A 53,692-nucleotide genomic window follows, 5' to 3' on the forward strand; every position below is an offset into this window, starting at 1 on the left:
CGACATGCCCGTCGTACCAGAAAAGAGCAGGAAAAATTTCCTACTCCAATTTTCTACACTCGTTCTCCATCACTGTTTACTCTGTAGCCATCCACCGTCGTATTAACAGCTAGGGCACCTGAAGAGTAAGAATAATACCACTTACCAGAAACTTGATACCAGCCTGTTTTCATTGCCCCTGAACTATCCAGATAATACCACGAGCCATTTTCCTTTAACCATCCTGTCTGCATTTCACCAGATAATTTCAAATAATACCAGCTAGAACCGTCTTTCAGCCAGCCTGTTGATTTAGAACCATTTGATTTGAAATGATACCAACTACCATTTATTTTCTTCCAACCGACAGTTGGACTACTATTGGATCTATAGCTAGAGCTATTTCCTGATTGATTCTGATAATTTTGTGAAGAAGTCACTCCCTCTAGCTGTATATAGCGACGACTTCCGTTATAAGCCGTATAACTCAACCACTTGTAGCCATCTTTTTCGAGAATTTGATCATAATGAACCTTCTCCCCAGGATAATAGTAATCAATCACAGTTGCGCTAGCTAGAGGTTGATTTTTGATAGCTGACTTAGTCTTAAAATAATGTGTGCCCCCTGTTGAAGCTAAGGATTGACTAGTCCCAACACTGCCACCAGCCAAATCTTTAAAATGAATAAATCCTGTCATCGTATTTGCTTTTATACTTCGTTTATTATAGGCTTCTGTATAACCATAGTTATATTCCTCGATCTCAATCTGATCTCCCATTACATTTGACACCCAGGCAACATGCCCATAAGTTCCTGCAGTAGACCAAGCAATGGAGCCAATCGTCGGTGTATTATCTACACGATAGCCTTCACGACGAGCACGATGCCCCCATTCATTCGCATTTCCATAAGCCCTTGGAATCTCAAAACCATTGACATTACTCAAACGAAAGGCTGCGAAAGAAGTACACTGACGAGAATACATGCGCCACTGATCAATCTCCTGGCTCCCATTTTTATAATAAGCAGGATAATCATCTCCACGCGCAATCGATCCATTCCCTCCAGAGTAGGCATAGACACTATCACCCGCTGCTAGCATCAATCCTACTACTAAAAAAGAAACAAGCTTTTTAACTGACATCTTCAAGTAATAACTTGTCCCTCTTGCTATAAACGGTAAAATTTTCATTCTTCCTCCTTGAAAAATAATATAAATCGAAGATTGCCTTCACTTAAACTATTCGGAGAAAAAAGAAAAAGTGAGAAAATTTCTCACTTTAGTCCAGATAATGAATCAAATTCTTTTCTGTAAGGATATCTGAGTAGGTAAAGGATTCAACGTAAACATTAGCTTGTTTATCTCCTTCAACGTTCCCAAATTCCACAATAAATAGGGATGGATAAACTTCAATTAACTTACCCAATCTATTTTTTTGGCGCTTGCGCCCATTTTCCAAAGTCATTTCAATTACATGACCCTCATGCGCCTTGATTTCCTCTTTGATTTTTTTCATCTTGGCTACATCTGTAAATGCATCTGACATCTTATGCCTCCCTCTTTGAGATACTTGAAAATTTATTGTATTCTTTTTGGAAAATCAATTCCACAGTTCCACGAGCTCCACTACGGTTTTTCTCGATAATAACTTCCACCTTATTATTTGGTATGCCTTCCTCTTCTTCACCACCACGCTCATAGTAATCGTCGCGATAAAGAAAGGCTACGATATCAGCGTCCTGCTCGATAGACCCAGATTCACGAATATCAGACAAGACTGGTCTTTTATCCTGACGTTGTTCTACACCACGAGACAACTGACTCAGAGCGATTACTGGAACCTTCAGTTCCTTGGCTAGGATTTTCAACTGACGTGAAATTTCTGAAACTTCTTGTTGGCGGTTTTCTCGCCCAGTTCCCGTGATAAGCTGCAAGTAATCTATCAAAATCAAACCTAGATTGCCCGTTTCTTGAGCCAGTTTACGAGAACGAGAACGAATCTCTGTAATTCGAATCCCTGGCGTATCATCGATATAGATACTGGCGTTAGCTAAATTCCCTTGAGCAATGGTATATTTTTGCCACTCCTCATCGGTCAATTGACCTGTACGGATAGAATGCGACTCAACCAACCCTTCTGCCGCTAACATACGATCGACTAGACTTTCCGCACCCATTTCGAGCGAAAAGATAGCAACCGTTTTGTCCAACTTAGTTCCAATGTTCTGAGCGATATTCAAGGCAAAGGCTGTCTTACCAACCGCTGGACGGGCTGCTAGAATAATCAACTCCTCCTCGTGTAGACCAGTCGTCATATGATCCAAATCACGATAACCTGTCGCAATACCTGTAATATCGGTCGTTTGTTGCGAGCGAGCTTCCAGATTTCCAAAGTTGACATTCAACACATCTCGAATGTTCTTAAACCCGCTTCGATTAGCATTTTCACTGACATCAATCAGGCCTTTTTCTGCCTGAGCAATGATTTCATCAGCTGGTTGCGACGCTTCGTAAGCTTGGTTGACAGACTCTGTCAACTTAGCGATTAATCGCCGTAACATAGCCTTTTCTGCAACGATTTTAGCATAATACTCCGCATTAGCAGAAGTTGGCACAGAATTGACAATCTCAACTAGGTAAGACAGGCCACCAATATTCTGTAAATCCCCTTGATTATCAAGAATGGTGCGAACCGTTGTTGCATCTATGGCATCACCACGATCGGATAAATCGACCATGGCTTGGAAAATCAAACGATGGGCATACTTAAAAAAGTCCCGAGACTCAATGTATTCTCGCACAAAAACAAGTTTACTCTCATCAATAAAGATAGCCCCCAAAACAGATTGCTCAGCTAAGATATCTTGAGGTTGTACTCGTAACTCTTCTACTTCTGCCATCAGACTTCCCTTCCTTTTACAATCTTGTCAAGAAGGTGTAAACTTATCCTTCTTTCACACGAAGATTGATTACACTTGTGATATCTTGATAGATTTTCACTGGCACATCAATCAAACCAACCGCTCGAATCGGAGCTTGTACTTGAATATGACGTTTATCAATCTTAATTCCAAATTGCTTTTGCAATTCTTCTGCAATCTTCTTATTGGTAATAGAACCAAAGGTACGACCATCTGGACCAACTTTTTCAACAAATTCTACAACCGTTTCTTCTGCTTCAAGTTGGGCTTTAATTGCTTTTGCTTCTGCAATCATCTCAGCGTGAGCTTTCTCTTCAGATTTTTGTTTACCACGAAGTTCACCTATAGCTTGAGCAGTCGCTTCTTTTGCTAGGTTCTTTTTGATAAGAAAGTTTTGCGCATACCCTGTTGGTACTTCCTTAATTTCGCCTTTTTTACCTTTTCCTTTAACATCTGCTAAAAAAATTACTTTCATTCTTCTTTCTCCTTTTCCTTTATTTCATTTAATACAATTTCTGTCAGTTTTTCACCTGCTTCTGACAAGGTTAAATCTTTAATTTGAGCTGCTGCCAAATTAAAGTGACCTCCACCGCCTAACTCTTCCATAATCCGTTGCACATTCAGTTTACTACGACTCCGAGCTGAGATGGATATAAAGCCTTGTGTATTTTTCGCAAGAACAAAACTCGCTTCAATACCTGACATAGCTAACATGGCATCTGCTGCCTTACTAATAACAACTGTATCATAGCATTTCGTGTCCTTAGCCTCTGCTATTAGTACATCTGAACCTAATTTACGCCCCTGTAAAATCAGTTCATTGACCTCACGATATTCTTCAAAATCTGTCGCAGCGATTTCTTGGATAGCAATACTATCACTTCCGCGCGTTCTGAGATAGCTAGCAACATCAAATGTCCGACTAGTCACTCGTGAGGTGAAATTTTTAGTATCCAGCATCATACCAGCCATCAAGACACTTGCTTGCATACGACTCAAACGATTTTTCTTAGAATTTTGGAACTGAATCAACTCCGTTACCAACTCACTGGCACTGCTTGCACCACTTTCGATATAAGTGATAACTGCATTGTCTGGGAAATCCTGATCCCTTCTATGGTGGTCAATAACAATGGTTTGGGTAAATAAATCATAAAAATCTTTTGATAATGTTAAGGCTGTCTTTGAATGGTCTACAAGAATCAACAAAGAACGATTGGTCACCATCCCCATTGCATCCTTAACAGACAACAACTTCGTAACTCCTTCTTTTTCTAAGAATGAAACAGCTCGTTCAATATCTGGAGACATTTGTTCTTCGTCATAAAGAGCATAGCTATTTTCAATCACATTGCTGGCGAACAACTGCATACCTACAGCAGAGCCCAAAGCATCCATATCTAAATTTCTATGCCCAACTACAAACACTTGATCCACACTACGAATCTTATCAGATATGGCTGTCATCATTGATCGAGTACGGGTACGAGTGCGCTTGATGGACGCAGCCGACCCACCGCCAAAGTAGACTGGATTTTTCGTTTCATCATTCTCCTTGACAACCACCTGGTCGCCACCACGTACTTCAGCCAAGTTCAAGTTGAGCAAAGCAACTTTCCCTATTTCATCATGATTTCCATCGCCATAAGAAAATCCCATACTTAAGGTCAAGGGCAACTGCCTCTGTTTCGACTCTGCTCTGAAAGCATCAATAACAGAAAATTTATCATTCATCAAGCCCTCAAGCACCGTATAGTCAGTAAATAGATAAAATCGATCCATACTTACCCGACGAGAAAACATCATGTATTTTTCTGAAAACTCTGATATAAAATTAGCTACAAAACTATTGATTTGACTAATATCTGACTCAGAAGTTGCATCCTCCAAATCATCATAATTATCCACAGACACAACTCCAATCACTGGTCGACTCGTTACTAATTCATCTGTTATGGCTTGCTCCCTGGATACATCTACAAAATACAAAACACCGGAAGAAGAATCCATATGAACAGCATAACGCTTCTCACCCAGCTTAGCATAAGTAGACGGATTTCCTACTGAAGCCTTGATAATCGTTTGAACAGCTTCTAAATCAAAATCGCCATCTTCCTTGGTCAAAATCAATTCAGCATAGGGATTAAACCACTCAACCTCTCCAGAAGATAAATTCAATTTCATAACACCTACAGGCATCTGTTCCAATAGAGATGTCAAACTTTCTTCCGCTTGGTGGTTTACATACTGTATCTGTTCTACATCACTCCTTGTATAATGCACTCTCAGTTTCTTAAATAAAAAAACATAGCCTCCTACAAAAAGAAACAAAATGAAAACCGTCAACAGATTATTATTAACAAAAATAATGAAAGTGGATAAGACTCCAAACGCAATCAATCCTACTAGAATAGGAAAAATTGGACTTACATAAAATTTTTTCATTCAAAACCTCTTGGCACCCATTATACCATAATACCCCTCAAAAAGCGACTTTTTAAAAGTGTAATCAGTAATTCTATCAATTATAAGAAAAAGGTAGTTTACAATTCAGTAAACCTACCTTTACACATATTGAAATTAAGATTCTTTAACCTCTAACAAACCAATTTCGCCATCCTCACGACGATAAATCACATTGGTTGTCTGATCTTCAACATCCACATAGATAAAGAAATCATGCCCCAATAAATCCATTTGTAGAATTGCTTCTTCCAAATCCATTGGTTTTAAATCAATTTGTTTTGAACGAACAACTTTAGACTGGACAACATTTGAATCTTCCACCAAAGCATCTGTAAATAATTGACCAGTTGCTACCTTATTTTTATTTTTACGCTCGATTTTTGTTTTATTTTTACGAATCTGACGTTCAATTTTATCAGTTACAAGGTCAATTGAACCATACATATCTTGAGATACATCTTCTGCACGAAGAGTAATAGAGCCAAGCGGAATCGTTACTTCCACTTTAGCAGTTTTTTCACGATACACCTTCAAGTTAACTCGAGCATCCAACTCTTGTTCAGCTTGAAAATACTTTTCGATCTTTTCGAGTTTAGAAACTACATAATCACGAATTGCTTCTGTTACTTCTAGGTTTTCACCACGTATACTATATTTAATCATATGAGTACCTTCTTTCTAAACATTTTTGTTTTTATGATTTTATTATAACGCTTTCATTCTATTTTTGCAAATTTTTTCCTCATCTTACAAGGGAAAATGTTTTTACATCCTTAGCACCAGCTTCTTCCAACAGTTTCTTGACACGATTTATAGTTGCTCCTGTAGTATAGATATCATCTATAAGTAGGATTTTTTTAGGAATAGTGACTCCACTTTTTATAAAGAAAGGAAGTTCTGTCCCCAAGCGTTCTGAACGATTTTTAGAAGAACTGGCTCTCTCTTCTCTTTTCCCTAGTAAATCCAGATACGAAAAAACTGCTGCCTCTACCAAGCCCTCAACCTGATTAAATCCTCTGTTAACATATCTATCAGGACTTAGGGGAATGACTACAAATTGATACTCTTTGTACTTTTTTAACTCCTCACTTAAAACTGAAGCAAACACTTTTCTTAAAAGGAAGTCTCCATCAAACTTATACCGACTGAAAAAATCCTTCATAGCTTGATTGTAAGTAAAAATCGCTCTATGACTGACTTCAACTCCTTCTTTACACCAAAATTGACAACCTTGACACTTTGTTGACAATCCTATTTTCATACAGTTTGGACAGTGCTCTTCTCCAATCCTCTCAAAAGTAGAATCACAATCTAAACAAAGACAGGAGGCATCATTCTTCAGAAGTAAGAGACTACTAAAAGTTAAAACAGTCTTCATAGTCTGCTCACATAACAAGCACTTCATAGACCAGCCTCCTTATTCATCATCTGAATTTCCTTAATCGCCTTCTTAATTGAAGCATTTAACCCATCATGGAAGAAAAGCAAATCTCCTGTCGGTCTATCCATACTTCGTCCAACTCGTCCACCAATTTGAATCAAACTAGACTTGGTAAACAAACGATGATTGGCCTCTACTACGAAAACATCCACACAAGGGAATGTAACTCCACGCTCCAAGATTGTCGTACTGATAAGTATTGTCAGCTCCCCATCTCGAAAAGCTTGTACTTGCTCTAATCGATCCTCTGTTACAGAAGATACAAAGCCAATTTTCTCATTTGGAAATTGCTCCTGTAAGATTTCTTTTAACTGCTCCCCTTTCTTAATTTCTGAAGCAAAAATAAGTAACGGATAACCTGTCTTTCTCTGCTTATCAATATAGGACTTTAACTTTGGCGACAAACACTTCTTATCTAAGTAGCGATTAAAATCCGATAACCAAATTGGTTTTGGAATAATCAACGGATTTCCATGAAACCGTCTCGGTAAACTCAGTCTTTTTAGTTCTCCTAAACGGACCTTTTTATCTAACTCATTGGTCGAAGTCGCTGTTAAAAAGATTCTCAATCCATTCTCCTTTACACTATTCTTGACAGCGTGGTAAAGCGTGGGATTATCAACATAAGGAAAAGCATCTACTTCATCCACTATCAGCAAATCAAAAGCTTGATAAAACTTCAATAACTGATGGGTCGTCGCAACAACTAGTGGTGTTCGAAAATAAGGTTCCGATTCTCCATGTAGCAAAGCTATTCCGCAAGAAAAATCCTGTTGCAGGCGCTTATACAGCTCCAAACAAACATCTATGCGAGGACTAGCCAAACACACTGCACCACCTCCATTAATCACTTTAGCCACTACTTGATAAATCATTTCTGTCTTTCCAGCTCCTGTTACCGCATGAACTAAGGTTGGCTTTTGCTTGTCTACTGCTTGAAGTAGTCCCTCTGACACCTTCTCTTGAAAAGGAGTTAATTGGCCGCGCCATTTGAGAACATCTTGCTTCGGAAAATCCTCCTGCGGAAAATAGTATAAAGTTTGATCACTTCTGACTCGCTTCATCAGCAAGCACTCTCGACAATAGTAAGCACCGATGGGCAAATACCATTCTTCTAGAACAGTACTATTACAACGTTGACAGAAAAGTTTCCCCTTCTCCTTTCTCATTGCTGGAAGTTTCTCCGCCAACTGACGTTCTTCTTCTGTTAATTCATTCTCAGTAAATAAACGACCGAGATAATTTGGATTTACTTTCATACTTCTTTATTCGTAAAAACTAGCACTTTAGATGATTTTTTAGTACAATTAAATCATGGAATTTAGAACAATTAAAGAGGACGGTCAAGTCCAAGAAGAAATCAAAAAATCTCGCTTTATCTGCCATGCCAAGCGTGTTTATAGCGAAGAAGAGGCTCGTGACTTCATTACTGCCATCAAAAAAGAACACTACAAAGCGACACATAACTGCTCTGCCTTTATTATTGGAGAACGTAGTGAAATTAAACGTACAAGTGATGATGGTGAGCCTAGTGGTACTGCTGGTGTTCCCATGCTTGGGGTACTAGAAAATCACAATCTCACCAATGTCTGTGTGGTTGTGACACGCTACTTTGGTGGTATTAAACTAGGCGCTGGAGGACTAATTCGTGCTTACGCCGGCAGTGTCGCCTTAGCTGTCAAAGAAATTGGCATCATTGAAATAAAGGAACAGGCGGGCATTGCTATTCAAATGTCTTATGCTCAGTACCAAGAGTACAGTAACTTTCTTAAAGAACATAATCTCATGGAGCTGGATACAAACTTTACAGATCAAGTCGATACGATGATTTATGTTGATAAAGAAGAAAAAGAAACTATTAAAGATGCACTGGTAGAATTTTTTAATGGAAAAGTCACTTTAACTGATCAAGGTTTACGCGAAGTTGAGGTTCCTGTAAACCTAGTGTAAACAATAGATAATACAGTGTTTCACTGATATTTCCACCGCTACTTTAATTAGCAAAATAAAAAGATGCGTACCAAAATATACTAGAAAATGAAGCAATTCAAACGAAACCTGATATCGTTTTCCTTTACACCTATTTACTAGAATTAGCTGAACACAATCGCTTAAAAATTAATGGCTTAGACCTGTGATATAAAAAAATCCTATCACTTCGATAGGATTTCTATATTTTACAAATGGTATAGATAGCGTTATACTAGAAATATCTTATACAAAGAGGTATTCATATGTCTATTTATAACAACATTACTGAACTAGTCGGTCAAACACCGATTGTTAGACTCAACAACATTGTGCCAGAAGGTGCTGCAGATGTCTATGTAAAACTTGAAGCATTTAATCCTGGTTCATCTGTAAAAGACCGTATTGCCCTTAGCATGATTGAAAAAGCTGAACAAGATGGTATTCTGAAACCTGGTTCTACTATTGTTGAAGCAACAAGTGGAAACACTGGTATTGGACTTTCATGGGTAGGGGCTGCTAAAGGGTATAAAGTTGTCATCGTTATGCCTGAAACTATGAGTGTAGAACGCCGTAAGATTATCCAAGCCTATGGTGCTGAACTCGTCCTTACGCCTGGTAGCGAAGGAATGAAGGGTGCTATTGCTAAGGCTCAAGAAATCGCTGCTGAACGTGATGGCTTCCTTCCTCTTCAATTTGACAATCCAGCTAATCCAGAAGTACACGAAAGAACAACAGGAGCTGAAATACTAGCTGCTTTCGGTAAAGATGGACTAGATGCCTTTGTTGCTGGAGTGGGTACCGGTGGAACTATTTCTGGTGTTTCTCATGCACTCAAATCAGCAAATTCAAACATTCAAGTTTATGCAGTGGAAGCTGATGAATCTGCTATTCTATCTGGTGAAAAACCTGGTCCTCACAAAATTCAAGGTATCTCAGCTGGATTTATTCCTGATACACTTGATACTAAAGCCTATGATGGTATCGTTCGTGTAACATCAGATGATGCTCTTGCACTCGGACGTGAAATTGGTGGAAAAGAAGGCTTCCTTGTAGGGATTTCCTCAGCTGCAGCTATCTACGGAGCCATCGAGATTGCCAAAAAATTAGGTACAGGTAAAAAAGTCCTTGCTCTAGCACCAGATAACGGTGAACGTTATCTCTCTACAGCACTCTATGAATTTGAAGTTTAGTCTCCTAAATACAATTGGCCCTTATTATAGGGCTTTTTATTTTTACCTTGAAAATAGGAAGCTCTCCCTATAAGAATCGACTGCATAGAAAAAAGGAAGCAAATTTACTTCCTTTCTATAATTAGTTATTCAAGGCTGCTGCCATTGTAGCTGCAACTTCAGCTTCAAAGTCGTTTGCAGCTTTCTCAATACCTTCACCAACTTCAAAGCGAGCGAACTCAACTACTGAAGCGTTAACTGATTCAAGGTATGCTTCAACTGTCTTGCTGTCATCCATGATGTAAACTTGTGCAAGAAGTGTATAAGCTTGGTCAACTTTAGTGTTGTCAAGCATGAAGCGATCCATTTTACCTGGGATAATTTTGTCCCAGATTTTTTCTGGTTTGCCTTCTGCAGCCAACTCAGCTTTGATGTCAGCTTCAGCTTGAGCAATCACTTCATCAGTCAATTGTGCTTTTGATCCATACTTCAAGTGTGGAAGAGCTGGTTTGTTAACCATTGCACGACTTTCGTTATCTTGGTCGATAACGTGGTTCAATTGTGCCAACTCATCTTTAACAAATTGCTCATCCAATTCTTTGTATGAAAGAACTGTTGGTTTCATCGCTGCGATGTGCATTGAAATTTGTTTAGCAAGTGCTTCGTCTCCACCTTCGATTACAGAGATAACACCGATACGTCCACCGTTGTGTTGGTATGCTCCGAAGTGTTGTGCATCTGTTTTTTCAATCAAAGCAAAGCGACGGAATGAGATTTTTTCTCCGATAGTTGCTGTTGCAGATACGTATGCAGCTTCAAGAGTTTCACCTGAAGGCATTGTCAAAGCAAGAGCTTCTTCGTTGTTAGCTGGTTTTCCTTCAACGATTGCTTTAGCTGTTGCGTTTACCAACTCAACAAATTGAGCGTTTTTCGCAACGAAGTCAGTTTCAGCATTTACTTCAACAACTGCTGCAATGTTACCGTCAACATAAACACCAGTCAAACCTTCTGCAGCAACACGGTCAGCTTTCTTAGCTGCCTTAGCCATACCTTTTTCACGAAGCAATTCAATCGCTTTTTCGATGTCACCGTCTGTTTCTACAAGCGCTTTTTTAGCGTCCATAACACCGGCACCAGATTTTTCACGCAACTCTTTTACAAGTTTAGCTGTAATTTCTGCCATTTTGATTCTCCTATATTTTTTAAAAATAGGAGAGCCGGGCTAAGCCCCGCCCTCCTAGGTAATTACTATTTATATAAATTAAGCGTTGTCGCCTTCTACAACTTCAACGATTTCTTCAATTGAATCTGCTTGAGTTTCTGAAGCTGCAAATTCTGCTTCAACTGCTACTGCATCCTCACCTTGACGTCCTTCGATGATAGCGTCAGCCAATTTAGCTGTGATCAATTTAACAGCACGAATAGCGTCATCGTTAGCTGGGATGATTACATCAATATCATCTGGATCAGTATTTGTGTCAACCATCGCTACAACTGGGATTCCCAATTTTTTAGCTTCTTTAACAGCGATTTGCTCTTTATGTGGGTCAACTACGTACATCACATCTGGGATACGAGGCATATCTTCGATACCACCCAAGAATTTTTCAAGACGCGCACGTTGTTTGTTAAGAAGTGCAACTTCTTTCTTAGGAAGAACTTCGAAAGTTCCATCTTCTTCCATACGTTTGATTTCTTTCAAACGAGCGATACGTTTTTGGATTGTTCCCCAGTTTGTAAGAGTTCCACCCAACCAACGGTGGTTGATGAAGTATTGACCTGAACGTACTGCTTCTTCAGCAACTGCATCAGCTGCTTGTTTCTTAGTACCAACGAACAATACAACTGCATCGTTAGCTGCTGCATCACGCATGAAGTCGTATGCTTGGTCAGCATATTTTACAGTTTGTTGCAAGTCGATAACGTGGATTCCGTTACGTTCAGTAAAGATGTACTTAGCCATCTTAGGGTTCCAGCGACGAGTTTGGTGACCAAAGTGTACACCAGCCTCAAGAAGTTGTTTCATTGAAATTACTGCCATGAGTATTTCTCCTTTTTGTTTTTTTCCTCTTCTTGACTTCAACTCGCAAAACGACCCAAGGGCAACTGCTTCACAATTCATCAAGAATGAGTATTATCGTTCATACGACAATTTTTATTCTACCATACTTTTTCGATATTTTCAAGCTATTTTGATGGGATTTTTAATAGTTATTGTCTCTGGTAAAATCTGAAAAGAGGGCTCTATTCGAGTCCCTCTATAATTAGTCTGCATAAATATATGTTACAAAACCTTCAGAAGTCGTTGTTGGATTGAACCATCCACGGTGATTTCCAATTGTACGATTCCCAGCATAATTTGATTCTGATACTTGGATACGTGTTGTTGATTCAACAGCTGTAACAACCGCTACGTGACCATATCCACCATCGTTCCAACATGCAATTGCTCCAACTTGAGGTGTTGAACCTGTACGGAAACCTGCTGCTGCTGCACTTGTGGCCCACTGTGCTCCATTACCCCAATAGTCTCCAGCCCAAGGTGCTAATGTTTTAACTCCCCATGTACATTCACCAATTGGATAAGTTGAGGCATTTGTGTTATATGTTGGACGTACTTTAGCCTGAACAGGTGCTACTGCAGATTCAGATACTGCTTGTACCTGTGCTGTTAGGTTTGTATTACCTGAAGCAAGTACTGACTGTTGTTGGCTAGCTTGTTTTTCTTTATAAGCTGCTTCTGCTGCCGCAGCTGCACGAGCCTCTGCCTCAGCTGCTGCTTTTTGCTCTAATAGACTTGCTTTTTCCCCTTCAGCTGTCGCTTTCTCAGCAGCAAGACTCAATTCAGCAGCCTTTAGTTCTGCCTGTTTCGTAGTCAATGCTTGAGCATCATCAGCTAATTTTTGTTGATTAGCAATTACAGTATTGATAGCATCATTATTTGCTACTTGTTTTTCAGAAATAGCTTTTTTATCTGCCTTTTGTTGTTCTAACATTTTGTTGTTCGCAGATACGATTTCACTCATTGCAGTAACACGTGAAATAGCTTCTGTAATTGATTTTGAGTTTACAATGGTATTGATATAGCTAGTTGCAGCTCCATTTGTTTGAGCACTACGAGCTTGTTTTTCCAAAGATTGGTTACGAGAAACAATGTTTTTGGAAAGTTCTGTAATCTCACCCTCGAGTTTCTTAGATTCTGCTTGTAATCTATCATTTTCAGATTGCAAGTTAGATTGCTCTGCTTGAATCGCAGATACTTGCTCCTGAATTTGATCAACTTGTTTTTGTGCTTCTTCTTGTTGTGCTGTTAAATTACTAATTTTATTATCTTGAGCAGCAATTTTGTCATCAGTCGTTTCTGCATAGGTAGTCGTCAATACTGCTGCCTGGGAAACCATTACTGTACTTAATAAAAGCGAGGCTAAGATTTTTTTCTTCATGGCTAATAAATACTCCTTCTGTTTAAGACAATACTAGTATACCAAAAAAAATTCCAATAAACATTACGCCTTTGTTACATTTATATGTCGTTCTTATAGATAATATTTTTCAAAAATAAATTGAAAAACAGTAATCCATAAAAAATTTAAAATCATCGTCGGTACCAAGCTATAGACTATAAAAATCGACATGCTATCTACTGTCAACCCTACCATAAAAGCCAAAAGATAACTACCCATTTCAAACAGGAATGTCAGCACAATCATAGCTAGCATTCTTGTCCAACGATTCAACAAAATAACACTATTCAATTTATGAAGAAAGGCTCCCAATAAGATAAATAAGAGAGTTGCAATCCCTATTAGATGGAAAAAGTAAACATCATAAACCAAGCCTATAACAAAACAATAGACTAGATAGAGATACTCTGATACTTCTATCGTCCCAAATAAGAGAAATAGAAACAGAAAATGACTAGCCAAATGTACATGGGGGAAAAATGAGCCTAGAAGCTGGCTAATATGGGCGTCAATTAGAACAAAGAAAGGGAGCAATAAAAATACTCCAACCTGCTTCAACTGTCTCATTATGAATTCCCCACTAATTCTATCACATCCACATTATGAGTATCTGCACTCAATTTAACAGTTACTTCTCGTGTCAAATAGTCTGTACTATGCGTTGTGGCAACCACTTCACCAACAGGAATATCCGCAACATTAAAGTTTCCTAATCCACCCGTTGTCACCTTATCGCCTGAACTAATATCGCTATTACTATTTAATTGGCTAATTTTAAGAACTTCATTTTCCTTGTCGTAGCCAACAATAATGCCATAAATTGTGGTAGTGCCGTGTTGAATTTTAACAGAAATCTTATCAGCATTTTCCGTATTTGTCAGAAGGTTGACCATAGTGGAGTTGTCCTCCACTTTTGAAACACTCCCAATCAAGCCACCATTTGCAATAGCTAACATGTTCTCAGAAGCCCCTTTTGATCTACCTGCATCCAAGGTCAACTCCTGCTTCCAAGATACCGGAGAACGCATAATAACATCTGCTGCCAAAGTCTTTGTGGCTTGCAATTTAGACTTCATATCAAGCAATTGACGCAGTTGTTCATTTTCCGTCTTTAAACTTTCCGCCTCATTTGATTTGACTTCTAACTGGTAAAGCTGTTTCTTCAAACTTTCATTTTCATTATATGCTCGTGTCAAATGAGCCAAATCTGATTTGACAGAATCAAACCACCGAAAAGGTTTTTGCACAACCCTATCAACCAATGAGATTCCATCTCCTAATTTTGTCACAATTGTACTTGAATAAGTCGTCGCTAAGAGAGCTGAGACAAGCAGAACAGTGACAAAAACAATAATGACATATTTTGATTTTTTAAAACGGTTCATATCCCTACCTTTATATCAAAAACTGTTACAGTAACTTTTAATCAATTCTTTAAATGCTACTAAGATTTTAAGAAAAATAAGCAACAACCAAGTACGAGAATAACAAGAATAGTCAGCGTATCCTTTCGAGTCCATTCCAATTGTCGGTATTGACTTCTGCCTTTTCCACCCTGATAACCACGCGCTTCCATAGCGATAGCTAAAGAATCTGCACGTTTTAAACTTGTTGCAAAAAGAGGAATCAAAATGGGAATCATCGCCTTCACCTTTTGAACGATGCTTCCTTCTCCAAAATCAACTCCACGAGCTTTCTGTGCATTCATAATCCGCGTCGTATCATCCATCAAGGTTGGGACAAAACGTAGACTCATGGACAGCATCAATCCAATTTCATGAACTGGAACTTTCACACGCTTTAAAGGCGCTAACAAAGCTTCAACAGCTGATGCCAAACTTAAGGGCATGGTCGTTAAGGTTAACAAAGTTGAAAAGAAAATAATCAATACGAAGCGACAAAAAATAATCCCAGCTTGTTGCAAAGCATAATCCGTGATTCTCACAAACGAAAACTCAAATAAAACATTCCCATTAGAAATGAAAAATAGTTGAAAAATAGTTGTGAAGGCAATCAAGAAAAACATAGACTTCAAGCCCTGAATAAAAAATGAAAGAGATACTCCTGACAAGGCAATAAAGATCCCTGTCGCTATAAAAAGAATTAAATTTGTCAAGGGGTTATTAGCCCAAAAAACGATTAAAATCAGTAACATCATAGCAAGCAATTTGCTACGTGGATCCAATCGGTGAACAATCGAATCCCCTGGGATATAACGCCCCAAAATCATACTATCCATTTAGCGACTCCTTGAACTCCTCTATCTTAATCGGTAATCGTTTAAATGACACGCCTCTATCAGCCAATCGTTTACAAAAGGCCGTAATTTTAGGTACTCCCAACTGCACTTCTTCCATAAAGACAACATCTTGAAAGACATCACTTGGCTTACCACCCTTAACTAGACGTCCCTTTTCCATCACATAGACTTGATTCGCATGTTCAGCAACATCATCCATCAAATGTGTTACCAAGACGATGGTCATCCCTGACTGGTGGAGTTTTCTGAACAGGGTCATCAACTCTTTTCTCCCTAGAGGATCTAGACCAGCTGTTGGCTCATCTAAGACTAATATAGCTGGTTCCATGGCAAGTATGCCTGCAATGGCGACACGTCTCATTTGTCCACCAGACAACTCAAACGGACTACGATTAAAAAGTGATTCATCAATTCCAACCAAAGCCAGTTTCTCACGCGCAATCTGCTCCGCATCTTCCTCAGAAACTCCAAAATTTTGCGGTCCAAAAGCAACGTCTTTCAAAACCGTTTCTTCAAAAATCTGATTTTCAGCAAACTGAAATACCAAGCCAACCTGTTTTCTAATTTGACGAATATCTTTATTTTTAGAAGTCGAGGTGATTAAGGTATCAAAAACCCTCACACTCCCTTGACTTGGCACCAATAAACCATTTAAGAGTTGTAAAATAGTTGATTTACCACTACCTGTGTGCCCAATTAAAACCGTATAAGAACCATCTTCAATCGTCAAAGAAACATCCGACAAAGCTGTTGAAGCTAAGGGAGTCCCTTCTTGATATGTAAAACTCACATTTTCTAGAGCAATTCCCATAATTTATCCTCTAGCTCACTTTCTGTCAAATAATTTTCAGGTAAATCATAGCCATTCTGGCTCAAAGAATATTTTACTTGATTGGCAAAAGGATCGTCTAATCCAATTTGATCTAAATCATTTCGAGAGAAAAGTTCTCTTGGGCTACTAGTTGATTCAATTTCCCCTTTTTTCATGACCAATACGCGGTCACTCATGGCAACTTCTTCCAAATCATGGGTAATAGAAATGACCGTCATATCATAGTCTTTCCGAATTCCCTGTACTGTCTCAATCAGTTCTCTACGCCCCTCAGGGTCCAACATACTCGTTGCTTCATCTAAGATTAAAATAGCTGGTCTTAGGGCTACAACACCTGCAATGGCCACACGTTGTTTTTGGCCACCTGATAGACGCGCCGGCTCTCTCTTTTTAAAGTCCAACATGCCAACCAAATCTAGAGCTTCCTCCACTCTCTTTTTCATTTCTTGACGAGAAAGACCCTGATTTTCCAAACCAAAGGCTACATCATCTTCAACAGTCGCTCCAACAAATTGATTGTCTGGATTTTGAAAAACCATACCGATTTGACGACGTATTTTCCAAACATTTTCCTCAGTCAACCGTTGACCATCTATTACAATCTCTCCAGATTCTGCTTCCAGTAAGCCATCAATTAATCGAACCGTCGTTGATTTACCACTACCATTATGCCCTACAATCGAAAGCCATTCTCCACGTTTCACGTGAAACGTAATATCCTTCACATCATAGTATTCTTGACTTTCCTTATAACGAAAAGAAAGATTTTTTACATCAATTATTGATTTCATTTCGAACCAAATGTCCCTTTAAATACATAGGCACTACCCTTGAAATAATCATAGCCAGAGTAGATAGTGAAAAACAAGGCCACATAAAGTAGAACTTGACCAAGCAAAGTCCAATGTAATAGCAAGAAAATAATGGCAAACATCTGACTAAAAGTTTTAATTTTTCCAGGCATTGCTGCTGCTAAAACTGTTCCACCAGTTTCAACCAATAAAAGCCTTAAACCTGTCACAGCCAACTCACGACAGATGATCACTGCAACAATCCAAGCTGGAGCCATACCTAACTCAATCAGCATAATAAAAGCCGACATAACTAGTAACTTATCCGCCATAGGATCTGCAAATTTACCAAAATTACTGACCACATTCCATTTACGAGCTAAATATCCATCTAAATAATCTGTAATACTAGCAATAGCAAAGATAATAGCTGCCACTATATGACTCTCTATCGAATTTCCTATCGTTAAAATAAAGATAAAAATAGGTATAAAGAGAATTCGACCTATTGTTAAGAGATTGGGAATTTGTTCTTTTTTCATTCGTTTTTCCTTAATTTTTAGTAAAGGTTACAGTGATTTGTCCAGTCTGCGCTGTTAACTTCGATAAATCAACAGTCTGATTATCTACTGTCAAAGCAACACCTTTTACAACACCTAAGGTAATGGTTACAGGACTTTTAGTTGCAACTGTTGCTTCTGCACTTTTATTATCCGGTGATAAGGTTACACCGCCCTCAAGTTCGCTTTCTGAAACGCTGACCCAACTTGTAACATCTGAAACTGCCAATTGAAATTTAACTGTTTCCTTACTTGTCTTATAAGCGATTTCTACATGATTTCCTTCGCCTGATACACTTATAGCTGATTCTATACTAGAAGAACTGCTAGATGAACTACTACTTGATGAGTGAGGAACAGAGCTAGTTGAACTTATTGAACTTGTTGATTGAACCACACTGTAATTAGAAAGAGAAGGCCCCTCTGGTTGAGTTTGAATATAGTTCCAAACATAATAGGTCACAAAAATTAAAATCGATAAAGCAAAAAGGATAAAATAAAATAAAGGTAAAAAGGATGTTTTTTTCTTCTTTTTCTTACTTGAACGTCTACGACCTGTCAACTCATCTTCATCAACATCTACTTCCTCATAAGTAATCATACTCCCAGAATCATAAGCATCCAAAACAATTTGATCATCTAACTCAACAGCCCATGCATATTTTTTCAAGAAAGAACGCGTGTAAAAAGGACTTGGAAGTTGATCGAAATCGTCTGCTTCCATTGCTTCCAACATATCTAACTGGATTTCTGTTTTTTTCTGCAATTCATCTAAACTCAATCCCTGATTGATTCTAGCTAATCGTAAAACCTCACCAATTGTTTTTTTCCTCATACTTGTCATCCCTTCTTTCTAGTGTCTATTATGATAGGTTACTACGATGAGAATATTGTAAAATCAACTATGTCACCATCATCTATTAAATGATGTCCAGCATCAAGTACATCCTCTAAAGTAATTCCCTGTAAAATTTTCGGCAAATCAAAAATTGTCTCACCATGTTCAAAAGCATCATATTGCGTTGCAATAAATTCAAGAGAGTTCATGCTACTGAAAAATTCTCCAAACATCTCTCTTTTGATAATATCTAAATGATCCTCTGTAATATCTAAATCCTTTGTAAAATTACGAATGGCCTTCCTAAATTGATGAGATAAAGCAACTGGCTCTTTCGTATCCATTGTCAACATAACAAAATGAAAGCGACTTGTTACTTCAATTTCCAGAGATAGAGAAGTATCTATTTTACCTGATTCATATAACTTTTGAAAACGATCCGAAGTCCAACCAAACATCATTGCAAACAATAATTTTAATAAAATATGATGTCGATAGCAATCGGCCTCAGCAACTTCTCGCTTACCTCTAACTCCAATCGCTAGTTTGGGAGAAGATACTTCCATTCTCATACTGTCTGTTTGCTTTACAGCCTGTAAAACAAATTTTTCTCTTACTACTTCCTGAACATCTAAGTCTTTCAGTTCTTTTCTTTCAAAGTAACCCTGAACTAGCTCTACATCAAAATCACCAACTAAAAACAGAGACATGTTTACAGGTTTGTAAAATCTTGTAAAATTTTCTTGCAAATTAGTTAGATTGATTTGGGAAATGGACTCCTCACTTCCAACTATATCCGTTGCTAAAGGTGTACCAGGATACAAATTCGCTAAAGTTGAAAAGAATAAACACGAATCTGGATCATCTTGATACATTTCTCGTTCTTGCTGGATAATATCCTGCTCTCTCAAAATGGAAGCTTCAGTAAAGTGTGCTGATGTTACCAATTCATCAAGTAAATCTAAATTTTCTAAAAAATGATCCGTTGCTGAAAAAAGATAACTTGTTTTTGTAAAGCTTGTAAAGGCATTACTATCTGCACCTAGACTCGTAAAAGCAGACATCAAATCACTAGAATCTTCTCTCTCAAATAATTTATGTTCAAGAAAATGAGCAATTCCCGCAGGATATTCTTTTACATCTCCGTCAACTTCTGTGACAAGCGTATCTACCGAACCAAATTGTACAGTTACACTCCCGTAAACCTCTTTAAATTCCTTTTTAGGCAAAAGAGCAACTGTCAATCCGTTGGCCAAACGAGTTCGATAAACCATTTCTTTTACAGCTGGATAGTATTTTTCTTCAAAAGCAACCTTTGTCATTCTATTCCTTCCATAAAGTAAATCGCTTGTAGTTTCACATTATTAGCTGCTCTACAAATATCATCTTTATCAACTTGCTCGAGTTTTGTAATCCAACTTTTAAAGTCTGCTGAAGATTTTCCAAGTAAGGTATTTTGATAAGCACGTTCAATCAATGAACCTTGATTATCTTGAGAAAGTAACAAAGACCGACGAATCATTTCCTTGGTCTGCTCTAACTCAAGCTCTGTAAAATAACCTTTTTTTAAATCAAGCAGTTGATTATTCATCATTTTACGAGCCTGATTCCGATTTTCTCGATCAATACCAGCATACATCCTCAAAAATCCACTAAATAAATCAAGCTGACTTGAAATAGTATAAGCAAATCCAGCATTTTCACGGACATTTGTAAAGAGCTTAGAGTGAGCAAATCCACCAAGTAAACCATTCATTACAATCATGGGTAAATGTTGCTCATCACCATATTTAGAACGGTAATGATAACCTAATTCCAAAATAGATTGTCCCACATTTTTCCGAACCATACCTTCCTGAAGGATATTAGAATAAGGTTGACAATACTGAACCTTCACATCTCCTTTTCGACCTTTAAAGCCAAATGATTCTAATACATTTTGAATTTCAACCTCATTAAAATCACCTAGGAAAAAGAAATCTATTCGATCATTGGCTAAAAATTCTTGGAAACAAGAATAAGAACTTTGTGGAGTTTCAGCTAAAATACGATTTCGTAAATCACTATATTCCAATTGAAGACGTTCATCATGAAAAAACAATTTATCCAATTCTTTATGTGCAAAATAAAAAGAATCATCCATATCAGCTGCTAAACTTGCTAGCAATTGTTTTTTCTCAATTTCAAATAAGGCCGGATCAAACCCATTATCAACTACTACGGGTGAAAAAAGAGTTTCTTTTACAAGTTCCAAAATCTGAGAAGTTAGCACGTTTTTCCTACTTAAAAACTCATCACGAACATAGGTAAATGTCAATTCTATAATGTGGCTTTGCCCTCTTCTGAAACAATTGGTTGACATATCTGTACCGTATAGACTGGCCAAGTGTCTCCTCAAATCTTGAGAAGTGGGGTACATCTGATTAGCAGTCTCTAGTATACTTGCACTCAACATGTGACCTGCAATCGTATCAAGGGATAATGGAGCGGTAAAACGCACGGTAATTTTGTTTGTTTTAAACTTTTTTGATTGGATAAAATGTGTTGAAATTCCATGCACTAACTCCATGATTTACCTCCTTATATACAGACTTCTATTATATCACGAAAACCTGAAATTTTCTTGTTCCCTGTAACACTTTTGAAATAAAAATCGCTTACATTTCTCACTGTCTCTCTCACTATTTTTAGGAAAATATGGTATAATACCAAAGATTGAGGTGAATTATGGAATACAAATTATTTGAAGAATTTATTACCCTCCAAGCACTACTCAAAGAACTTGGAATTACACATAGCGGAGGAGCTATTAAATCATTTCTCTCTGAACATTCTGTTTACTTTAATAGGGAATTAGAGAGTCGTCGTGGAAAAAAACTTCGTATTGGCGATAAAGTTGACATCCCTGACATGAACATTGACATCTTGTTGACACAACCTACTTCTGAAGAACAAGATGAATACCAAGCTGATAAAGTTGAAAAAGAACGGATCGCTAAACTTGTCAAAAAGATGAATAAGGGAGTTAAAAAAGACAAATCGAAACCTGCTTCATCACCTAAAAGCCAACAAGCTCCACGATTCCCTGGTAGATAATCATGTGGCTACAACATCTATCTCTCAAGACTTTTCGTAATTACAAAGAAACGAAAATAGACTTTAATCCTAAATTGAATGTCTTTTTGGGACGTAATGCACAAGGAAAAACAAACATGTTAGAGGCTATCTATTTTTTAGCCTTAACGCGTAGTCATCGAACTCGAACAGATAAAAATCTCATTCATTTTGATGAGGAACAACTTCATCTTTCAGGTCTCGTTCAGAAAAAAACTGGATCCATTCCCCTAGAAATCGAACTAACACAAAAAGGCCGTGTAACAAAAGTTAATCACTTAAAACAGGCACGCCTTTCAGATTATGTAGGACACATGAATGTTGTCTTATTTGCTCCTGAAGATTTACAACTAATTAAAGGAGCACCTTCGATTCGACGAAAATTCATTGATATGGAACTTGGGCAAATTAAGCCAATCTACTTATCTGACTTAACCAATTATAACCACATCCTAAAGCAAAGAAACACTTACCTAAAATCAGCTCAAAAAATAGATGAAACATTCCTTTCTGTGTTAGATGATCAGCTAGTTGATTATGGATATCGTGTAATGAATCACCGCTTAGATTTCATAAAAAAACTAGAATCATTTGGGCGTAAGAAACATTTTGAACTCTCTAATCAGATCGAAGAGTTGTCAATATCCTATCAATCTTCTGTCAATATAACTGACAAACAAAACTTATCCGAATCTTTCAAAATTGCTTTAGAAAAAAGTAGATCCAGAGATTTATTTAAAAAGAATACTGGTGTCGGTCCTCATCGAGATGACATTTCTTTTTATATAAATGGGATGGATGCTAGTTTCGGAAGCCAAGGTCAACATCGTAGTCTCGTCCTCTCTATAAAATTAGCAGAAATCGAATTAATGGAAAGCATTACCACAGAATCTCCGATATTACTGCTTGACGATGTGATGAGTGAACTTGACAACACTAGACAGTTAAAATTATTAGAAACGATTTCTCAATCAATCCAAACCTTTATCACAACAACAAGCTTAGACCATCTTCAAAATCTGCCAGAAAATCTAAGTATCTTCACTATTCAGAATGGTAAAGCTGCTGTAAATGGAAATTGACAACATTGTAAAAGAACTCCTGTTTTCACTGGAGTTCTTTTCATTGTTTTTTACATAGAATAATTTGGTGCCTCATTAGTAATTTGCACATCATGAGGATGGCTTTCTTTCAAACCAGCACCAGACATTTCAATAAATTGAGCATTATCGTGTAGTTCTTTAAGGTTAGCTGCACCACAGTAACCCATACCAGAGCGAATACCACCAATCATTTGGAAAACAATATCAGCTGCAGCACCTTTATAAGCAACACGACCTTCAATTCCTTCTGGAACGAGCTTGTTTGCTTCATTGACAGAACCTTGGAAATAACGGTCGCTTGAACCTTTCTTCATAGCAGCAATTGATCCCATACCACGGTAAGTCTTAAACTTACGTCCTTGGAAGATTTCAGTTTCGCCTGGAGCTTCATCAGTTCCAGCAAACATTGATCCAAGCATAACTGCATTTCCACCTGCAGCAAGGGCTTTTACAATATCTCCAGAATACTTGATTCCACCGTCAGCAATAATCGTTTTTCCATATTCACGCGCAACAGCTGCAGCATCGTAGATAGCTGTTACTTGCGGAACACCAACACCAGCAATCACACGAGTAGTACAGATAGAACCTGGTCCAATCCCAACCTTGACAACATCTACACCTGCTTCGTAAAGGGCACGTGCACCTTCAGCAGTTGCAATATTTCCAGCAATCAAAGTACGATCTGGGAAGTGAGCACGAATCTCAGCAATTTTACGCAAGACACCTGCAGAATGACCATGTGCAGTATCAATAACAATCGCATCCGCTCCTGCTTCAAAAAGAGCCTCTGCACGTTCAAATGTATCTGAAGTAACACCTACTGCACCTGCAACTAGTAGACGACCAAACTCATCTTTAGCAGCATTTGGAAACTCAATAACTTTTTCAATATCTTTGATAGTAATCAAACCAGAAAGACGACCTTCTTCATCTACCAACGGAAGCTTTTCAATACGGTGTTCTTGAAGAATGCTCTCAGCTATTGCAAGATCTGTACCCACAGGAGCAGTCACAAGATTTTCACTAGTCATATGGTTTGAAATTGGTTGGTTATAATCTGAAATAAAACGAAGATCTCGGTTTGTCAAAATACCAACCAATTTACGATTTTCAAGTGTTTCAACAACTGGAACACCACTGATGCGGTAACGTCCCATAAGCTCATCTGCTTCAGCAATTGTATGTTCAGGCGTCAAGAAGAACGGATCAATAATAACTCCATTTTCAGAACGTTTTACCTTACGAACCTCGTCTGCTTGTTGAGCAATTGACATGTTTTTATGGATAACTCCGAGACCGCCTGCACGAGCAATAGCAATGGCCATTTGACTCTCTGTAACTGTGTCCATGGCAGCGGTAATAATTGGGATATTTAAAGTCAGATTATCTGCCAATTTAGTTGTTAAATCTGCATCGTTAGGCAACACATGACTTTCAGCTGGAATAAGCAATACATCATCAAAGGTAAAACCTTTTTTCAAAAATTTAGTGTCCCAATTAGACATTCGAAGTTTCCTCTTTTCTTTCTTTTTGAGCTTGACTCTTTTTATATTGTATCTATCATACCATTCTATAAAAATTTGTCAAATGTTACAGGGGTAAATAAAAAACTATCTTTTCTTTGAGATAGAAATGATAGTTTCTTGTAAAATAAACTTAGTTAAAGTAATGAAGTCCCATTGCTCCTTTAACCTCAGATAGGGTTTGACCTGCAACTTCACGCGCTCTTTCACTACCTTTTTGAAGCATATTATAAACTTCTCCCATATCCTTAGCAAATTCGATACGGCGCTCACGAATAGGACCCAGTTCACGTTCTAATATTTCAAGTAGATAACGCTTGGTCTTCACATCACCAAGACCACCTCGTTGATAATGTTCTTTCATGTCAGCAATTTCTTGAGCATCTTCTGGACGACCAAAAACATCTAGATAATGGAAAACCATATTTCCCTCAATCTTACCTGAATCTTCCACTCGAATATGATCTGGATCTGTATACATACTCATTACTTTTTTACGCAAAGTATCCGCATCATCAGCTAAATAAATACCATTATTAAGGGATTTAGACATTTTAGCATTTCCATCTAAACCAGGTAAACGACCCGCTCTCTCATTTTCTGGATAAATACCTTCCGGTTCTACCAAGACATCACAGTTATATGCATTGTTAAAAGAACGAACAATTTCACGAGTTTGCTCAATCATTGGTTTCTGATCTGTCCCAACAGGAACATAATTAGCCTTGAAAGCTGTGATATCAGCTGCTTGAGCGATTGGATAGACCAAGAATCCTGTCGGAATGCTTTCTCCAAATCCTTTCTGAGAAATCTCTGTCTTGACTGTTGGATTTCGCTCCAAACGTGCTAACGAAACTAGATTCATATAATACATAGACAACTCAGCCAACTCTGGAATCTGGCTTTGAATAAAAATAGTTGACTTATTTGGATTCAATCCAACTGCAAGATAATCCAAAGCCACATTTCCGATAGACTCTACAATGGTTTGAGGATCTTTGGCATGATCTGTCAAGGCTTGTTGGTCAGCCAAGAACACAAACATATCATACTTATCCTCTTCCTGTAATAATACTCGATTTTTGAGACTTCCAACATAATGTCCAATATGCAATTTTCCTGTTGGACGGTCTCCTGTTAAAATAATGGGTTTAGTCATTTTGTTCTCCTTCGATATAGTCCCTTCAATTATAGCATTTTTTTAATGAAATAACCGTAATTTATCAAAATAAATCAGCCTTGCTTTTCACAGATTTGTGTAAAGGATACTGTAAATATAATTTACACAAAATTGACAAATAAAAATTTGAATATTTCTGTATTTTCTAGTAGAATAAATATATTACACATATAGGAGAAAAATATTGCTTACAGTATCTGATGTTTCACTACGTTTTAGTGATCGCAAACTTTTTGATGATGTCAATATCAAATTTACAGAAGGAAATACTTACGGATTAATCGGTGCTAATGGTGCCGGAAAATCAACCTTTTTAAAAATTTTAGCTGGAGATATCGAACCTACTACTGGTCACATCTCTCTTGGTCCAGATGAACGTCTCTCTGTTCTTCGTCAAAATCACTTTGACTACGAAGATGAACGTGCCATTGATGTCGTTATCATGGGAAATGAAAAACTTTATAGCATCATGAAAGAGAAAGATGCTATCTACATGAAGGAAGATTTCTCAGACGAGGACGGGGTTCGTGCTGCCGAACTCGAAGGAGAGTTTGCCGAACTTGGAGGTTGGGAAGCAGAGAGTGAAGCCTCTCAACTCCTTCAAAACCTAAACATTCCAGAAGAATTACACTACCAAAACATGAGCGAATTGGCCAACGGTGAAAAAGTAAAGGTTCTCCTCGCCAAAGCACTTTTTGGTAAACCAGATGTTCTTCTCTTGGACGAGCCTACTAACGGTTTGGATATCCAATCGATTACTTGGTTAGAAGACTTCTTAATTGACTTTGATAACACAGTTATCGTAGTATCCCACGACCGTCACTTCTTAAACAAAGTTTGTACTCACATGGCCGACCTTGACTTTGGAAAAATCAAACTCTATGTCGGAAACTACGACTTCTGGAAGGAATCTTCTGAGCTTGCTGCTAAATTGCTAGCAGACCGTAATGCTAAAGCAGAAGAAAAAATTAAACAATTACAAGAATTTGTTGCTCGTTTCTCTGCCAATGCTTCTAAGTCAAGGCAGGCAACATCACGTAAGAAAATGCTTGATAAGATTGAGCTAGAAGAGATTGTGCCATCTAGTCGTAAATATCCATTTATCAACTTTAAAGCGGAACGTGAGATTGGTAATGATCTCTTGACAGTAGAAAATCTAACTGTAAAGATTGATGGTGAAACTATCTTGGATAATATTAGTTTCATCTTGCGTCCAGATGATAAGACAGCACTTATTGGACAAAATGATATTCAAACGACTGCATTAATTCGTGCAATCATGGGGGACATTGACTATGAAGGAACTGTCAAGTGGGGAGTAACTACTAGCCGTTCTTACTTGCCAAAAGATAACTCGGCAGATTTTGCAGGAGGAGAGTCAATCCTTGACTGGTTGCGTCAATTCGCAAGTAAAGAAGAAGATGACAATACTTTCCTACGTGGCTTCCTCGGCCGTATGCTCTTCTCTGGAGATGAAGTTAACAAACCTGTAAATGTCTTGTCAGGGGGAGAAAAAGTGCGTGTCATGCTTTCAAAACTCATGCTCTTGAAATCAAATGTCCTTGTACTTGATGATCCAACCAATCACTTGGACTTGGAATCTATCTCAAGCTTAAACGACGGATTGAAAAACTTTAAAGAATCAATCATCTTTGCCAGCCATGACCACGAGTTTATTCAAACTCTAGCTAACCATATCATTGTCTTGTCAAAAAATGGCGTCATCGATCGTATCGATGAAACTTATGATGAATTCCTAGAAAATGCAGAAGTACAAGCAAAAGTTAAAGAACTTTGGAAAGACTAAATAAAACTTCAAAACTCAGTTGGGTTAACCAGCTGGGTTTTCTAACATTTTATGAAGTAACATGAAATTATTTTTTAAAACATATTGGATCTATTTTGTTTCTTTCATCATTCCCGTAATCATTATGATAGGAGTATATCTATCTCAAGGTATCTACTGGAATAGCGATACATCTCCACTATTAGGAGATGGGTTTCATCAATACGTTATTTTTGATGTAGCTTTACGAAATATCCTACATGGAAATGATAGTCTGTTTTATACCTTTACAAGTGGCCTCGGATTAAATTTCTATGCCCTATCTAGTTATTACTTGGGAAGTTTCCTTTCACCTCTAGTTTACTTTTTTGATCTAACGAATATGCCAGATGCTGTCTATCTGACAACTCTCTTAAAATTTGGATTGATTGGACTGTCAACTTACTTTAGTTTAAATAAATTATTTCAATCGATTCCTAATCCTTTAAAACTAGCTTTATCTACTTCCTATGCTCTGATGAGCTTTACCGTTAGTCAGTTAGAGATAAAAACCTGGCTAGATGTTTTTATCTTGATTCCTTTAATTATAACTGGTTTACACCTACTTATAACTGAAAAGAAATCCTCATTATACTTTACAAGTCTGTCAATCTTATTTGTCCAAAACTATTATTTTGGCTATATGACAGCATTGTTTCTTATTTTCTGGTGTCTCTGTCAAATTTCTTGGGACTTTAAAACCCGCAAATCATCTGTTCTTGATTTTGTTGTCACCTCCTTTTTAGCTGGTATGGCTAGTTTAATTATGACTCTTCCCACTCTATTTGATTTACGGACACATGGGGAAAAATTGACTGAAGTTACAAAGTTTCAAACTGAAAGTAGCTGGTATCTTGATCTCTTTGCTAAGCAATTCATTGGTTCCTTTGACACAACAAAGTATGGAGCCATCCCAATGATTTTTGTTGGACTACTTCCCTTTATTTTAACTATTTTATTTTTTACCCTGAAATCTATTAAGTTTCACGTGAAACTTATCTATGCAATCTTCTTTGCATTTCTAATTGCAAGCTTTTATATTGAAGCTCTTGATTTATTTTGGCAAGGCATGCATACTCCAAACATGTTTTTACATCGCTATGCTTGGATTTTCTCTACCTTGTTAATTTACACAGCAGCGGAAGTCTTAAATCGTCTGAAAGAAATTAAAATCTGGAATTTTTTAGTTTCGCTTTTTCTTATAGTAACAGGATTTTTAGCTACCATCTATCTAAAATCACATTATTCTTTTTTAACAGATTTGAATATTCTGCTTACTCTTGAATTTTTGGTTGTCTATTCGCTTTTACTCCTTGCAGTTATCAAAAAGTTTATCTCTGTAAATCTATTTGCCATTCTAATCTCTTTATTTATAATGGTTGAAATGAGTTTAAATGCTTCATCTCAAATAGACGGAATTGCTAAAGAATGGGGTTTTGCTTCTCGAAGTTCATATAATCGAGATATCCCAGCTATGGAATCTTTCTCAACATATATTGGAAATCAATTTACTCGTAGTGAGAAACTAGAAACTCAAACAGGAAATGACAGTATGAAATTCAACTACAATGGAATCTCTCAATTTTCATCTGTTCGAAATCGTTCAGCAAGCTCTACTTTGGATAAACTGGGGTTTAAATCCTCTGGGACTAATCTCAATCTACGCTATGCAAATAATAGTATTTTGGCTGATAGTTTATTTGGCATCCAGTACAATATCTCAGAAAACCCTATTGATAAGTATGGTTTCCAAGATGTATATCAAAAAGATAATCTTACCCTATATGAAAATCAATACTCCCTTCCGATTGCATTTGCTAGTCAATCTGTTTACAATGATGTCAAGTTCAATGAACACACTTTGGATAATCAGGCCTCGTTTTTAAATCAACTTGCTAACGTCGATTTTGATTATTTTTCTCCAATCCCCTATGAAAAAACTGAAAATACTAATGATTTGACTAGTGTCACAAGTTCTTCAAATGAGGATGCAGCAATACAGTATCAAATTGAAGTGCCAGAAAACAGCCAAGTTTATCTTTCTTTCACAAACCTTCACTTTTCTAATGACAAACAAAAAAAGGTTGACATCCTTGTCAATGGAAAAAAGAAAACTTTTACAACTGATAATATCTTCTCCTTCTTTAATCTAGGCTATACAAAAGAGAAAAAAACTTTCAATATCAATGTTAGTTTCCCTGGAAATTCACAAGTATCATTTGAATCTCCTACCTTCTACCGTTTAGATACCAAAACATTCACCGAGGCAATTCAAAAAATTAAAGAACAACCTGTCACAGTATCAACTTCTAAAAACAAGGTCTTTGCTACATATGATGTTAAACAAGATACGTCCATTTTCTTCACCATTCCTTATGACAAAGGTTGGTCTGCCTACCAAGATGGTAAGAAAATAGAAATTAAACAAGCTCAAACTGGATTTATGAAAGTTGAGGTTCCCAAGGGGAAAGGAACTATTACACTCTCCTTCATTCCCAATGGTTTTATTACTGGAGCAATTTGTTCCTTTACTTCTCTCTTACTATTTGGAACCTATAATCACAGACGAAAGTCATCTAAGGCATAAAAAATCGACCAATTAATCGGTCGATTTTTTTAATCTTCTTCCATTTTCTTAGGTTGATAGGCTAGCATACCTAAACCAGTAAATAGAGATTGTTTGTCGTAATCCCGAAACTGAATAACTCATTGGTAACCAAGGACTAATAGTTCTAAAGAAATCATTTGTCAAGGCAAGTGGATAAGTACCGGCACTTGATGCTAACTGTAATAAAAGCAAAATAAGTGAGAAGAAAGCTCCTATACGGCTATTCCATGTTGTTAATGCGGTCACCATGGACATGAATACTAAACTTGTTAGGATAATGAGAATAAATGTTCTCATCTCATGATTAGCCGTTAGACCAATAAGATGAACTCCTCCATATACCAAAATTCCTGCCAAAACAGCTATAATACCATTTATTTCAGCCCGAGATTTCAGCCAAGCCCAACGACTCTCTGGATGACGTCCTGAAGGCAACTTCGCAAAGATCATATTCGTTGATATTGCTGCAACAAAGAGAGCAACTGATATCATATAAGGAGCCATTGCAATTCCATTTACAGGAACTTGGTCATTGTCAGTTTTGGATAGACTGAGAGGATTTGACAAAATCTCTGCATTTTTAGATTCTGTTGATGCTGACTTGAGTTGATCACTAGCATTACCTAATCCTTGTCCCAAAGAAGCAACTCCTATCTGTAAACCTTCCAATCCAGAAGTTAACTTTGTTCCACCTTCTGCTAGTTTCCCAGCTCCATCTGCCAATTTATTAGCTCCACTTTCTAATTGAAAAGCACCTGAAAGTAACTGACTGGATTTGTCAGCTAGTTGGCTAGAGCCTGACTGCAATTTATCAACTCCTGCTATCAATTCTTGACTCTTTTGATTCAATTGGTTAGAGCCAGTTGATAATTTTTCAATACCAGACACTAATTCTGGAGTTTTTTCAACTAATTGACCAACTCCTGCTGTCAATTTAGAAGATTTTTGTGTCAAAGTAGTTGAGCCTGAAACTAATTGGTCCAAACTACCTGTCAAAGAAGTAGAAGCAAGCGGTAATACTTGATTAGCTTAATTTTTTAATGTCGAAAGATTTGAAGATTGATTTTGTAAGTTTTCCAAACTTCCCTGTAAACCTTGTACTAAAGCTATTATTGACTGAGCCGATTGAATACTATCAGTCGAATTTTGAGATACAGAAGAACTTATCTCAGCTTGTTGCTCACTTGTCAATGATTGATAAGCTCCTGTCGATTGAATATTAGCTAATGTAGTCGCTTTATCAGACTGAGAACTTGCTAACATTTGATTAGAAAGAGATACTATACTTGATAAAACAGAATCTAATTGTTTTGTATCTCCAACATCAATATTTTGAATAGCTTGATTTAACTGATTCAGACCAGAGGATAATTGATTAATTTGATCTTTTTGCTCGGACGAAGCATCTAACTTGCTAGAAAGTTGTTGAATTCCTTCACTTAATTGCTCCACACCTATTCGAAGTGTAGCTGATTGATTGGATAACTGATTAGCACCTGTGGCAAGACTTCCCACTCCATTTGTATAGGCACTAACACCAGATGAGAATTGATTAAGACCAGTATTGAGCTGATAAACACCGCCAGTATAAGATTCTACACCAATATATAATTGATTAATTCCTCCTACTAATTCAGGACTTTTAGAAGATAATGGACCTAATCCGCTATCTAATTGACTCACTGCACCAGTATAGGTAACTAAACCACTATTAAAATTTCCTAAGCCAAGATGAAGTTGTTCAACACCAGAGACATAAGAGGATAATCCTTTAGTAAACTGCTCCGTTCCATTTGAAAATGTTAAACTTGAAGCTGCTAAAGAGTGTAGGTTAGTAGTTAATGTTTGACTTCCTGCCACTAACTGATTCGCTCCATCAGTTAATTTTTCACTACCAGAAGCTGCTTGACTCATCCCATCCTTTAAATCAATCATTTTGTTAAATAAGGCTTTAGTATAGGTCTCAGTTACATTTGTAGAAACATTCTGCTTCAATTGTGTCATCGCAGAATCGCTCATCTTGCTGGCAATAAAGCTATGACCACTTGAAGTCTGATAATCGATTTGCATTTGCTCTGGATGGTCCGTTAAAATAGAAGCTGCTTTTTCAGATAAATCACTTGGTAAAGTTACTACCATATAGTAATCGCCATTTTCTAAACACTTCTTACCTTCTTCTTCATCTACAAAATGAAAATCCAAGGTTTTATTTTCTTTTAAATTGGACACCATGTCTTTTCCTATTGCCATAGTATTACCATTATAGGAAGCCTCTTTATTATTATTGACAACTGCCACAGGTAAGTCAGACAATTGACCATATGGATTCCACATTGATGACAAAAATATGATATTGTACAGAGCTGGAATAAAAGAAATCCCGATCATGACAATAATAAAGGTTGGTTTTTTAAAAATTGCTTTCCATTCTTTAAACATATCTTCTCCTTTTTTAAACATATTGTCTAAAATTTTGATATAATAGATTATACATTAAAAAATCTAAATTACAAGATAAAAAATCCATTTTTAGACATATAGTCTAATTTGTTTACAAGGAGGAAATATGCAAGAAAGTAACAAACGCTTAAAAACAAAGCGAACTATTGAAAATGCTATGGTACAATTACTGATGGAACAACCATTTGATCAAATTTCTACTGTCAAGTTAGCAGAAAAAGCCGGAATTAGTCGTTCCAGCTTCTATACTCACTATAAGGATAAATATGATATGATTGAGCACTATCAAAGCAAGCTATTTCATACATTTGAATATATTTTTCAAAAACATGCTCATCACAAAAGAGACGCTATTTTAGAAGTATTTGAATATCTAGAGTCAGAACCGCTTCTGGCTGTCCTTCTTTCTGAAAACGGGACTAAAGAAATCCAAAATTTCTTACGAAATAAACTTCATATCATGCTCAGTACAGATTTACAAAAGCGATTTATGCAACTGAATCTTAATACCACTGAATTAGAATATAGTAGCATCTATCTAACTCACGCACTTTTTGGTGTCTGTCAAACTTGGATTGCACATGGAAAAAAAGAAAGTCCTCAAGAAATAACAGACTTCCTTATGAAGATGCTTGGTGATACAAATTGATACAAAAAGAGGAACACAGTTGTGTTCCCTTTTATCTATACTCCGCCAGTAGGACTCGAACCTACGACATCATGATTAACAGTCATGCGCTACTACCAACTGAGCTATGGCGGATAAAATAGTCCGTACGGGATTCGAACCCGTGTTACCGCCGTGAAAAGGCGGTGTCTTAACCCCTTGACCAACGGACCTTCTATCTGTAGCAGATATAACCATTATATCAATTTCTTGCTAATTGTCAATCACTTTTGAGATTTTTTCTCTAAAATATCTTTTAATTTTCTAATTTTTAATCTTGAAATAGGACAACGATGATCTTCATAGAAAACAATTTCTAGATTTTTTCGATCAATCTCTCTAATATTGCCTATATTTACCAAAAATGACTTATGAGGAGAATAAAATCGCTGAGTATGTTTGTCCTTTTCCTGAATATCTGTCATAGTACCGTAAAACTCTTTGGCAAAATTCTTACCAATAATACGTAATTTATGAGAGACTCCTGTCGTTTCAATATACAAAATATCATGGTAAGGGATTTTTAAATCATTTCCCTTGTAATTGTAGTCAAAATAATCCACCACATCTTCATTTTCAAGTAACATACTCTTCGTGTAAAAGATATTTTGCTCAATTCTCTTCTTAAACATCTCATCGTTGATATCCTTATCAACAAAATCTAGGGCTGATACCTGGTATTTATAGGTTAGAGTCGCAAACTCTGATCGACTGGTGATAAAGACGATAATAGCGTAAGGATTGTAATGACGAATGAGCTGAGCCACTTCAAATCCCTTTTTCTCAATTCCATGAATATCAATATCTAGGAAATAAAGCTGATTTACTTCATCGTTTTCAATGTATTCTTCAAATTCACGGACTTTTCCCGTTGTCTTGTATGATATTGGAATATTCGATTCTTTCGAAATTTCATCCAATATTCTCTCTAGTCTCACTTGATGTTCAATAACATCTTCTAAAATTAAAACTTTCATTCAAATTCCCTCTTACATCTAATGATTTGTCTAAATGTACTGCCTTCCATCTCTGTTTCTAAAATAATATTGTTGTACTTATCTAGTAGTTCCTTCACATTATTTAATCCGACTCCGCGATTTCTTCCCTTAGTGGAGAATCCTAAGGCAAATAGATTTCCTGAAGGAGTCATCGTCATTTTACATGAATTCTGAATCACAATCACTGTTTCAGTTTCCATCTTAATAACTGCTACTTCCATCTGCTTTTTATAACTATCAGCCGATCCTTCGACAGCATTGTTCAATAAAACACTCATAATACGAACCAAATCCAATAGTTCAATTGGGAGCTTGGTAATCGTATCTTTTACTTCCAGTGTAAACTCTACACCATTATTTCGAGCATAGACAATGGACTGAGCAACCAAACTTCGTAAAGCTGAATCTTCTATGTTGTTCAAATCAAAGTAAGTGTACTTATCTGAACGCAGTTTGTGATTAGCTTTGACCAAAACTTCATTGTAAACTCTGTCAATTTCTTGTAAATCACCACTGTCAATTGCCATCTGCATGCTGACAAGCATTCCAGCATAGTCATGTCGAAAACCACGGATTTCATTATACAGTCCGACAATTTCGTCTGTATAGTTTTGTAAATGTTTCTGTTCAAATTTCTTCTGCTTCAAAGCAATCTCTTTTTCCATTTGTTCTTTATGCGAATTCATTGCAAAGAAGGTCAAAAGTAACGAGATAAAAACAATAGATGACAAAATACTTCCAAAACTATTCAAATGTTTAACCGTACTTACCATATCTGAAACGAAAGATACAATATGGAGCAGTAGTAAGGCAAAAAATACTTTTTTCAAGAAAGGATAGAGGTAGTCTTTGTCAAAATAGGCTAGTTCCAAATGGAAATAATGAATGATTTTTAAGACAACAAAATAGGTCAACACCGTTACAACGAAAAAGAATGGGGCATGATATTGTGAAACAAAATTGTCTCCTGTTATAGAAGAGAAAGTTACGGACAGAAAGTTATGAGTGCTCTCATATAAAAGAGATAGTAGTAAACTTAGGAATAGTCCTCTATCCCTCTCATACTGTTTAATCCATCGAAAATAGGAATATAGGCCCAAAGGAAATAAAAATCTTTCAATCACTATTTCATCTAAATATAGAAGATAAAAGGAAAGTTCAAGTACTGCTTCTACTAGTAATGTATAGAGACCAAAAAAATATAGTTCCTTTGATTTTATTTGACCTTTACAAATTAAACGGTAACTGTGACTAATAATTAAAAAATGACCAATAACTGTCCCAAATCCAAATAAATTCATTACTCTTTCCCCTTATTTTATTACTTTTTTCTTGGGAAAATAAAATCACGGAGGATTTTTGGAAGTCTCATTTCCCCACCTTTAATCTTTTGCAAGTCTTTTTCCTTCAAGGCTACAAACTGTTCCAATTTAACTGTGTTTTTCATAATAAAATCTCCTAAAATGTTTTTTCTTGTAAGCTAACTTACAAAAACCATTATACAAAATGGAATTTCGTTTTAGATAAAATTCTCTCAACTGTCATTTTTTTCTCCCAAAGTGTACTTTTTTAAGAAAAAAGCCGGGAAAATTCCCAGCTTTGCTATTATATTGATCCCAGCAGGATTCGAACCTGCGACCGTTCGCTTAGAAGGCGAATGCTCTATCCAGCTGAGCTATGAGACCTAACACAATTATTCTACCAAAAATTCAATTAAAAGTCAATTTATTTATGATAGGGTGATCCCTGCTGAATCGTAAAAGCGCGATAGATTTGTTCAACAAGAACTAGTCTCATTAACTGATGGGGCAAGGTTAGGCGACCAAAACTGACAGAAAGATTGGCTCTATTTTTTACAGCTGATGACAATCCTAAACTTCCCCCAATAATAAAGGTAAGAGTAGAAAATCCTTTTATAGAAGCTTCTTCTAACTGCTTACTAAATTCTTCTGAAGAGAACATTTTCCCTTCAATAGCTAATGCAATAACAAAATCACGGTCAGCAACTTTTGATAAAATTCTCTGACCTTCTATTTCTAAAATCTTTTGATTTTCTGATTCACTGGCCTTATCTGGTGTTTTTTCATCTGATAACTCAATCATTTCAAACTTAGCAAATCTAGAAATTCGTTTTGAATACTCTGCGATACCATCTTTTAAATACTTTTCTTTCAGTTTCCCAACTGTTACAACTTTAATTTTCATGACTCTATTCTAACATATTCTCTATTTTTTCACATCTTATTCACAAAATAAAAAATAGATTTCAATTAAGAAAATCACAGCTTCAAAAGAGTTATCCACAGTTTGTGTAAAACTTTTGTGTTTAAGTTATAATTAAGCTAGTCAGTTTATACTTTCAGTAATTCAAACATATGGAGGCAAATATGAAACATCTAAAAACATTTTACAAAAAATGGTTTCAATTATTAGTCGTTATCGTCATTAGCTTTTTTAGTGGAGCCTTGGGTAGTTTTTCAATAACTCAACTAACTCAAAAAAGTAGTGTAAACAACTCTAACAACAATAGTACTATTACACAAACTGCCTATAAGAACGAAAATTCAACAACACAGGCTGTTAACAAAGTAAAAGATGCTGTTGTTTCTGTTATTACTTATTCGGCAAACAGACAAAATAGCGTATTTGGCAATGATGATACTGACACAGATTCTCAGCGAATCTCTAGTGAAGGATCTGGAGTTATTTATAAAAAGAATGATAAAGAAGCTTACATCGTCACCAACAATCACGTTATAAATGGCGCCAGCAAAGTAGATATTCGATTGTCAGATGGGACTAAAGTACCTGGAGAAATTGTCGGAGCTGACACTTTCTCTGATATTGCTGTCGTCAAAATCTCTTCAGAAAAAGTGACAACAGTAGCTGAGTTTGGTGATTCTAGTAAGTTAACTGTAGGAGAAACTGCTATTGCCATCGGTAGCCCGTTAGGTTCTGAATATGCAAATACTGTCACTCAAGGTATCGTATCTAGTCTTAATCGAAATGTATCTTTAAAATCTGAAGATGGACAAGCCATTTCTACAAAAGCCATCCAAACTGATACTGCTATTAATCCAGGTAACTCTGGTGGCCCACTGATCAATATCCAAGGACAGGTTATCGGAATTACCTCAAGTAAAATTGCCACAAATGGAGGAACATCTGTAGAAGGTCTTGGTTTTGCAATCCCTGCAAATGATGCTATCAATATTATTGAACAGTTAGAAAAAAACGGAAAAGTGACGCGTCCAGCTTTGGGAATCCAGATGGTTAATTTATCTAATGTGAGTACAAGCGACATCAGAAGACTCAATATTCCAAGTAATGTTACATCTGGTGTAGTTGTTCGTTCGATACAAAGTAATATGCCTGCCAATGGTCACCTTGAAAAATACGATGTAATTACAAAAGTAGATGACAAAGAGATTGCTTCATCAACAGACTTACAAAGTGCTCTTTACAATCATTCTATCGGAGACACCATTAAGATCACTTACTATCGCAACGGTAAAGAAGAAACTACATCTATTAAACTTGACAAGAGTTCAGGTGATTTAGAATCTTAATTGACATCTATGTAAAGAAAGCTTTACATAAGAGAAAAGATGTGTTAGTGTAGAATCATGGAAAAATTTGAAATGATTTCTATCACAGATATACAAAAAAATCCCTATCAACCCCGAAAAGAATTTGATAGAGAAAAACTAGATGAACTAGCACAGTCTATCAAAGAAAATGGGGTCATTCAACCGATTATTGTTCGTCAATCTCCTGTTATTGGTTATGAAATCCTTGCAGGAGAGAGACGCTATCGGGCTTCACTTTTAGCTGGTCTACGGTCTATCCCAGCTGTTGTTAAACAGATTTCAGACCAAGAGATGATGGTTCAGTCCATTATTGAAAATTTACAGAGAGAAAATTTAAACCCAATAGAAGAAGCACGCGCCTATGAATCTCTCGTAGAGAAAGGATTCACCCATGCTGAAATTGCAGATAAAATGGGCAAGTCTCGTCCATATATCAGCAACTCCATTCGTTTACTTTCCTTGCCAGAACAGATTCTCTCAGAAGTAGAAAATGGCAAACTATCACAAGCCCATGCGCGTTCCCTAGTTGGGTTAAATAAGGAACAACAAGACTATTTCTTTCAACGGATTATAGAAGAAGATATTTCTGTAAGGAAGTTAGAAGCTCTTCTGACAGAGAAAAAACAAAAGAAACAGCAAAAAACGAATCATTTCATACAAAATGAAGAAAAACAGTTAAGAAAACTACTCGGATTAGATGTAGAAATTAAACTATCTAAAAAAGACAGTGGAAAAATCATTATTTCTTTTTCAAATCAAGAAGAATATAGTAGAATTATCAACAGCCTGAAATAAGGCTGTTCTTTTATTTTTTTATCTCACAAGGTTATCCACTATGTTTTTCGATAAAAAGCTTAATAAATCAATAATTTTTTCTTTTATCCCCAACCTGTGGATAAAGTTTGGTAACATTGTGGATTATTTTTCACAGCTTGTGGAAAATTCTTGCTATCTATGGTAAAATATCTCTAGTATTAAACTTTTAAATAGTAAAGGAGGAGAAAGGATTGAAAGAAAAACAATTTTGGAATCGTATATTAGAATTTGCTCAAGAAAGACTGACTCGATCCATGTATGATTTCTATGCTATTCAAGCTGAACTCATCAAGGTAGAGGAAAATGTTGCCACTATATTTTTACCACGATCTGAAATGGAAATGGTCTGGGAAAAACAACTAAAAGATATTATTGTAGTTGCCGGATTTGAAATTTATGATGCTGAGATTACTCCTCACTATATTTTCACTAAACCTCAAGATACGGCTATCTCACAAGTTGAAGAAGCTACAAATTCAACTCTTTATGACTATAGTCCAAAGTTAGCATCTATTCCTTATTCGGATACGGGATTAAAAGAAAAGTATACCTTTGATAATTTTATCCAAGGGGATGGAAACGTTTGGGCTGTATCAGCTGCTTTGGCTGTCTCTGAAGATTTGGCTCTGACCTATAACCCTCTTTTTATCTATGGAGGACCTGGGCTTGGTAAGACTCACCTGTTAAACGCTATTGGAAATGAAATTCTAAAAAATATTCCGAATGCGCGTGTTAAATATATCCCTGCTGAAAGCTTTATTAATGACTTTCTGGATCACCTAAGACTTGGGGAAATGGAAAAGTTTAAAAAGACCTACCGCAGTCTTGATCTTTTGTTAATCGATGATATTCAGTCACTCAGCGGAAAAAAAGTTGCAACTCAGGAAGAATTTTTCAATACCTTTAACGCCCTTCATGACAAGCAAAAACAGATTGTCCTAACCAGTGATCGTAGTCCAAAACATTTAGAAGGGCTCGAGGAGAGGCTTGTCACGCGCTTTAGTTGGGGATTAACACAAACTATTACACCCCCTGACTTTGAAACACGTATTGCCATTTTACAAAGTAAAACGGAACATTTAGGCTACAATTTCCAAAGTGATACTCTAGAATACCTAGCTGGGCAATTTGATTCAAATGTTCGAGATCTTGAGGGAGCTATCAACGACATCACTTTAATTGCCCGAGTAAAAAACATCAAGGATATCACTATTGATATTGCTGCAGAAGCCATTAGAGCTCGCAAACAAGATGTTAGCCAAATGCTCGTTATCCCAATTGATAAAATCCAAAATGAAGTTGGTAACTTTTATGGTGTCAGCGTCAAAGAAATGAAGGGAAGTAGACGCCTTCAAAATATTGTGTTAGCCCGTCAAGTAGCCATGTATTTATCTAGAGAACTAACAGATAATAGTCTTCCAAAAATTGGTAAGGAATTTGGTGGTAAAGATCACACAACAGTTATTCATGCCCATGCTAAAATTAAATCTTTGATTGATGAAGACGATAATTTACGCTTAGAAATTGAATCAATCAAAAAGAAAATCAAATAACTTGTGGATAACTTTTACTTTATTATCTTTTTTATCCACATTTTTTAAACAAGCCCAAAAACTTGATATGACTTGTTTAAAGTCTGTTTTCCACAGATTTCACAGACTCTATTATTACTATTATCCTTCTAATACTAAAAATAAATAAAGGAGAATCCATGATTCATTTTTCAATTAATAAAAATTTATTTCTACAAGCATTAAATATTACTAAGAGAGCTATTAGTTCTAAAAATGCCATTCCTATTTTATCAACTGTCAAAATTGACGTGACAAACGAAGGGGTTACTTTAATTGGTTCAAATGGTCAGATTTCAATTGAAAATTTTATTTCTCAAAAAAATGAAGATGCTGGTTTGTTAATTACTTCTTTAGGTTCGATCCTTCTTGAAGCTTCTTTCTTTATCAATGTTGTATCTAGTCTACCTGATGTGACTCTTGATTTTAAAGAAATTGAACAAAATCAAATTGTTTTAACCAGTGGAAAATCAGAAATTACCCTAAAAGGAAAAGATAGCGAACAATATCCACGAATCCAAGAAATTTCAGCAAGCACTCCTTTGGTTCTTGAAACAAAATTACTCAAGAAAATTATCAATGAAACAGCTTTTGCTGCAAGTACCCAAGAGAGTCGTCCAATTTTAACAGGTGTTCATTTTGTATTGAGTCAACACAAGGAGCTAAAAACAGTTGCAACAGACTCTCATCGTTTAAGCCAGAAAAAATTAACGCTTGAGAAAAATAGTGATGATTTTGATGTCGTGATTCCTAGCCGTTCTCTACGCGAATTTTCAGTGGTATTTACAGATGATATCGAAACTGTAGAGATTTTCTTTGCCAATAACCAAATCCTCTTTAGAAGCGAAAATATTAGCTTCTATACTCGTCTCCTAGAAGGAAACTATCCTGATACAGATCGCTTGATTCCAACAGACTTTAACACTACTATTACTTTTGATGTGGTAAACTTACGCCAGTCAATGGAACGTGCTCGTCTTTTATCAAGTGCGACTCAAAATGGTACTGTGAAACTTGAAATTAAAGATGGGGTTGTTAGTGCCCATGTTCACTCTCCAGAAGTTGGTAAAGTAAACGAAGAAATCGATACTGACCAGGTTACTGGGGATGATTTGACCATTAGTTTCAACCCAACTTACTTGATTGATTCTCTTAAAGCTTTAAATAGCGAAAAGGTGACCATTAGCTTTATCTCAGCTGTTCGTCCATTTACTCTTGTGCCAGCAGATACTGACGAAGACTTCATGCAGCTCATTACACCAGTTCGTACTAATTAAGTGAAAGAGGTTGAGCTTAGCTCGCCTCTTTTATGATATAATCGAAAAAGAAAAGGAGAGTAGTATGTATCAAGTTGGAAATTTTGTTGAGATGAAAAAACCACATGCTTGCACCATCAAGTCAACAGGCAAAAAAGCTAATCGTTGGGAAATTACACGTGTAGGAGCAGATATCAAAATAAAATGCAGTAATTGTGACCATGTTGTCATGATGGGACGCTATGATTTTGATCGAAAAATGAATAAAATTATTGACTGAGAACCCTTAGTTAGAGGGTTAGCACTTTATCCCTTTTTGTGTTATAATATTAGGGATTGAAATGAAAACGGAGAATGAGAAATATGGCTTTGACAGCAGGTATCGTTGGTTTGCCAAACGTTGGTAAATCAACACTATTTAATGCAATTACAAAAGCAGGAGCAGAGGCAGCAAACTACCCATTTGCGACGATTGATCCAAACGTTGGAATGGTTGAAGTTCCAGATGAACGCCTACAAAAACTAACTGAAATGATTACTCCTAAAAAGACAGTGCCAACAACATTTGAATTTACAGATATTGCAGGGATTGTAAAAGGAGCTTCAAAAGGAGAAGGGCTAGGGAATAAATTCTTGGCCAATATTCGTGAAGTAGATGCGATTGTTCACGTAGTTCGTGCTTTTGATGATGAAAATGTGATGCGCGAGCAAGGACGTGAAGACGCCTTTGTAGATCCACTTGCCGATATTGACACCATTAACCTAGAATTGATTCTTGCTGACTTAGAATCGGTGAACAAACGATATGCGCGTGTAGAAAAGATGGCACGTACGCAAAAAGATAAAGAATCAGTAGCTGAGTTTAATGTTCTTCAAAAGATTAAACCAGTCCTTGAAGATGGGAAATCAGCTCGAACTATTGAATTTACAGATGAGGAACAAAAGGTTGTAAAAGGTCTTTTCCTTTTGACGACTAAACCAGTGCTCTATGTTGCTAATGTGGACGAGGATGTGGTTTCAGAACCTGACTCTATCGACTATGTTAAACAAATTCGTGAATTTGCAGCGACAGAAAATGCTGAAGTAGTCGTTATTTCTGCGCGTGCTGAGGAAGAAATTTCTGAATTGGATGATGAAGATAAAAAAGAGTTTCTTGAAGCCATTGGTTTGACAGAATCAGGTGTAGATAAGTTGACGCGTGCAGCTTACCACTTGCTTGGATTGGGAACTTACTTCACAGCTGGTGAAAAAGAAGTTCGCGCTTGGACTTTCAAACGTGGTATGAAGGCTCCTCAAGCAGCTGGTATTATCCACTCAGACTTTGAAAAAGGTTTTATTCGTGCAGTAACCATGTCATATGAAGATCTAGTGAAATACGGATCTGAAAAGGTCGTAAAAGAAGCTGGACGCTTGCGTGAAGAAGGAAAAGAATATATCGTTCAAGATGGCGATATCATGGAATTCCGCTTTAATGTCTAAAAATTAATAAATGGTGTCAATTAGGTTGGAAAAAAATTCCAACCCTTTTGGCTTTTGAAAGGAAAAATAAATGACCAAATTACTTGTAGGCTTGGGAAATCCAGGGGATAAATATTTTGAAACAAAACACAATGTTGGTTTTATGTTGATTGATCAACTAGCGAAGAAACAGAATGTCACTTTTACACACGATAAGATATTTCAAGCTGACCTAGCATCCTTTTTCCTAAATGGAGAAAAAATTTATCTGGTTAAACCAACGACCTTTATGAATGAAAGTGGAAAAGCAGTTCATGCTTTATTAACTTACTATGGTTTGGATATTGACGATTTACTTATCATTTACGATGATCTTGACATGGAAGTTGGGAAAATTCGTTTAAGAGCAAAAGGCTCAGCAGGTGGTCATAATGGTATCAAGTCTATTATTCAACATATAGGAACTCAGGTCTTTAACCGTGTTAAGATCGGAATTGGAAGACCTAAAAATGGTATGTCAGTTGTTCATCATGTTTTGAGTACCTTTGACAGGGATGATTATATCGGTATTTTACAGTCTGTTGACAAAGTTGACGATTCTGTAAACTACTATTTACAAGAGAAAAATTTTGAGAAAACAATGCAGAGGTATAACGGATAAATGGTGACCTTATTAGATTTATTCTCAGAAAATGATCAGATTAAAAAATGGCATCAAAATTTAACAGATAAGAAAAGACAACTAATACTTGGTTTATCAACATCTACTAAGGCTCTTGCAATTGCAAGCAGTTTAGAAAAAGAAGATAGGATTGTGTTATTGACGTCAACTTATGGAGAAGCAGAAGGACTTGTTAGTGATCTTATATCTATCTTGGGTGAGGAACTCGTCTATCCATTTTTGGTAGATGATGCTCCTATGGTGGAGTTTTTGATGTCTTCACAGGAAAAAATTATTTCACGGGTTGAAGCCTTGCGTTTTTTGACTGATTCATCTAAGAAAGGGATTTTAGTTTGTAATATCGCAGCAAGTCGATTGATTTTACCGTCTCCCAATGCATTCAAAGATAGTATTGTAAAAATCTCAGTTGGTGAAGAATATGATCAACACGCGTTTATCCATCAGTTAAAGGAAAATGGCTATCGAAAAGTTATTCAAGTACAAACTCAGGGCGAATTTAGTCTTCGAGGAGATATTTTAGATATTTTTGAAATATCCCAGTTAGAACCTTGTCGAATTGAGTTTTTTGGTGATGAAATTGATGGTATCAGGTCATTTGAAGTAGAAACACAATTATCGAAAGAAAATAAGACAGAACTCACTATCTTTCCAGCTAGTGATATGCTTTTGAGAGAAAAGGATTATCAACGAGGACAGTCAGCTTTAGAAAAACAAATTTCAAAAACTTTATCACCTATTTTGAAATCATACCTGGAAGAAATTCTTTCAAGTTTTCACCAAAAACAAAGTCATGCAGACTCTCGGAAGTTTTTATCTTTGTGCTATGATAAGACATGGACTGTCTTTGATTATATTGAAAAAGATACTCCAATATTCTTTGATGATTATCAAAAATTGATGAATCAGTATGAAGTCTTTGAAAGAGACTTAGCGCAGTACTTTACAGAAGAATTACAGAATAGTAAAGCATTTTCTGATATGCAGTATTTTTCTGATATTGAACAAATCTATAAAAAACAAAGTCCAGTGACCTTTTTCTCTAATCTTCAAAAGGGTTTAGGAAATCTCAAATTTGACAAAATTTATCAATTCAATCAATATCCTATGCAGGAATTTTTCAATCAGTTTTCTTTTCTAAAAGAAGAAATTGAACGATATAAAAAAATGGATTACACCATTATTCTGCAGTCTAGCAATTCAATGGGAAGTAAAACATTGGAGGATATGTTAGAGGAATATCAGATTAAATTGGATTCTAGAGATAAGACAAGTATCTGTAAAGAATCTGTAAACTTAATAGAGGGTAATCTCAGACATGGTTTTCATTTTGTAGATGAAAAGATTTTATTGATAACTGAACATGAGATTTTTCAAAAGAAATTAAAGCGTCGTTTTCGAAGACAACATGTTTCAAATGCAGAGAGATTAAAAGATTACAATGAACTTGAAAAAGGGGACTATGTTGTCCATCATATCCATGGGATTGGTCAATATCTAGGAATTGAAACCATTGAAATCAAGGGAATTCATCGCGATTATGTCAGTGTCCAATACCAAAATGGTGATCAAATTTCTATCCCCGTGGAACAGATTCATCTACTGTCCAAATATATTTCAAGTGATGGTAAAGCTCCAAAACTCAATAAATTAAATGACGGTCATTTTAAAAAGGCCAAGCAAAAGGTTAAGAACCAGGTAGAGGATATAGCTGATGATTTAATCAAACTCTACTCTGAACGTAGCCAGTTGAAGGGTTTTGCTTTTTCAGCTGATGATGAAGATCAACATGCTTTTGATGATGCCTTTCCTTATGTTGAAACGGATGATCAACTTCGCAGTGTTGAGGAAATCAAGAGAGATATGCAGGCTTCTCAGCCAATGGATAGACTTTTAGTTGGGGATGTTGGTTTTGGAAAGACTGAAGTTGCTATGCGTGCAGCCTTTAAGGCAGTCAATGATCACAAACAGGCTGTCGTCTTAGTTCCGACGACGGTTTTAGCGCAACAGCACTATACAAATTTTAAGGAACGATTCCAAAATTTTGCAGTTAATATTGATGTGTTGAGTCGCTTTAGAAGTAAAAAAGAGCAGACTGCAACACTTGAAAAATTGAAAAACGGTCAAGTTGATATTTTGATTGGAACACATCGTGTTTTGTCAAAAGATGTTGTGTTTGCTGATTTGGGCTTGATGATTATTGATGAGGAACAACGATTTGGTGTCAAGCATAAGGAAACCTTGAAAGAACTGAAAAAACAAGTAGATGTCCTAACCTTGACAGCAACGCCAATTCCTCGTACCCTTCATATGTCTATGCTGGGAATCAGAGATTTATCTGTTATTGAAACTCCCCCAACGAATCGTTATCCAGTGCAAACCTATGTTTTGGAAAAGAATGATAGTGTCATTCGTGATGCGGTCTTACGTGAAATGGAGCGTGGAGGTCAAGTTTACTACCTTTACAACAAAGTTGACACGATTGACCAGAAGGTTTCAGAATTACAGGAGTTGATTCCAGAGGCTTCGATTGGTTATGTTCATGGGCAAATGAGTGAAATTAAGTTAGAAAATACTCTAATGGATTTCATTGAAGGTCAGTATGATATTTTGGTGACAACTACCATTATTGAGACAGGGGTGGACATTCCAAATGCTAATACTTTATTTATTGAAAATGCGGATCATATGGGCTTGTCAACCTTGTATCAGCTAAGAGGAAGAGTTGGTCGTAGTAATCGTATTGCTTATGCTTATCTCATGTATCGTCCAGAAAAATCGATTAGTGAAATCTCTGAAAAGAGATTAGAAGCGATTAAAGGATTTACAGAATTGGGATCCGGATTTAAAATTGCTATGCGAGATCTTTCGATTCGTGGAGCAGGAAATCTCCTAGGAAAATCCCAGTCTGGTTTCATTGATTCTGTTGGTTTTGAATTGTATTCGCAGTTACTAGAGGAAGCTATTGCTAAACGAAACGGTAATGCTAACACTAACACAAGAACCAAAGGGAATGCTGAGTTGATTTTGCAAATTGATGCCTATCTTCCTGATACTTATATTTCTGATCAACGACATAAGATTGAAATTTACAAGAAAATTCGTCAAATTGACAACCGTGTCAATTATGAAGAGTTACAAGAGGAGTTGATAGACCGTTTTGGAGAATACCCAGATGTAGTAGCATATCTTTTAGAGATTAGTTTAGTCAAGTCATATTTGGACAAGGTCTTTGTTCAACGTGTGGAAAGAAAAGATAATAAAATTACAGTTCAATTTGAAAAAGTCACTCAACGACTGTTTTTGGCTCAAGATTATTTTAAATCTTTATCCGCAACGAACTTAAAAGCAGGCATCGCTGAGAATAAGGGATTAATGGAGCTTGTATTTGATGTCCAAAATAAGAAAGATTATGAAATTTTAGAAGGTCTGCTGATTTTTGGAGAAAGTTTATTAGAGACAAAAGAGTCTAAGAAAGAAAATTCCATTTGATATTTTTCTTCTATAAAATAGATAAAAATGGTACAATAATAAGTTGAGGTAATAAGTATGAGATTAGACAAATATTTAAAAGTATCACGAATTATCAAGCGTCGTACAGTCGCAAAGGAAGTAGCAGATAAAGGCAGAATCAAGGTGAATGGAATCTTGGCCAAAAGTTCAACGGATTTGAAAGTTAATGACCAAGTTGAAATTCGCTTTGGCAATAAGTTGCTACTTGTAAAAGTACTAGAGATGAAAGATAGTACAAAAAAAGAAGATGCAGCAGGCATGTATGAAATTATCAGTGAAACACGGGTAGAAGAAAATGTCTAAAAATATAGTACAATTGAATAATTCTTTTATTCAAAATGAACACCAACGCCGTCGCTACCTGATGAAAGAACGGCAAAAACGGAATCGTTTTATGGGGTGGGTATTGATTTTAATTATGCTATTATTTATCTTGCCAACTTTTAATTTAGCGCAGAGCTATCAGCAATTACTCCAAAGACGTCAGCAATTAGCAGACTTGCAAACTCAGTATCAAACCTTGAGTGATGAAAAGGATAAGGAGACAGCATTTGCTACCAAGTTGAAAGATGAGGATTATGCTGCCAAATATACACGAGCGAAATACTATTATTCTAAATCTAGGGAAATAGTTTATACGATTCCTGACTTGCTTCAAAGGTGATAAAATGGAAAATTTATTAGACGTAATAGAGCAATTTTTGAGTTTATCAGATGAAAAGTTGGAAGAATTAGCTGATAAAAATCAATTATTGCGTTTACAAGAAGAAAAGGAAAGGAAGAATGCGTAAATTCTTAATTATTTTGTTGCTCCCAAGTTTTTTGACCATTTCAAAAGTTGTTAGCACAGAAAAAGAAGTTGTCTATACTTCGAAAGAAATTTATTACCTTTCACAATCTGACTTTGGTATTTATTTTAGAGAAAAATTAAGTTCTCCCGTGGTTTATGGAGAGGTTCCTGTTTATGCAAATGAAGATTTAGTGGTAGAAACTGGAAAATTGACTCCCCAAACAAGTTTTCAAATAACCGAGTGGCGCTTAAATAAACAAGGAATTCCGGTATTTAAGCTATCAAATCATCAATTTATAGCTGCGGACAAACGATTTTTATATGATCAATCAGAGGTAACTCCAACAATAAAAAAAGTATGGTTAGAATCTGATTTTAAACTGTACAATAGTCCTTATGACTTAAAAGAAGTGAAATCATCCTTATCAGCTTATTCGCAAGTATCGATTGACAAGACCATGTTTGTAGAAGGAAGAGAATTTCTACATATTGATCAGGTTGGATGGGTAGCTAAAGAATCAACTTCTGAAGAAGATAATCGGATGAGTAAAGTCCAAGAAATGTTATCGGAAAAATATCAGAAGGATTCATTCTCTATTTATGTTAAGCAACTGACTACTGGAAAAGAAGCTGGTATCAATCAAGATGAAAAGATGTATGCAGCTAGTGTTTTGAAACTCCCTTATCTCTATTATGCGCAAGAAAAAATAAATGAGGGTCTTTATCAGTTAGATACGACTGTAAAATACGTATCTGAAGTCAATGATTTTCCAGGTTCTTATAAACCAGAGGGAAGTGGTAGTCTTCCTAAAAAAGAGGATAATAAAGAGTATTCTCTCAAGGACTTAATCACAAAAGTATCTAAAGAATCTGATAATGTAGCTCATAATATATTGGGTTATTACATTTCAAACCAATCTGATGCCACATTCAAATCCAAGATGTCTGCCATTATGGGAGATGATTGGGATACAAAAGAAAAATTGATTTCTTCCAAGATGGCCGGGAAGGTCATGGAAGCTATTTATAATCAAAATGGATTTGTGCTAGAGTCTTTGACTAAAACAGATTTTGATAATCAGCGAATTGCCAAAGGTGTTTCTGTGAAGGTAGCTCATAAAATTGGGGATGCGGACGAATTTAAGCATGATACGGGTGTTGTCTACGCAGATTCTCCATTTATTCTTTCTATTTTCACTAAGAATTCTGATTATGATACAATTTCTCAGATATCCAAGGATGTTTATGAGGTTCTAAAATGAGGGAACAAGATTTTTTAAATCATTTTCTCAAGAAGGGATATTTCAAAAAGCATGCTAAGGCGGTTCTAGCTCTTTCTGGTGGATTAGATTCTATGTTTCTATTTAAGGTATTGTCTGCTTATCAAAAAGAGTTAGAGATTGAATTGATTCTGGCTCATGTGAATCATAAGCAGAGAATTGAATCAGATTGGGAAGAAAAGGAATTAAGGAAGTTGGCTGCTGAAGCAGAACTTCCTATTTATACCAGCAATTTTTCAGGAGAATTTTCAGAAGCGCGTGCACGAAATTTTCGTTATGATTTTTTTCAAGAGGTCATGAAAAAGACAGGTGCGACAGCTTTAGTCACTGCCCACCATGCTGATGATCAGGTGGAAACGATTTTGATGCGCTTGATTCGAGGAACTCGCTTGCGCTATCTATCAGGAATTAAGGAGAAGCAAGTAGTCGGAGAGATAGAAATCATTCGTCCCTTCTTGCATTTTCAGAAAAAAGACTTTCCATCAATTTTTCACTTTGAAGATACATCAAATCAGGAGAATCATTATTTTCGAAATCGTATTCGAAATTCTTACTTACCAGAATTGGAAAAAGAAAATCCTCGATTTAGGGATGCAATCTTAGGCATTGGCAATGAAATTTTAGATTATGATTTGGCAATAGCTGAATTATCAAAGAATATTGATGTAGAAAATTTAGAGCAGCTATTGTCTTACTCTGAGTCGACACAAAGAGTTTTACTTCAAACTTATCTGAATCGTTTTCCAGATTTGAATCTTACAAAAGCTCAGTTTGATGAAGTTCGGCAGATTTTAAAATCTAAAAGCCAGTATCGTCATCCGCTTAAAAATGGCTATGAATTGATAAAAGAGTACCAACGGTTTCAGATTTGTAAAATCAGTCCGCAGGCTGATGAAAAGGAAGATGAATTTGTGTTACACTATCAAAATCAGGTTACTTATCAAGGATATTTATTTTCCTTTGGGATTCCATTAGAAGGTGAATCAATTCAACAAATACCTGTTTCACGGGAAACATCAATACACATTCGTCATCGAAAACCAGGAGATGTTTTGATTCAAAATGGGCATAGAAAAAAACTCAGACGTCTATTTATTGATTTGAAAATCCCTATGGAAAAGCGGAAATCTGCTCTGATTATTGAGCAATTTGGTGAAATTGTCTCAATTTTGGGAATTGCGACCAGTAATTTGAGTAAAAACACGAAAAATGATATAATGAACACTGTACTTTATATAGAAAAAATAGATAGGTAAAAAAATGTTAGAAAACGATATTAAAAAAATCCTCGTTTCACACGATGAAATTACAGAAGCTGCTAAAAAATTAGGTGCTCAATTAACCAAAGACTATGCAGGAAAAAATCCAATTTTAGTTGGGATTTTAAAAGGATCTATTCCTTTTATGGCTGAATTGGTCAAACATATTGATACACATATTGAAATGGACTTCATGATGGTTTCTAGCTACCATGGTGGAACAGCAAGTAGTGGTGTTATCAATATTAAACAAGATGTGACTCAAGATATCAAAGGAAGACATGTTCTATTTGTAGAAGATATCATTGATACAGGTCAAACTTTGAAGAATTTGCGAGATATGTTTATTGCAAGAGAAGCAGCTTCTGTTAAGATTGCAACCTTGTTGGATAAACCAGAAGGACGTGTTGTAGAAATTGAGGCAGACTATACCTGCTTTACTATCCCAAATGAGTTTGTAGTAGGTTATGGTTTAGACTACAAAGAAAATTATCGTAATCTTCCTTATGTTGGAGTATTGAAAGAAGAAGTGTATTCAAATTAGAAAGAATAATTTTTAATGAAAAAACAAAATAATGGTTTAATTAAAAATCCATTTCTATGGTTATTACTTATTTTTTTCCTAGTTACAGCTTACCAGTATTTTAGTACAGGTAGTGTTGCAGGGAAAAGTGAGCAAATTAATTATACAGAATTGGTAAAAGAAATTACCGATGACAATGTAAAAGAATTAACCTACCAACCAAATGGCAGTGTTATCGAAGTTTCGGGTGTTTATAAAAATCCTAAAACAAGTAGAGAAGAAACAGGCATTCAGTTTTTCACGCCATCTGTTACTAAGGTAGAGAAATTTACCAGCACTATTCTTCCTGCAGATACTACCGTATCAGAATTGCAAAAACTTGCTACTGACCATAAAGCAGAAGTAACTGTTAAGCATGAAAGTTCAAGTGGTATGTGGATTAATCTACTCGTATCCATTGTGCCATTTGGAATTCTATTCTTCTTCCTATTCTCTATGATGGGAAATATGGGAGGAGGAAATGGCCGTAATCCAATGAGTTTTGGACGTAGTAAGGCTAAAGCTGCAAATAAAGAAGATATTAAAGTAAGATTTTCAGATGTTGCTGGAGCTGAGGAAGAAAAACAAGAACTAGTTGAAGTTGTTGAATTCTTAAAAGATCCAAAACGATTTACAAAACTTGGGGCTCGTATTCCAGCAGGTGTCCTTCTGGAGGGACCTCCGGGAACAGGTAAAACTTTGCTTGCTAAAGCAGTCGCCGGAGAAGCAGGTGTTCCATTCTTGAGTATCTCAGGTTCTGATTTTGTAGAAATGTTTGTCGGAGTTGGAGCTAGTCGTGTTCGTTCTCTTTTTGAAGATGCCAAAAAAGCAGCGCCAGCTATCATCTTTATCGATGAAATTGATGCTGTTGGTCGCCAACGTGGTGTCGGCCTCGGTGGAGGAAATGATGAACGTGAGCAAACCTTGAACCAACTCTTGATTGAGATGGATGGTTTTGAGGGAAATGAAGGGATTATCGTCATTGCTGCGACAAACCGTTCAGATGTACTAGACCCTGCCCTTTTACGTCCAGGACGTTTTGATAGAAAAGTATTGGTTGGTCGCCCTGATGTTAAAGGTCGTGAAGCAATCTTGAAAGTTCATGCTAAGAACAAGCCTTTAGCAGAAGATGTTGATTTGAAATTAGTGGCTCAACAAACTCCAGGCTTTGTTGGTGCTGATTTAGAGAATGTCTTGAATGAAGCGGCTCTAGTTGCTGCTCGTCGCAATAAATCGATAATTGATGCCTCAGATATTGATGAAGCAGAAGACAGAGTTATTGCTGGACCTTCTAAGAAAGATAAGACAGTTTCACAAAAAGAACGAGAATTGGTTGCTTACCATGAGGCAGGACATACCATTGTTGGTCTAGTCTTGTCGAATGCTCGCGTTGTCCATAAGGTTACAATTGTACCACGTGGCCGTGCAGGCGGATACATGATTGCACTTCCTAAGGAAGATCAAATGCTTCTATCTAAAGAAGATATGAAAGAGCAATTGGCTGGCTTAATGGGTGGACGTGTAGCTGAAGAAATTATCTTTAATGTCCAAACTACAGGAGCTTCAAACGACTTTGAACAGGCGACACAAATGGCGCGTGCAATGGTTACAGAGTACGGTATGAGTGAAAAACTTGGTCCAGTTCAATATGAAGGAAATCATGCTATGTTTGGTGCACAAAGCCCTCAAAAATCAGTTTCAGAACAAACAGCTTATGAAATTGACGAAGAGGTTCGTTTATTATTGAATGAAGCACGAAATAAAGCTGCTGAAATTATTCAGTCAAATCGTGAAACTCACAAGTTGATTGCAGAAGCACTATTGAAATACGAAACATTGGATAGTACACAAATTAAATCTCTCTATGAAACAGGAAAGATGCCTGAAGCAGTAGAAGAGGAATCTCATGCATTATCTTATGATGAAGTAAAGTCAAAAATGAATGATGAAAAATAACCCAAAGAGAGGCAAGACCTCTCTTTTTTGTGCAGTTGAGGAGCTAAAGGGTGCAGAATGGATGAAATGTACCAAAAGTGTTTCTAATCTGTTAGACTGTATCTAGAAAGGGGAAAATTATGATTAAAGAATTGTATGAAGAAGTCCAAGGGACTGTGTATAAGTGTAGAAATGAATATTACCTTCATTTATGGGAATTGTCGGATTGGGACCAAGAGGGAATGATATGTCTATATGAATTGATTAGTAAAGAAGAAGGATTAGTAGAAGATATCTCTCGTTTAAGGAAATATTTTAAGACTAAGTTTCGGAATCGAATTCTAGACTATATCCGTAAACAAGAAAGCTACAAACGAAGATATAATAAAGAACCATATGAAGAAGTAGGTGAGATTAGTCATCGTATAAGCGAGGGAGGTCTGTGGATAGATGACTATTATCTCTTTCATGAAACATTAAAAAATTATAGAAGCAAAGAAAGTAAAGAGAAACAAGAAGAGCTAGAACGCATTTTAAGAAATGAACGATTCCGAGGGCGTCAAAGAGTGTTAAGAGACTTACGTATTGTGTTTAAAGAGTTTGACATCCGTAGCCGGTAAGAAGCAATGTAAAAAAATGAAAAAAATAGGAAAAGGTGTGTCAATCGAAAGTGATGATGCCCCAAAAAATGGTGAGATTGAGGGCAATTATTTTGCTTTCATTTGACACGAGGAACCCTTGAAGCTGTTTTTTCAGCTAAACCAAGGCTAGTCTTAGCCTTGGCTCTCCAGCCTCACAGCTCCAAGCC

The 53,692-nt window shown here is 36.4% G+C and carries 49 protein-coding genes, 3 tRNA genes and 2 pseudogenes; 24 read left to right on the forward strand and 30 right to left on the reverse strand.

The features are described 5' to 3' along the window. Positions 1-53 precede the first annotated feature (53 nt). From cbpD to HT719_RS01430, 8 genes are all read right to left on the reverse strand, one after another. Positions 54-1,172 (reverse strand): choline binding-anchored murein hydrolase CbpD, encoded by a 1,119-nt coding sequence (gene cbpD, locus HT719_RS01395; protein ID WP_000698583.1) that lies wholly within the window; start codon positions 1,170-1,172, stop codon positions 54-56. 88 nt (positions 1,173-1,260) lie between these two features. Continuing rightward, complete coding sequence (locus HT719_RS01400; protein WP_001278160.1) at positions 1,261-1,527, reverse strand: Veg family protein; 267 nt, start codon at positions 1,525-1,527, stop codon at positions 1,261-1,263. Position 1,528: 1 nt separating this feature from the next. Continuing rightward, a complete protein-coding gene (gene dnaB, locus HT719_RS01405) occupies positions 1,529-2,881 on the reverse strand; it encodes a replicative DNA helicase (protein ID WP_000852490.1) in 1,353 nt (450 codons plus the stop codon). A gap of 43 nt (positions 2,882-2,924) precedes the next feature. Then, positions 2,925-3,377, reverse strand: a complete 453-nt coding sequence (gene rplI, locus HT719_RS01410) for a 50S ribosomal protein L9 (protein WP_172927986.1) — start codon at positions 3,375-3,377, stop codon at positions 2,925-2,927. Further along, positions 3,374-5,347, reverse strand: a complete 1,974-nt coding sequence (locus HT719_RS01415) for a DHH family phosphoesterase (RefSeq protein ID WP_172927987.1) — start codon at positions 5,345-5,347, stop codon at positions 3,374-3,376. The genes rplI and HT719_RS01415 overlap by 4 nt, the downstream gene beginning before the upstream one ends. 135 nt (positions 5,348-5,482) lie before the next feature. Next, the gene (gene raiA / locus HT719_RS01420; protein ID WP_000599099.1) at positions 5,483-6,031 is read right to left on the reverse strand and encodes a ribosome-associated translation inhibitor RaiA; all 549 of its coding nucleotides are present in this window, start codon (positions 6,029-6,031) and stop codon (positions 5,483-5,485) included. 79 nt (positions 6,032-6,110) lie between these two features. Continuing rightward, positions 6,111-6,773 carry a ComF family protein gene (locus tag HT719_RS01425; protein ID WP_050971466.1) on the reverse strand — a complete coding sequence of 221 codons (663 nt, stop codon included), beginning with the start codon at positions 6,771-6,773 and terminating at the stop codon, positions 6,111-6,113. After that, on the reverse strand, positions 6,770-8,068 hold the full coding sequence (locus HT719_RS01430; protein WP_023940644.1) for a DEAD/DEAH box helicase: 1,299 nt from the start codon (positions 8,066-8,068) through the stop codon (positions 6,770-6,772). Before HT719_RS01430 ends, HT719_RS01425 begins: the two co-directional genes overlap by 4 nt. 55 nt (positions 8,069-8,123) lie before the next feature. Between HT719_RS01430 and HT719_RS01435 the strand changes: the two genes are divergently transcribed. The 3 genes and pseudogenes from HT719_RS01435 (at position 8,124) to cysK (ending at position 9,970) form a co-directional block, all read left to right on the forward strand. Continuing rightward, a complete protein-coding gene (locus tag HT719_RS01435; RefSeq protein ID WP_055387779.1) occupies positions 8,124-8,759 on the forward strand; it encodes a YigZ family protein in 636 nt (211 codons plus the stop codon). Positions 8,760-8,863: 104 nt separating this feature from the next. Continuing rightward, a pseudogene (locus HT719_RS11415) lies at positions 8,864-8,947 on the forward strand (PH domain-containing protein); the annotation flags it as partial. A gap of 96 nt (positions 8,948-9,043) precedes the next feature. Continuing rightward, positions 9,044-9,970, forward strand: coding sequence for a cysteine synthase A (gene cysK, locus HT719_RS01440; protein WP_023940641.1), 927 nt, complete (start codon positions 9,044-9,046; stop codon positions 9,968-9,970). A gap of 121 nt (positions 9,971-10,091) precedes the next feature. Here the strand turns inward: cysK and tsf are convergent, their stop codons facing one another. The 12 genes from tsf to HT719_RS01500 form a co-directional block, all read right to left on the reverse strand. After that, positions 10,092-11,132: a translation elongation factor Ts gene (tsf, locus tag HT719_RS01445; protein ID WP_023936278.1), complete on the reverse strand. Its 1,041-nt coding sequence runs from the start codon at positions 11,130-11,132 to the stop codon at positions 10,092-10,094. A gap of 78 nt (positions 11,133-11,210) precedes the next feature. Further along, positions 11,211-11,990, reverse strand: coding sequence for a 30S ribosomal protein S2 (gene rpsB / locus HT719_RS01450; RefSeq protein WP_000268466.1), 780 nt, complete (start codon positions 11,988-11,990; stop codon positions 11,211-11,213). 223 nt (positions 11,991-12,213) lie between these two features. Next, a complete protein-coding gene (locus HT719_RS01455) occupies positions 12,214-13,392 on the reverse strand; it encodes a CHAP domain-containing protein (protein WP_172927989.1) in 1,179 nt (392 codons plus the stop codon). A gap of 93 nt (positions 13,393-13,485) precedes the next feature. Continuing rightward, positions 13,486-13,980, reverse strand: coding sequence for a rod shape-determining protein MreD (gene mreD / locus HT719_RS01460; RefSeq protein WP_172927991.1), 495 nt, complete (start codon positions 13,978-13,980; stop codon positions 13,486-13,488). Continuing rightward, entirely contained in the window at positions 13,980-14,798 is an 819-nt protein-coding gene (gene mreC, locus HT719_RS01465) for a rod shape-determining protein MreC (protein ID WP_050971462.1), read from the reverse strand. The genes mreD and mreC overlap by 1 nt, the downstream gene beginning before the upstream one ends. A 59-nt stretch (positions 14,799-14,857) precedes the next feature. Next, positions 14,858-15,652, reverse strand: a complete 795-nt coding sequence (locus HT719_RS01470; protein ID WP_061438552.1) for an energy-coupling factor transporter transmembrane protein EcfT — start codon at positions 15,650-15,652, stop codon at positions 14,858-14,860. Further along, positions 15,645-16,484, reverse strand: a complete 840-nt coding sequence (locus HT719_RS01475; protein ID WP_172927993.1) for an energy-coupling factor transporter ATPase — start codon at positions 16,482-16,484, stop codon at positions 15,645-15,647. The genes HT719_RS01470 and HT719_RS01475 overlap by 8 nt, the downstream gene beginning before the upstream one ends. After that, positions 16,469-17,296 carry an energy-coupling factor ABC transporter ATP-binding protein gene (locus tag HT719_RS01480; protein WP_000835726.1) on the reverse strand — a complete coding sequence of 276 codons (828 nt, stop codon included), beginning with the start codon at positions 17,294-17,296 and terminating at the stop codon, positions 16,469-16,471. The genes HT719_RS01475 and HT719_RS01480 overlap by 16 nt, the downstream gene beginning before the upstream one ends. After that, the gene (pgsA, locus tag HT719_RS01485; RefSeq protein WP_000712127.1) at positions 17,293-17,838 is read right to left on the reverse strand and encodes a CDP-diacylglycerol--glycerol-3-phosphate 3-phosphatidyltransferase; all 546 of its coding nucleotides are present in this window, start codon (positions 17,836-17,838) and stop codon (positions 17,293-17,295) included. The genes HT719_RS01480 and pgsA overlap by 4 nt, the downstream gene beginning before the upstream one ends. 10 nt (positions 17,839-17,848) lie before the next feature. After that, a complete protein-coding gene (gene rodZ / locus HT719_RS01490; protein ID WP_172927995.1) occupies positions 17,849-18,691 on the reverse strand; it encodes a cytoskeleton protein RodZ in 843 nt (280 codons plus the stop codon). A gap of 41 nt (positions 18,692-18,732) precedes the next feature. Then, complete coding sequence (locus HT719_RS01495) at positions 18,733-20,016, reverse strand: pitrilysin family protein (RefSeq protein WP_172927997.1); 1,284 nt, start codon at positions 20,014-20,016, stop codon at positions 18,733-18,735. Continuing rightward, positions 20,013-21,263 carry a pitrilysin family protein gene (locus HT719_RS01500; RefSeq protein WP_172927999.1) on the reverse strand — a complete coding sequence of 417 codons (1,251 nt, stop codon included), beginning with the start codon at positions 21,261-21,263 and terminating at the stop codon, positions 20,013-20,015. The genes HT719_RS01495 and HT719_RS01500 overlap by 4 nt, the downstream gene beginning before the upstream one ends. Before the next feature lie 158 nt (positions 21,264-21,421). On the opposite strand from HT719_RS01500, the gene yaaA reads away from it, so the two are divergent. Both yaaA and recF read left to right on the forward strand, forming a co-directional pair. Next, complete coding sequence (gene yaaA / locus HT719_RS01505; protein WP_000455903.1) at positions 21,422-21,790, forward strand: S4 domain-containing protein YaaA; 369 nt, start codon at positions 21,422-21,424, stop codon at positions 21,788-21,790. A gap of 2 nt (positions 21,791-21,792) precedes the next feature. Continuing rightward, on the forward strand, positions 21,793-22,890 hold the full coding sequence (gene recF / locus HT719_RS01510; protein WP_016397296.1) for a DNA replication/repair protein RecF: 1,098 nt from the start codon (positions 21,793-21,795) through the stop codon (positions 22,888-22,890). Between the two features lie 50 nt (positions 22,891-22,940). On the opposite strand, the gene guaB is transcribed toward recF, so the two are convergent. Together guaB and trpS are read right to left on the reverse strand one after the other, a co-directional pair. Further along, entirely contained in the window at positions 22,941-24,419 is a 1,479-nt protein-coding gene (guaB, locus tag HT719_RS01515; protein ID WP_000073402.1) for an IMP dehydrogenase, read from the reverse strand. 151 nt (positions 24,420-24,570) lie between these two features. After that, a complete protein-coding gene (trpS, locus tag HT719_RS01520; RefSeq protein WP_172928001.1) occupies positions 24,571-25,596 on the reverse strand; it encodes a tryptophan--tRNA ligase in 1,026 nt (341 codons plus the stop codon). Between the two features lie 205 nt (positions 25,597-25,801). Between trpS and HT719_RS01525 the strand changes: the two genes are divergently transcribed. Together HT719_RS01525 and HT719_RS01530 are read left to right on the forward strand one after the other, a co-directional pair. Next, positions 25,802-27,424, forward strand: a complete 1,623-nt coding sequence (locus HT719_RS01525) for an ATP-binding cassette domain-containing protein (protein WP_100104161.1) — start codon at positions 25,802-25,804, stop codon at positions 27,422-27,424. Between the two features lie 61 nt (positions 27,425-27,485). Beyond that, entirely contained in the window at positions 27,486-30,029 is a 2,544-nt protein-coding gene (locus tag HT719_RS01530) for a YfhO family protein (RefSeq protein ID WP_172928003.1), read from the forward strand. Between the two features lie 29 nt (positions 30,030-30,058). Here HT719_RS01530 and HT719_RS01535 read toward each other — a convergent pair. Continuing rightward, a pseudogene (locus HT719_RS01535) lies at positions 30,059-32,489 on the reverse strand (YhgE/Pip domain-containing protein). 127 nt (positions 32,490-32,616) lie between these two features. Here HT719_RS01535 and HT719_RS01540 point away from each other — a divergent pair. Beyond that, positions 32,617-33,159: a TetR-like C-terminal domain-containing protein gene (locus tag HT719_RS01540; protein ID WP_023940611.1), complete on the forward strand. Its 543-nt coding sequence runs from the start codon at positions 32,617-32,619 to the stop codon at positions 33,157-33,159. Positions 33,160-33,199: 40 nt separating this feature from the next. Here the strand turns inward: HT719_RS01540 and HT719_RS01545 are convergent. From HT719_RS01545 to rlmH, 7 genes are all read right to left on the reverse strand, one after another. Beyond that, positions 33,200-33,273, reverse strand: a tRNA-Asn gene (locus tag HT719_RS01545). 5 nt (positions 33,274-33,278) lie between these two features. Then, positions 33,279-33,350, reverse strand: a tRNA-Glu gene (locus HT719_RS01550). A gap of 51 nt (positions 33,351-33,401) precedes the next feature. Then, positions 33,402-34,154, reverse strand: coding sequence for a competence system response regulator transcription factor ComE (gene comE, locus HT719_RS01555; RefSeq protein ID WP_000866065.1), 753 nt, complete (start codon positions 34,152-34,154; stop codon positions 33,402-33,404). After that, the gene (comD, locus tag HT719_RS01560) at positions 34,151-35,476 is read right to left on the reverse strand and encodes a competence system sensor histidine kinase ComD (protein ID WP_001048117.1); all 1,326 of its coding nucleotides are present in this window, start codon (positions 35,474-35,476) and stop codon (positions 34,151-34,153) included. The genes comE and comD overlap by 4 nt, the downstream gene beginning before the upstream one ends. A gap of 20 nt (positions 35,477-35,496) precedes the next feature. Then, on the reverse strand, positions 35,497-35,622 hold the full coding sequence (gene comC, locus HT719_RS01565) for a competence-stimulating peptide ComC (RefSeq protein WP_000799687.1): 126 nt from the start codon (positions 35,620-35,622) through the stop codon (positions 35,497-35,499). Between the two features lie 164 nt (positions 35,623-35,786). After that, positions 35,787-35,860 (reverse strand) — tRNA-Arg (locus tag HT719_RS01570). 40 nt (positions 35,861-35,900) lie between these two features. Then, positions 35,901-36,380 (reverse strand): 23S rRNA (pseudouridine(1915)-N(3))-methyltransferase RlmH, encoded by a 480-nt coding sequence (gene rlmH / locus HT719_RS01575; RefSeq protein ID WP_000695932.1) that lies wholly within the window; start codon positions 36,378-36,380, stop codon positions 35,901-35,903. Positions 36,381-36,562: 182 nt separating this feature from the next. Here rlmH and HT719_RS01580 point away from each other — a divergent pair, with 182 nt between their 5' ends. The 16 genes from HT719_RS01580 to HT719_RS01650 all read left to right on the forward strand — a co-directional run bounded on the left by HT719_RS01580 (position 36,563) and on the right by HT719_RS01650 (position 53,504). After that, positions 36,563-37,744 carry a S1C family serine protease gene (locus tag HT719_RS01580; RefSeq protein ID WP_172928005.1) on the forward strand — a complete coding sequence of 394 codons (1,182 nt, stop codon included), beginning with the start codon at positions 36,563-36,565 and terminating at the stop codon, positions 37,742-37,744. A gap of 57 nt (positions 37,745-37,801) precedes the next feature. Beyond that, positions 37,802-38,560 (forward strand): ParB/RepB/Spo0J family partition protein, encoded by a 759-nt coding sequence (locus HT719_RS01585; RefSeq protein ID WP_000410378.1) that lies wholly within the window; start codon positions 37,802-37,804, stop codon positions 38,558-38,560. A 212-nt stretch (positions 38,561-38,772) separates the two neighbouring features. Continuing rightward, entirely contained in the window at positions 38,773-40,134 is a 1,362-nt protein-coding gene (gene dnaA, locus HT719_RS01590) for a chromosomal replication initiator protein DnaA (RefSeq protein ID WP_061438534.1), read from the forward strand. Between the two features lie 158 nt (positions 40,135-40,292). Beyond that, positions 40,293-41,429 (forward strand): DNA polymerase III subunit beta, encoded by a 1,137-nt coding sequence (gene dnaN / locus HT719_RS01595; RefSeq protein WP_172925058.1) that lies wholly within the window; start codon positions 40,293-40,295, stop codon positions 41,427-41,429. 64 nt (positions 41,430-41,493) lie between these two features. Continuing rightward, positions 41,494-41,688 (forward strand): DUF951 family protein, encoded by a 195-nt coding sequence (locus tag HT719_RS01600; protein ID WP_000285186.1) that lies wholly within the window; start codon positions 41,494-41,496, stop codon positions 41,686-41,688. A gap of 83 nt (positions 41,689-41,771) precedes the next feature. Continuing rightward, positions 41,772-42,887 carry a redox-regulated ATPase YchF gene (ychF, locus tag HT719_RS01605; RefSeq protein ID WP_001864693.1) on the forward strand — a complete coding sequence of 372 codons (1,116 nt, stop codon included), beginning with the start codon at positions 41,772-41,774 and terminating at the stop codon, positions 42,885-42,887. Between the two features lie 70 nt (positions 42,888-42,957). Next, positions 42,958-43,527, forward strand: coding sequence for an aminoacyl-tRNA hydrolase (gene pth, locus HT719_RS01610; protein ID WP_172928007.1), 570 nt, complete (start codon positions 42,958-42,960; stop codon positions 43,525-43,527). Then, complete coding sequence (gene mfd, locus HT719_RS01615) at positions 43,528-47,037, forward strand: transcription-repair coupling factor (RefSeq protein WP_172928009.1); 3,510 nt, start codon at positions 43,528-43,530, stop codon at positions 47,035-47,037. A gap of 57 nt (positions 47,038-47,094) precedes the next feature. Next, positions 47,095-47,361, forward strand: coding sequence for an RNA-binding S4 domain-containing protein (locus HT719_RS01620; protein WP_001234978.1), 267 nt, complete (start codon positions 47,095-47,097; stop codon positions 47,359-47,361). Further along, positions 47,354-47,722: a septum formation initiator family protein gene (locus HT719_RS01625; protein ID WP_000041903.1), complete on the forward strand. Its 369-nt coding sequence runs from the start codon at positions 47,354-47,356 to the stop codon at positions 47,720-47,722. The genes HT719_RS01620 and HT719_RS01625 overlap by 8 nt, the downstream gene beginning before the upstream one ends. A gap of 4 nt (positions 47,723-47,726) precedes the next feature. Continuing rightward, positions 47,727-47,849 carry an SP_0009 family protein gene (locus HT719_RS11865; protein ID WP_000429334.1) on the forward strand — a complete coding sequence of 41 codons (123 nt, stop codon included), beginning with the start codon at positions 47,727-47,729 and terminating at the stop codon, positions 47,847-47,849. Continuing rightward, positions 47,842-49,110, forward strand: coding sequence for a serine hydrolase (locus HT719_RS01630; protein WP_172928011.1), 1,269 nt, complete (start codon positions 47,842-47,844; stop codon positions 49,108-49,110). Before HT719_RS11865 ends, HT719_RS01630 begins: the two co-directional genes overlap by 8 nt. Next, entirely contained in the window at positions 49,107-50,384 is a 1,278-nt protein-coding gene (tilS, locus tag HT719_RS01635; protein WP_172928012.1) for a tRNA lysidine(34) synthetase TilS, read from the forward strand. The genes HT719_RS01630 and tilS overlap by 4 nt, the downstream gene beginning before the upstream one ends. Before the next feature lie 4 nt (positions 50,385-50,388). Further along, entirely contained in the window at positions 50,389-50,931 is a 543-nt protein-coding gene (hpt, locus tag HT719_RS01640) for a hypoxanthine phosphoribosyltransferase (RefSeq protein ID WP_000892175.1), read from the forward strand. Between the two features lie 15 nt (positions 50,932-50,946). After that, positions 50,947-52,905, forward strand: coding sequence for an ATP-dependent zinc metalloprotease FtsH (gene ftsH, locus HT719_RS01645; RefSeq protein WP_172928014.1), 1,959 nt, complete (start codon positions 50,947-50,949; stop codon positions 52,903-52,905). A gap of 119 nt (positions 52,906-53,024) precedes the next feature. Then, the gene (locus HT719_RS01650) at positions 53,025-53,504 is read left to right on the forward strand and encodes a sigma-70 family RNA polymerase sigma factor (protein ID WP_050261848.1); all 480 of its coding nucleotides are present in this window, start codon (positions 53,025-53,027) and stop codon (positions 53,502-53,504) included. The last annotated feature ends 188 nt before the right edge of the window (positions 53,505-53,692 follow it).

The organism is Streptococcus sp. k-378, from assembly GCF_013277505.1.
Taxonomy (GTDB): Bacteria; Bacillota; Bacilli; order Lactobacillales; family Streptococcaceae; genus Streptococcus; species Streptococcus pseudopneumoniae.

Coding starts and splice junctions, on each gene's coding strand:
- cbpD (WP_000698583.1), bottom strand. CDS start 1,172: ATGAAAATTTTACCGTTTATAGCAAGAGGGACAAGTTATTACTTGAAG.
- HT719_RS01400 (WP_001278160.1), bottom strand. CDS start 1,527: ATGTCAGATGCATTTACAGATGTAGCCAAGATGAAAAAAATCAAAGAG.
- dnaB (WP_000852490.1), bottom strand. CDS start 2,881: ATGGCAGAAGTAGAAGAGTTACGAGTACAACCTCAAGATATCTTAGCT.
- rplI (WP_172927986.1), bottom strand. CDS start 3,377: ATGAAAGTAATTTTTTTAGCAGATGTTAAAGGAAAAGGTAAAAAAGGC.
- HT719_RS01415 (WP_172927987.1), bottom strand. CDS start 5,347: ATGAAAAAATTTTATGTAAGTCCAATTTTTCCTATTCTAGTAGGATTG.
- raiA (WP_000599099.1), bottom strand. CDS start 6,031: ATGATTAAATATAGTATACGTGGTGAAAACCTAGAAGTAACAGAAGCA.
- HT719_RS01425 (WP_050971466.1), bottom strand. CDS start 6,773: ATGAAGTGCTTGTTATGTGAGCAGACTATGAAGACTGTTTTAACTTTT.
- HT719_RS01430 (WP_023940644.1), bottom strand. CDS start 8,068: ATGAAAGTAAATCCAAATTATCTCGGTCGTTTATTTACTGAGAATGAA.
- HT719_RS01435 (WP_055387779.1), top strand. CDS start 8,124: ATGGAATTTAGAACAATTAAAGAGGACGGTCAAGTCCAAGAAGAAATC.
- cysK (WP_023940641.1), top strand. CDS start 9,044: ATGTCTATTTATAACAACATTACTGAACTAGTCGGTCAAACACCGATT.
- tsf (WP_023936278.1), bottom strand. CDS start 11,132: ATGGCAGAAATTACAGCTAAACTTGTAAAAGAGTTGCGTGAAAAATCT.
- rpsB (WP_000268466.1), bottom strand. CDS start 11,990: ATGGCAGTAATTTCAATGAAACAACTTCTTGAGGCTGGTGTACACTTT.
- HT719_RS01455 (WP_172927989.1), bottom strand. CDS start 13,392: ATGAAGAAAAAAATCTTAGCCTCGCTTTTATTAAGTACAGTAATGGTT.
- mreD (WP_172927991.1), bottom strand. CDS start 13,980: ATGAGACAGTTGAAGCAGGTTGGAGTATTTTTATTGCTCCCTTTCTTT.
- mreC (WP_050971462.1), bottom strand. CDS start 14,798: ATGAACCGTTTTAAAAAATCAAAATATGTCATTATTGTTTTTGTCACT.
- HT719_RS01470 (WP_061438552.1), bottom strand. CDS start 15,652: ATGGATAGTATGATTTTGGGGCGTTATATCCCAGGGGATTCGATTGTT.
- HT719_RS01475 (WP_172927993.1), bottom strand. CDS start 16,484: ATGGGAATTGCTCTAGAAAATGTGAGTTTTACATATCAAGAAGGGACT.
- HT719_RS01480 (WP_000835726.1), bottom strand. CDS start 17,296: ATGAAATCAATAATTGATGTAAAAAATCTTTCTTTTCGTTATAAGGAA.
- pgsA (WP_000712127.1), bottom strand. CDS start 17,838: ATGAAAAAAGAACAAATTCCCAATCTCTTAACAATAGGTCGAATTCTC.
- rodZ (WP_172927995.1), bottom strand. CDS start 18,691: ATGAGGAAAAAAACAATTGGTGAGGTTTTACGATTAGCTAGAATCAAT.
- HT719_RS01495 (WP_172927997.1), bottom strand. CDS start 20,016: ATGACAAAGGTTGCTTTTGAAGAAAAATACTATCCAGCTGTAAAAGAA.
- HT719_RS01500 (WP_172927999.1), bottom strand. CDS start 21,263: ATGGAGTTAGTGCATGGAATTTCAACACATTTTATCCAATCAAAAAAG.
- yaaA (WP_000455903.1), top strand. CDS start 21,422: ATGGAATACAAATTATTTGAAGAATTTATTACCCTCCAAGCACTACTC.
- recF (WP_016397296.1), top strand. CDS start 21,793: ATGTGGCTACAACATCTATCTCTCAAGACTTTTCGTAATTACAAAGAA.
- guaB (WP_000073402.1), bottom strand. CDS start 24,419: ATGTCTAATTGGGACACTAAATTTTTGAAAAAAGGTTTTACCTTTGAT.
- trpS (WP_172928001.1), bottom strand. CDS start 25,596: ATGACTAAACCCATTATTTTAACAGGAGACCGTCCAACAGGAAAATTG.
- HT719_RS01530 (WP_172928003.1), top strand. CDS start 27,486: ATGAAATTATTTTTTAAAACATATTGGATCTATTTTGTTTCTTTCATC.
- HT719_RS01540 (WP_023940611.1), top strand. CDS start 32,617: ATGCAAGAAAGTAACAAACGCTTAAAAACAAAGCGAACTATTGAAAAT.
- comE (WP_000866065.1), bottom strand. CDS start 34,154: ATGAAAGTTTTAATTTTAGAAGATGTTATTGAACATCAAGTGAGACTA.
- comD (WP_001048117.1), bottom strand. CDS start 35,476: ATGAATTTATTTGGATTTGGGACAGTTATTGGTCATTTTTTAATTATT.
- comC (WP_000799687.1), bottom strand. CDS start 35,622: ATGAAAAACACAGTTAAATTGGAACAGTTTGTAGCCTTGAAGGAAAAA.
- rlmH (WP_000695932.1), bottom strand. CDS start 36,380: ATGAAAATTAAAGTTGTAACAGTTGGGAAACTGAAAGAAAAGTATTTA.
- HT719_RS01580 (WP_172928005.1), top strand. CDS start 36,563: ATGAAACATCTAAAAACATTTTACAAAAAATGGTTTCAATTATTAGTC.
- HT719_RS01585 (WP_000410378.1), top strand. CDS start 37,802: ATGGAAAAATTTGAAATGATTTCTATCACAGATATACAAAAAAATCCC.
- dnaN (WP_172925058.1), top strand. CDS start 40,293: ATGATTCATTTTTCAATTAATAAAAATTTATTTCTACAAGCATTAAAT.
- HT719_RS01600 (WP_000285186.1), top strand. CDS start 41,494: ATGTATCAAGTTGGAAATTTTGTTGAGATGAAAAAACCACATGCTTGC.
- ychF (WP_001864693.1), top strand. CDS start 41,772: ATGGCTTTGACAGCAGGTATCGTTGGTTTGCCAAACGTTGGTAAATCA.
- pth (WP_172928007.1), top strand. CDS start 42,958: ATGACCAAATTACTTGTAGGCTTGGGAAATCCAGGGGATAAATATTTT.
- mfd (WP_172928009.1), top strand. CDS start 43,528: ATGGTGACCTTATTAGATTTATTCTCAGAAAATGATCAGATTAAAAAA.
- HT719_RS01620 (WP_001234978.1), top strand. CDS start 47,095: ATGAGATTAGACAAATATTTAAAAGTATCACGAATTATCAAGCGTCGT.
- HT719_RS01625 (WP_000041903.1), top strand. CDS start 47,354: ATGTCTAAAAATATAGTACAATTGAATAATTCTTTTATTCAAAATGAA.
- HT719_RS11865 (WP_000429334.1), top strand. CDS start 47,727: ATGGAAAATTTATTAGACGTAATAGAGCAATTTTTGAGTTTATCAGAT.
- HT719_RS01630 (WP_172928011.1), top strand. CDS start 47,842: ATGCGTAAATTCTTAATTATTTTGTTGCTCCCAAGTTTTTTGACCATT.
- tilS (WP_172928012.1), top strand. CDS start 49,107: ATGAGGGAACAAGATTTTTTAAATCATTTTCTCAAGAAGGGATATTTC.
- hpt (WP_000892175.1), top strand. CDS start 50,389: ATGTTAGAAAACGATATTAAAAAAATCCTCGTTTCACACGATGAAATT.
- ftsH (WP_172928014.1), top strand. CDS start 50,947: ATGAAAAAACAAAATAATGGTTTAATTAAAAATCCATTTCTATGGTTA.
- HT719_RS01650 (WP_050261848.1), top strand. CDS start 53,025: ATGATTAAAGAATTGTATGAAGAAGTCCAAGGGACTGTGTATAAGTGT.